This is a genomic window from Streptomyces sp. NPDC091649 (assembly GCF_044756785.1).
Classification (GTDB): domain Bacteria; phylum Actinomycetota; class Actinomycetes; order Streptomycetales; family Streptomycetaceae; genus Streptomyces.
In genome coordinates, this window is sequence record NZ_JBIVTR010000003.1 from 115050 (window position 1) to 160579 (window position 45530).

A 45530-nucleotide genomic window follows, 5' to 3' on the forward strand; every position below is an offset into this window, starting at 1 on the left:
CGCTGCCAGGTCGCCGACTGCCGGTCACGACGCCGTCTGCCGGCCGGGGGGAGCCTGCGGGCCGGGATGCCTTCTCCCGGTCAGGACGTCACCCCTCCCAGTCAGGACGCCACGTCCTCCCGGCCGAGGAAACCGGCTCTCAGACGAGGGAGCCGTACACGATGAGGTTGTCGACCGTGTGGCCCTCCGCGTCGAACTCCCCGTCACAGGTGATGAGCCGCAGCGTGCTGTCCTTGGTCGGGCCGTAGACCCTCTCGGTGGGGAACGCCTTCTTGCTGACCGCTTCCTTACCCGTCACCGTGTAACGCAGCGTCTTCCCCGCCCCGTCGCGGACCAGCACCTCGGCGCCTTCGCGGATGTCCTTGAGGTCGTGGAAGACGGCCCGGCCGAAGCGGGTGTCGTTGTGGCCGATCAGGACGGCCGGTCCCGGCGACCCGGGCACGGATCCGCCGCTGTACCAGCCCACCGTCATGCCCTTCTCCGAGGGCGGGACCTCGACCGTGCCGTCTTCGTTGAGGCCCAGCTCCATGAGGGCGCTCTTCACTCCGATCGAGGGGATGGAGACCTGGACGGGGGCCTGCCGGTCCGTCTGACCGGTCGTGGTCGGCCCGGTCGATCCCGTGACGGCCTCGCCGTGCGCCGAAGCGGACGCGGAGGGTTCGCCTGGCGGGGCGGCGGATGCGGACGCGGAAGGTTCGCCGGACGAGCATCCGGCCAGGGCGACGCTGGCCGCGACGGCGGTCAACAGGGCTGCGGTTCGCCGGAAGCGGTGGGGCGTACGGGACGGCACAGGGGACTCCGGAGTCGGTGCGGGGAACGGGCGTGGCGCCGCCCCGGTCTCGGTGCGGCGCCACGGTCAGTGATGGGGAGTGGCGCGGGTCAGCCGTTGTGGCCGGCGGCCGAGCGGCGGCGCAGCACGATGGTGCCCGCCCCCGCGAGCAGCGCGGCTCCGGCCACCGAACCGGCCAGCGGCGCGGTGCTGTTGTCGCCGCCGCCGGCGGGACGTTCACCGGCGGCGACACCACCGCGCGGGGTGACCGCCGGGGCGGCCTCCTTCGGAGCGGGGGCGGGGCCCTCGCCCGCGGCCACGCCGCCGCGCGGCGTCACCGCCGGCCGGGACGTTTCCGCCGAGGCGTCCTCGGCGGCCTTGCTCTTGGACAGGTCGGTCACGGTGGGCTCCGCCGGCTTCGGGGAGGCGTCGGCGAAGGCGGCGGTGGAGGGGATGAGCACTGCGCCGGCCGCGACTGCGGCCAGGACGGCGGCACGCACGGTGAGGCGAGGGGTGAAAGCGGTCATACGGATGGCTCCATTCCGAACTCGGCCCCGTGACGGTCCCGGATGCCGGTGCGCAGCGGGGACGGGGCATGACGCCAGGCTGGCGTGGAGATGTGAAGAAGCTGTCAGAGCGCTGTGGTCATTCCATCAGGGGCCGGGAGGCGTCGTTGCGGGCAGTCGCAGGACGAACGTCGACCCCTCGCCCTCGACGCTCGTCACGGCCACCGTGCCGCCGTGGGCCTCGACCAGCTTGCGGACGATGGCGAGGCCCAGGCCGCTGCCTCCCGTACGCCGGCTGCGGGACTTCTCGGCCCGCCAGAACCGGTCGAAGACATGGGGGAGATCCTCGGACGGGATGCCGGTCCCGGTGTCCGTCACCTCGATCAGCACCGTCCCGTCGTCGCCCTCCTCGGAGGCGTACGCGCGCAGCGTCACCCGCCCGCCCTCCGATGTGTGCCGTACGGCGTTGGACACCAGGTTGCCCACCGCCTGCCGGAGCCTCACCGGGTCCGCGTGCAGGACCGGCTCCACTGCCGGGTCCGGCCCCGCTTCCGGGTCCGCGTGCAGGACCGGGTCCGGCCCCGTTCCCGGGTCCGCGTGCGGCGCCGGGGCCGTTCCTGGGCCCGGGGCGGTGGCCGCGACGGCGAGTGTGACGCCCGCGTTCTCCGCCCGCGCCTGGTGGGCGGAGGCGACCTGGCTCAACAGCTCCCGGACCTCGACGGTCGCGGGGTGCAGTCGCAGCACCCCGGCGTCGGCCGCGGCCAGGTCCTGGAGGTCGTCGATGATGTGCTGGAGCAGCACCGCCTCCTCCAGCAACGAGGAGACGAACGCCGGGTCGGGGTGGGCGAGTCCGTCCTGGGCGGCTTCCAGCCAGCCCCGGATATTGCTCAGCGGGGTACGCAGCTCGTGGGCGACGTCGCTCACCATGGCCTTGCGCTGCTCCTCCAGCCGTGCCCGGTGCGCGGACATGTCGTTGAACGCCGCGGCCAGCCGTCCGACCTCGTCGTCCCCCGAGACGGGCACCGACTCCGGCTGCTCCCCGTCGCGCATACGCTGCGCGGCACCGGTCAGCGCGTGCAGCGGACGCACCAGCCGGGCTCCCGCGAACACCGACGCGCCCACGGTGAGGGCCAGTACGAGCGCCGCGGCCCCCGCGATCCTGGCCGTGTTCGCGGGGGAGAGGTCGAACCCGGGCAGCGTCGCGCCGCCCTCGTCGCCGATGAAGAGGAGGGCGGGGGAGGCCACGTACGAGCTGAGCTGTTCGCTGCGTGCCGCGCCCACACAGGACGCGATGGCCCGGTCGTTCTCCCCCGTGCGCTCCGGAGTGACGACGGAGGGCACGGCGCTCTCCGCGGGGGCGTCGCGGGGCTCCGGCACCGGTAGCGGCACCCGCGGCGTCAGCGGCCCGGACTCGCTCGGCCGGGGGCCGGGGGCCGGGTCGCCCCAGGACAGGTCGCTGTTCAGCCGCACCCCCTCGCGGCCCTGGCGCTCCAGACAGGCGTCGGCCAGCTCGGTGAGCGTGTCGAGCGCCTTCCGTTCCGATGGGGTGGGCGTGTCCAGGGCGGCGAGATCGCAACGGGTGCCCAGCGCACGTTCGGGGTCGTTGCCCACGACCTGCACCCGGGGCCGCCCGCTCGCGCCGACCACCACGTCCGATGCGATACCCGCCCGGTTCAGGCACTCGACCTTGGCGTCGGCGGTCCGCCGCAACGCCCGGCTGTCGGCCGCCGGCAGCCGGAACGGACCCACCGCCCGGGGGTCGATGCGGTCGGGCGCCGTGCCCTGCCCGTCGGTCCCGCGCGCCGCCAGGACGGTGTCCACGGACAACGGGTCGACCACGGCGGACGCCTGCGGAGGGAGCGCCGGGGCGTTCGCGGCGGTGGCGGAGTCGGCGAGCGGCTGCCGGCCCTGTGTGGTCAGGGCGACCCGGCGGCCCGACTCCCGGGCCAGCTCCCGCACCGTCGCACCGACCCCGTCCCAGGTCGGATGCCGGGCGGCGTAGCCCAGCAGGGTGTCGTAGATCCGGGCGTCCGCGGTGAGGTTCTGCCCCTGCTCCTGTTTGATCGCCCCCGAGGTGGTCTGCACGGCGATCCAGGCGGTGGCCGCCACCGAACAGGCGGCCACCAGCGCGGAAACGGCGAGCAGTCGTCCCAGCAGGCTCCGGCGCAGCGGCAGTCGTGCCCGGCCCGGTGTCTCCCGCCGCCCGCCGCTCCCGCCACGCGTGCCCGCCCCGCCGTCGGCGCCGCGCGCCTTAGGGCCTGCCGTCGGACTGCCGCCTGCCGGGCGCGCGACGGCGGCGGTCCGACGGCAGGCCCTAGGCACGCCGGGCGGCCTTCGCCGGGTCGGTGAGCTTGTAGCCGACGCCGAAGACGGTGAGCAGCCGCTCCGGCCGGCGCGGGGCCCGCTCGATCTTCTTGCGCAGGTTCATGACGTGCACGTCGACGGTCCGGGCGCTGATGTAGCGGTCGAACCCGTGGAGTTCTTCCAGCAGCCGCTGACGGGTGAAGACCCGGTCCGGTCCCGCGGCCAGGGCCGCCAGGATCCGGAACTCGCCCGGGGTGCACTCCACCGTCCCGCCGCCCACGGACACCTCGTGCCGCTCCGGGTCGACGACGAGGGCGCCGACGCGCAGGACGGGATCCTCGGCCGCCGGCTCCGGAGAGGGGGCGGGCCGCCGGGTCCGCCGCAACAGGGTGCGGACGCGGGCCATCAGCTCGCGCGGGCTGTAGGGCTTGGTCAGGTAGTCGTCGGCGCCGAGGTCGAGACCCAGCAGCAGATCGTCCTCGGTCGACCGGGCGGTCAGCATCAGCACCGGAAGTCCGCGGTCCTCCGCCCGCAGCACCCGCACCACGTCCAGGCCGTCGGCCCGGGGCATCATCACATCGAGGACGAGCAGGTCGGGTTCCCTGTGCCGGACGGCGTCGAGCGCGGCGAGGCCGTCGCCCACGATCCGTACGGCGTGTCCTTCCCGTTCCAGATAGCGGCGTACGAGCTCGGCCTGCTTCTCGTCGTCCTCGGCAACTATGACGTCTGCGCACACACCCTGATCGTAGGACGGCCGGACCACGGTTCGAGGCCGGGGCGCTTGTGGACCAAGGAGGCCGGGAAGAGGGTCGCCGTCCCCATCCCGGACATGGCCACGACGGGGGCACGACTTTGGCGGCACTCCGCCGCCACCAACCTTGTGATCAAAGATGGGCGAATATCATAGGAGAAAGGGCGAGGATGGAAACAGAAGGTTCTGAATTCGAGCGGAAATGAGCGTGAACGGCCCCGGTGATTCACGCAACCTCCATATAGTGGTGCCGCGTTGATCGTAGGGTCGCAACGCGCGAAGCCGCCGCCACTGGAGTCCGTACGAATGACGAACCCCTCGTCCGCCACGCCCGCGTCCACGGCCGGTGCCGACGGAGGCTGTCCGATGGGTGCCGGCACGGGTGCCGTCGCGCTCAGCGGGCCCGGCTTCCACACCGAACCGCAGGTGCTCTACCGGTCCATGCGGCGCGACCACGGGCCCGTCGTCCCGGTCGAGCTGCCCGGCGGCTTTCCCGCCTGGCTGGTCATCGGCTACCGGGAACTCCACCAGGTCACCAGCGACGGAGAGCTGTACCCCCGGGACGTCTCCCTGTGGAACCAGTGGGAGAACATCCCCGCCGACTGGCCGCTGCTGCCCATGGTGGGCACGCCCATGCCGTCCATCTACTTCACCGCCGGAGCCGAGCACCGCCGCCACGTCGACATGGTCGTGCCGGCTCTCGAAGGCGTGGACCCCTTCGAGATCCGGCAGCACTGCGAGCAGTTGGCCGACCGGCTCATCGACGCGGTGTGCAGCCGGGGAACCGCCGATCTCGTCGCCGAGTTCGCCGAGCCGCTGCCCGTCCTCGTGCTCGCCCGGCTCGTCGGCTTCCCCGACGACGAGGGCGCCGACATCGCGCAGGTGCTCAAGGACCTCGCCGACGGCGGGCCCGGGGCCCAGAAGGCGCACCTGCGCTTCGGCGAGCACATGCACCGTCTCGTCGCGGCCAAGCGGGCACGGCCCGGGGACGACGTGACCTCGCGGATGCTCGCCCACCCCGAACCGTTCACGGACGAGGAGTACGCGCTCGACCTGATGGCCATCACGGCCGCGGGGCATCTGACCACCGCCGACTGGATCGGCAACTCCACCCGGCTGATGCTCACCGAGGACCAGTTCGCCGACGCCCTGTCCGGCGGCCGGCACAGTGTCGCCGAGGCCATGAACGAGGTGCTCTGGGAGGACGGCCCCACCCAGATCCTGGCCGGCCGCTGGGCCGCGCGCGACGCCCGGCTCGGCGGCCGGAACATCGCCCGCGGCGACATGCTGCTCCTCGGCCTGGGCGCGGCCAACGCCGACCCGCACATCCGGCAGCAGGTCACCGCATCCGCCGTCCGCTCCGGGCAGGGTGGCAACAGCGCTCATCTCGCTTTCAGCCACGGCGAGTACCGCTGTCCCTTCCCCGCCCAGGAGATCGCCGAGATCATCGCCCGTACCGGTATCGAGGTGCTGCTGGACCGGCTGCCCGACCTCGAACTGGCCGTCCCCGCGAGCGAACTGGTCCGCCGGCCGTCCGCGTTCCTGCGCGGGATGACCGCACTGCCCGTCCGCTTCACTCCCGTACGCACGACAGGAGACGCGTTGTGAACTGCCCGCACGCTGCCGCCACGCAGGCCGACGGGGAAGCCGGGACCGTCGTCATCGACCCCCTGGTCCAGGACCTCGACGGCGAGACCGCACGCCTGCGCGACGCCGGGGTCCTCGCCCGGATCGACCTGCTCGGCGTTCCGGCCCGGACGGTCACCCGGCATGCCGAGGCGCGTCAACTCCTGGTCGACCCGCGGCTGGTGAAGGACATCAACGCCTGGGACCTCTGGCAGAGCGGCGCGGTGACCCACGCCTGGCCGTTGATCGGCATGATCGACGCCGGGCGCTCCATGTTCACCGTCGACGGGGCCGAACACCGGCGGCTGCGCACCAAGACCGCGCAGGCGCTCACGCCCCGCCGCCTGGAGGCGATCCGCCCGGAGATCGAGAAGTTCACCGACGAGCTGCTGGACGCCCTGGAAGCCGCACGGGACGAGGACGGGGTCGTCGACCTCAAGGCGGTGTTCGCCCAGCCGCTGCCGATGCGGGTCGTCGGCATGCTCATGGGTGTGGACGAGTCCCAGCACGCCATGCTGACGAGGCAGTACAAGGCGTTCTTCTCCATGCTCACCCCGCAGGACGAACGCCTCGCGCTCCTTGAAGAGTTGGACGTCTTCTACACCGGCCTCGTGCGGGAGAAGACCGCGCGGCCCACGGACGACCTCACCAGTGCGCTGATTTTGGCCGAGGAGGGCGGCGAGCCGCTCACCGAGGAAGAGGTGGTGGGCAACCTGAAGGCCATGGTCGCCGCCGGGCACGAGACCACCATCGGGCTCGTCCTCAACGCCGTGCGCGCCCTGCTCTCCCACCCCGGCCAACTGCGCAAGGTCCTCGCCGGGGAGGCCGGCTGGGACGCGGTGATCGAGGAGACGCTGCGCTGGGACACCCCCACCACCCATCTGCTGATGCGCTTCGCAACCGAGGACGTAGCCGTCGGCGACGACGTGATCCGCAAGGGCGAGGGGGTCGTCGTCTCCTACCGGGCCATCGGCCGCGACATCGAGCAACACGGCCCGGACGCCGACGCGTTCGACATCACCCGTCCCACGCGCAACCGCCACATGACCTTCGGCCACGGCCCGCACATCTGCCCCGGCGCGGCCCTGTCGCGCGTCGAGGCCGGCATCGCGCTGCCCGCGCTGTTCGGCCGCTTCCCCGGCATCCGCCTCGCCGTCCCGGACGAGGAGATCACCAAGCTTCCGGTGATGACGCAGAACGACATGGCCGCCTTCCCCGTCCTCCTGGACTGACCCGGGGCCCGCCCGTTCCGGCGCCCCGTGCTCCGCCGGCCGCGGAGCGCGGCCACCGGCAGGACGTCCTGGGCGCTCTTGACACTCGTCCGGAGGCGGCACCTGCGCGGAGGTCGCATCTGCGCAGAAGTCGAACCTGCCCGGAGGTAGAACCTGCCCGGAGACCGCGCTCGTCCGGAGGTCGCGCCTGCCCGGATGTCGCGGTGTCCGGAGGCCGCGCCCGCCCTGGCGGGCCGCGCCGACGTCCGGACGAGCGCGGGGCGAGGCGGGTGCGGCGCGGAGCGCGTACGGGCGGGGCCGGCCCGCCGCGCGGGGAGGCCCGCGCCTGCCGGTGGGCTCGCTGTCGGCGCACACCGCGCTCCCCCCGGCCACCGGGCTGCTCCCGTCCCGTCCGGAGCGGTTCGCCGCCGGTGTGCGGTCGAGGGGCAGGGGCCGGAAGTCCGGGAGCCGGCCGCTCACCTGCCGGCGTGGGCGCGGCCACCGGTCCGGCCGGCCCCGCACGGAACGCCGAAAGGGCACCCGCGGGGCCCGCCGCGCGTGAGGCGCATCACTCTGAGTGAAATTCTCGGCATACATTCCGCCGGACCGGGGAGGGGTCCAGGCTGCTGGTGCGCCGTACCCCGGTCCACCGCGCACCACGCCCCCACCGAACCGGAGGGGCATTTCAGGCACGGAAGGCGAAAATCGACATGTCGGCGCTCAGTACCATCCACATCGACGGCACCTGGCGGGCCGCCGCATCCGGCGCGACGCGCGAGGTCATCGACCCCGCCGACGCCACGGTCCTGGCCGTCGTCGCGGAGGGCGGGGCCGAGGACGCCGATGCGGCGATCGCGGCGGCGCGGCGCGCCTTCGACGACGGCCCCTGGCCGCACAAGCCCGTCGCCGAGCGGGCCGGGCTGCTGCGCCGGGTCGCCGAACTGCTCCAGCGGGACCGCGAGGAGATCGCGATCACCGAGAGCCGCGACACCGGCAAGACCCTCGAAGAGGGTCGGGTCGACGTGGACGACGTCACGAACGCCTTCCGCTACTTCGCCGACCTCGTGATGAACGAGAGCGGCGGCCGTGTCGTCGACGCGGGCGACCCCGAAGTGCACAGCATCGTCGTCCACGAGCCCGTCGGCGTCTGCGCCCTGATCGCCCCGTGGAACTACCCCCTCCTCCAGGCCAGCTGGAAGATCGCCCCGGCCCTCGCCGCGGGCAACACCTTCGTGCTCAAGCCCAGCGAGGTCACCCCGCTCTCCACCGTCCACCTCATCCGGCTGCTCGCCGAGGCCGGCCTGCCCGACGGGGCGGCCAACCTCGTCACCGGCGCGGGCGACCCGGTGGGCGCCCGGCTCTCCGAGCACCCCGACGTCGACCTGGTCTCCTTCACCGGCGGCCTCGCCAGCGGTACGAAGGTGGCCCAGGCCGCCGCGCCGACCGTGAAGAAGGTCGCCCTGGAGCTCGGCGGCAAGAACCCCAACGTGGTCTTCGCCGACGCCTGCGCCACCGAGGAGGGCTTCGACACCGCCGTCGACCAGGCCCTGAACGCCGCCTTCTTCCACAGCGGCCAGGTCTGCTCCGCCGGGGCCCGTCTGATCATCCAGGACACGATCAGCGAGCGGTTCGTCACCGAGCTGGCCCGCCGCGCCGACGCCATCCGCCTCGGCCGGGGCACCCTCGACGGCGTCGAGTGCGGTCCCCTCGTCTCCGCCCAGCAGCTCGCCAAGGTCGAGGCGTACGTCGCCTCCGCCCGCGAGGAGGGCGCGATCGTCCGGGCCGGCGGCGAACGCCCCGAGCCCAGCGACGTACGGCCCGAAGGCGGCTACTTCTACCGGCCGACCGTCCTCGACGGCTGCCACCGCGAGATGCGGGTCGTCCGCGAGGAGACCTTCGGCCCGATCCTCACCGTCGAGACCTTCCGCACCGAGGAAGAGGCCGTCACGCTGGCCAACGACACCGACTACGGCCTCGCCGGCGCCGTCTGGACGACCGACGCGGGCAGGGCCCGCCGGGTCGCCGGACGCCTGCGCCACGGCACCGTCTGGATCAACGACTACCACCCCTACCTCCCGCAGGCCGAGTGGGGCGGCTTCGGGAAGTCCGGTACGGGACGCGAACTCGGGCCGGCGGGGCTCGCCGAGTACCGCGAGTCCAAGCACATCTACCAGAACCTCAACCCGCGCCCGCAGCGCTGGTTCGCCGGCTGACGCCTGCGGGGACCGGGCGCGCTCCCGCCGCCCGGTCCCGACCGGCTGTTCGCAGCACCACGTACACGCACGAACCTTGCAGAAGGAGCAGTGACCGATGCCTTCCACCCCCCGCAGCACAGCAGTTCCCGACAGCCCGGTGGCCGACTACGTGATCGTCGGCGGCGGCACCGCCGGCTCGGTCATCGCCTCCCGGCTCACCGAGGACCCGGACGTCACCGTCACGGTCATCGAGGGCGGCCCCACCGACATCGACCGCGACGACGTGCTGACCCTGCGCCGCTGGCTCGGCCTCCTCGGCGGCGACCTCGACTACGACTACCCCACCACCGAGCAGCCGCGCGGCAACTCCCACATCCGGCACAGCCGTGCCCGGGTCCTCGGGGGCTGCTCCTCGCACAACACCCTCATCAGTTTCAAGCCGCTGCCCGGCGACTGGGACGAGTGGGCCGAGGCGGGCGCCGAGGGCTGGGACGCGGCCACGATGGACCCGTACTTCGCCAAGCTGCGCAACAACATCGTCCCGGTCGACGAGAAGGACCGCAACGCCATCGCCCGCGACTTCGTCGACGCCGCCCAGGCGGCGGCCGGAGTCCCGCGCGTGGACAGCTTCAACAGCAAGCCGTTCCACGAGGGCGCCGGGTTCTTCGACCTCGCCTACCACCCCGAGAACAACAAGCGCTCCTCCGCCTCGGTGGCCTACCTCCACCCGCACATCGAGGCCGGCGACCGGCCCAACCTGCGGATCATGCTGGAGACGTGGGCGTACCGCCTGGAGTTCGACGGCAACCGCGCCACCGGCGTACACGTGCGGACGAAGGACGGCGAGGAGATCCTGCTGCGCGCCGCCCGCGAGGTCATCGTCTGCGCGGGCGCGGTGGACACGCCCCGGCTGCTGATGCACTCCGGAATCGGTCCGCGCGAGGACCTGGCCGCGCTGGGCATCGACGTACGCCACGACCTTCCGGGCGTCGGCGAGAACCTGCTCGACCACCCCGAGTCCGTCATCGTCTGGGAGACCGACGGGCCCATCCCGGAGAACTCCGCGATGGACTCCGACGCGGGACTCTTCGTCCGCCGCGACCCTGAATCCCGGGGCCCGGACCTGATGTTCCACTTCTACCAGATCCCGTTCACCGACAACCCCGAGCGCCTCGGCTACGAGAGGCCCGAGCACGGCGTGTCGATGACCCCGAACATCCCCAAGCCGCGCAGCCGGGGCCGCCTCTACCTCACGAGCGCCGACCCCGAGGTCAAGCCGGCCCTGGACTTCCGCTACTTCACCGACGAGGACGACCACGACGGCCGCACCCTGGTCGACGGCATCAAGCTCGCCCGTGAGATCGCGCGCACCGAACCGCTCGCCCACTGGCTCAAGCGCGAGGTCTGCCCCGGGCCGGAGGTCACCTCCGACGAGGAGATCAGCGAGTACGCCCGCAAGGTCGCCCACACCGTCTACCACCCGGCCGGCACCTGCCGGATGGGCGCGGCCGACGACCACGAGGCCGTCGTGGACCCGCAGTTGCGCATCCGCGGCCTGGAGGGCATCCGGATCGCCGACGCGTCCGTCTTCCCGACCATGCCCGCCGTCAACCCGATGATCGGCGTCCTCATGGTCGGCGAGAAGTGCGCCGAACTCCTCGCGGGCCGGGCGCAGAACACCGCGCCGGGCACCAGCACCAGCACCAGCACCGGAGGCGATGTCCGATGACCGGAACCAGGACCCTCAAGACCACCGGCCCCGCCGAGAACGCCCAGCCCGCCGGGGACACGGAAGCCGCCGAGAACCCCGTGTTCTCCGTGCGCAACCTGTGGAAGGTCTTCGGCCCCAAGGCCGACCGGATCCCCGGCAGCGAGCACGCCCAGCTCCCGCCCGCCGAACTGCGCGAGGCCACCGGCTGCACCGCCGCCGTCCGCGACGTCTCCTTCGACGTCCGCAAGGGCGAGGTGTTCGTCGTCATGGGCCTGTCGGGCTCCGGCAAGTCGACCCTCGTACGCTGTCTCACCCGGCTGATCGAACCCACCAGCGGCACCCTCGCCATCGACGGCGAGGACGTTCTGGCGATGGACCGCTCCCGGCTGCGCGAACTGCGCCGCCACCGTGCCGCGATGGTGTTCCAGCACTTCGGACTGCTGCCGCACCGCACGGTGTTGGACAACGTCGCCTACGGCCTGGAGATCCAGGGCCTGAGCAAGGCCGAACGCCGGGCGAAGGCCGCCGGGCTGGTGGAGAAGGTCGGTCTCGCCGGACTGGAGGACCGCCGTCCCTCCCAGCTCTCCGGCGGCCAGCAGCAGCGCGTCGGCCTCGCCCGCGCGCTCGCCGTCGACCCCTCCGTCCTCCTCTTCGACGAGCCCTTCAGCGCACTGGACCCGCTGATCCGCCGCGAGATGCAGGACGAAGTGGTCCGGCTGCACCGCGAGGAGGGCCGCACCATGGTCTTCATCACCCATGACCTCAGCGAGGCACTGCGCCTGGGCACCCGGATCGCGCTGATGCGCGACGGCGGGATCGTCCAGCTGGGCACCCCCGAGGAGATCGTGGGCTCGCCCGCCGACGACTACGTCGCCGAGTTCGTCCGCGACGTACCGCGCGAGCAGGTCCTCACCGTGGCCACCGCCATGCGTCCCGCGCTCGCGGGGGAGAGCGAGCGCGGCCCGGCCGTGCGCCCCGACGCCACCGTGTACGAGGCCATCGAAGCGGTCTCCCGCTCCGGCAATCCCGCAGCCCGCGTGATGGACGGCGGCCGGCTCGTCGGTGTCGTCGACCACGCGTGCCTGCTCGACGTCGTCGCCGGAACGACCGGCTTCGACGGCGCCACCGCGCCGACGGCCGGCGCCCCCGACGCCCCGGACGGCCCCCGCGAGGTGACCGCCTGATGGCCACCGCACAGGCCACGTCGGCCCGCCCCGGGCAAGCGGAAGCCCGCCGGGGACCGCTGGCCGCCCTCCGCGACCGCCCGGCCGCGGCCAGGCTCCTGCTGCTCGCGCTCGTCGCCGTCGTCGTCGTCCCCGTCGTGCACGGCCGCTGGGGCGGGGGGATCTGGCCGGACGCGCTGACCGCCGATCTCACCGCGCCGCTCGGCGACGTGACGGACTGGATCGTCTCCAACCGCGACAGCCACCCGCTGTTCCTCTACTTCTTCGGCCACATCAGCAACGCGGTCGTGCTCTCCGTGCGCGCTGTCTACCTGGTCCTCCTGGCCCTCGGCTGGGCCGGCGTCACCGTGTTCGCCGCCGTTGTCGCCTGGCGCGTCGCGGGCCTGCGGCTCGCCCTCACGGCCGCCGTGTCGTTCCTGGTCTGCGGCCTGCTCGGCATGTGGGTGCCGACCATGCAGACACTCGCGCTGATGGTCGTCGCGGTCCTCGCCTCCGTCGTGCTGGGGCTGCTCCTCGGCCTGGCCGCCGGGCTGTCGGACCGCACGTTCCGCATCCTGCGCCCGGTGCTCGACACCATGCAGGTGCTGCCCGCCTTCGCCTATCTGCTCCCCGTGGTCCTCGTGTTCGGCATCGGCGTCCCCGGAGCGGTCCTGGCCACTGTCGTCTACGCGGCTCCGCCGATGGCCCGCCTCACGGCGCTCGGCCTGCGCGGCGCGGACGGCGGCGTCATGGAGGCCGTGACCTCGCTCGGCGCGACCGGACGGCAGCGGCTGCTGAGCGCCCGCCTTCCGCTGGCCCGCAAGGAACTGCTCCTCGGCCTGAACCAGACCATCATGATGGCGCTGTCGATGGCCGTCATCGCGTCCGTGATCGGCGCGGGCGGCCTCGGCGACCGGGTCTACCAGGCGCTGTCCTCCGTGGACGTCGGCGCGGCGCTCGCCGCGGGCATCCCGATCGTGCTGCTGGCCGTCGTGCTGGACCGGACGACGGAGGCCGCCGGCCGCCGCATCGGCGCCGAGCCCAACGGGCCCGCCGTCCTGCGCGGCCTGCGCGGCTGGTCCCTGGCCGCCGCGCTCACCGCGGTCGTCGCCGTCGTCGGACGGCTCACCGACGGCCGCGTGTGGCCCGAGGACGTCACCGTGGCGATCGCCGGACCGGTGAACACCGCCAAGGACTGGATGGTCGACCACCTCTACACCGGCGTGCCCGTCGTCGGCGGCACCGCCGACCTCGCGGCCCACTTCACCAGCGGCATCCTCAACCCGCTGCGGAGCGGGCTCACCACGCTGCCCTGGTGGGCGGTGCTGCTGATCGTCGCCGCCCTCGCCCTGGCCATCGGCACCTGGCGCACCGCGACCACCGCGGTGCTCGCCATGGCCGCCATCGGCGTCCTCGGGGTGTGGAAGCCCTCGATGGACACCCTGAGCCAGGTGCTCGCCGCCGTCGCCGTCACCCTGGTCCTCGGCTTCGGCATCGCCATCGGGGCCGCGCGCAGCGAGCGCCTGGAACGCCTCCTGCGCCCGGTCCTGGACGTCTTCCAGACCATGCCCCAGTTCGTCTACCTGATCCCGGTCGTCGCCCTCTTCGGCGTCGGCCGCGCACCCGCCGCCGCCGCCGCGGTCGTCTACGCCCTGCCCGCCGTCGTCCGCATCACCACCCAGGGACTGCGGGGCGTCGACCCGGCCGCCATGGAGTGCGCCCGCTCGCTCGGCGCGACCCCGGGCCAGCAACTGCGCCAGGTCCAGATCCCGCTGGCCAGGCCCTCCCTGCTGCTCGCCGTCAACCAGGCAGTGGTCCTGGTCCTGGCGGTCGTCATCATCGGCGGCCTCGTCGGATCGGGCGCGCTCGGCTACGAGGTGGTCCTCGGCCTCGCCCAGGGCGACCTGGCCACCGGCCTCGTCGCCGGAGCGGCGATCGTCTGCCTGGGCCTGATGCTCGACCGGGTCACCCAGCCCACCACCCGCCGCCAGCGACAGGAGAGCTGAGATGAACCGCTCCCGTACCCGCCTGCTCGTGGCGCTCGCCTCGGCCGGGGCCCTGCTCGCCACGGCCGGCTGCGGCGCCGCCGACATGACCAAGCAGGCATCGCCCTTCGCGGCCCCCGCCGGGGTCAAGACGGTCACGCTCTCCGTCCAGTCCTGGGTCGGCGCCCAGGCGAACGTCGCCGTGGCGGAGCAGCTCCTCAAGGAGAAGCTCGGCTACCGCGTCGACCTGGTCCAGACCGACGAGGTCCCCGCCTGGGACGCCCTCAGCCAGGGCCGGGTCGACGCGATCCTGGAGGACTGGGGCCACCCGGACCAGGAAGCGCTGTACGTCGACGAGAAGAAGACCATCGTCAACGGCGGGGACCTCGGAGTCACCGGCCACATCGGCTGGTACGTGCCGAAGTACTGGGCGGACGAGCACCCCGACGTCACCGACTGGAAGAACCTCGACAAGTACGCCGACGAGCTGCGGACCGCCGAGAGCGGCGGCAAGGGCCAGCTGCTGGACGGTTCGCCGTCCTATGTCACCAACGACGTGGCCCTGGTGAAGAACCTGGACCTGGACTACAAGGTGGTGTTCGCCGGTTCCGAGGCGGCCCAGATCACCCAGATCCAGCAGTTCGCCAAGGAGAAGAAGCCCTTCCTCAGCTACTGGTACCAGCCGCAGTGGCTGTTCAACGAGGTGCCGATGGTCGAGGTGAAGCTCCCCGAGTACACGGACGCGTGCGCGGCCAAGGACCCGGCGGACATCGACTGCGCGTACCCGACGACCCCGCTGCAGAAGTTCCTCAACGCCGACTTCGCCGAGCGGGGCGGCGAGGCCGCCGCGTTCCTGAAGAAGTTCCACTGGTCCGAGACGGATCAGAACGAGGTCTCCAGGATGATCGCCTCGGAGAAGCTGACGCCGCAGGAGGCGGCGGAGCGCTGGATCGAGCGCAACCCGGACGTCTGGGAGAAGTGGCTTCCGAAGGACTGAGGTTCCGGGTCCCGGGCACATGCCCGGGGCCCGGCAGGGCGGGGCCGGACCCCGTCAGCCCCTCCTGCGGGACAGCCCGTGAGCAAGCGGGTCGAGCGGAGCGGCCCCGTGCCCGCCGCCGGACCGGGGCACCACGACGATCTGGTGCTCGTCCTCGTACACGACCCTGCCGGGGTCCGCGGAATCCAGCCGCTCGCACGGCACCCCGTGCGCTGCCAGCAGCGCGAGATAGCCCGGGATCCGGTCGAGCAGATGGGTCGCCGTCCCCTTGAACCAGGCCACCGCGCCCGGGTTCGCCCCGGGGTCGTACACCGCGGGGTCGATCCGCGAGGGGTCGGCGTAGGCCGCGTCGTACAGTCGTTCGCCGCCCGCCAGAAGCGGCGCTGCTCCTCGGTGAGGCGGCCCTCCCGGGCCAGGCCGTTGGCCAGCGCGAAGATCCCGGGGAAGTGGCCCCGGGGGCTCCGCTCGGTGCTCTGGAACCGTACGTACGTCATCGTTCCGCTCATTCCGTTCCCCTCCGCCACGGCCGGTGGAACGGCTCAGGGTAGGGGAGCGCGCCGCCGCGCCGGACCGAACGGCACGGAGGTCTGCGACCGGGGCCCCGGCCCCGAGGAGCCGGCCCTCGTCGGGGACCTTCGGGGCCGGCGGTTCGGGGCCGGGGACTGCCCGTACGCCCGGATCGAGGGCCCGTCAGATGCCCTGCGGTACTCCGGCCGGACGGCCCCGGCCGCGCGTCAGCGTGTACCCGAACACGGCGGCCAGCGCGGCGAGCACGCCGCCGCCCACGGTCCACAGCCAGCGGTCGGTCCACCAGCCCGACGCCCAGCCGTCCTCCGGCTCACCGGCGGACGGCGCACGCGGCGCGGCCGAAGGGCCCGCGTCGCCCGCCGGGGTGACCGAGACGCCCGGCACGAGCGGCTCGGAGAGCGCGCCGTCCACGGCGTGGGCTCCGCCCTGCTCCTTCATCGTCGTCTTCACCTCGACGCCGACCGGCAGCCCGAGGGCGGCGGCGGGCAGGTCCACCACCGTGAGACGGATGTAGTAACTGCCGGGCAGCGGGTCGTTCGCCCACGGCTCGGACCAGGCGCGCACGGTCCGCAGTACGCAGGACAGCTCGACGGTGGCCGCGTCGGCCGCCGCCTTCCTGGTCTGGTGCCCGTACATGCATGCCTGGCGGCGGCGCAGCCCGTCGTACACGTCGATCTGCCAGGTGGACGCGGAGCGCCCGGCGGCGCTCTCCGGCAGCTTCACCGTCGCCTCGACGGTGGGCCGCTGGCCGGCGTCGGCCGGGAACACCCAGTACAGGTAGTCGCCCGCCGACGCCTGGGCGGTGCCGGTCTGCCCCTGCTGGAGCGCGGTCGCCGTACGGAAGGCGGTGCCGGCCTCGGTGGGCCCCGCGTCCCCGGAGCCGTCGTCGGAGGGGCCGGCGCTCGCCGACGGGCTGTCGGCCAGGGCCGGGCCCGCCGTAGTGAGCAGGGTCAGTCCGGCGAGCAGCGCTCCGGTGAGCGCGCGTCGCACGCCGTGGGTGCGGCGAGGGGTCGTGTGCATCAGTTGGTCCTCCATACGGCGACGCGCCAGCGCGAGATCCAGCCGGCCAGCAGGCCCGCGACCAGTCCGGTCAGGACGAGCACGCCGAGCAGCCACCAGCCGCGGCCGAGCCCGAAGGCCGCCACGTCGGAGGCGTTGTCCGGTCCGTCCACCAGGTCCACGGTCAGTTCGACCGGCAGACCGGGGGACTTCTTCACCGAAGAGGGCGCGGAGAAGGAGTGGGCGAGCTGGAGGCAGACGGTCTCGGCGGCGGGCTTGCCGTCGCCGTCGTCACCGTCCTCCGCCTCTGGTTTCGGATAGCGCAGCCCGGACGAGATCACGTCCGTGCGGCCGGTGCCGGCCTCGGAGCCGCGGACGATCTCACGTCCGTGCACGGTCACCGCGCGCAGCAGCACCCCGTAGTCGTCGTCCACGGCGCGGTCGGCCGCCACGCTCGCGGAGGCGCGCAGCTCCTGACCGGGCAGCACGTCGACGCGGTACCAGCGGTGTTCGCCGATCTTCTCGCGGTCCGTGTAGAGGCCCGGCTCCAGCTTGGGCGCCGCGGAACAGCTCCCGGCCCCCTCGGTCGCCACCGGAGTGACGACGGGCTCGGCGGCCCGGTCCACCAACTGCTTGACGCGTCCGGACAGTTCGTCCTTGTGCTGGACGGCGGTGTAGGTGCCGCCGGTGGCCTCCGCGATGCAGGTCAGCTGCTGGCGGATCTTGGCGTTGGGCACCAGGCCCAGGGTGTCCACGACCAGGTGGGTGCCGCGCGCGGCTATCTCCCGTGCCACCTCGCACGGGTCGAGCGGCCCGCAGGTGTCCTCGCCGTCCGTGATGAGCACGATCCGCCGCGAACCGTCGCCGCCCTCCAGGTCGTCGGCCGCGCCGAGCAGGGCCGGGCCGATCGGGGTGAAGCCGGTCGGGGCGAGGGTGGCGACCGCGGTCTTCGCCTCGGTGCGGTCCAGCGGGCCGACCGGGTAGAGCTGTCGGGTGTCCTTGCAGCCGGTCTTTCGGTCGTCGCCCGCGTAGTCCGCGCCGAGCGTCCGGATGCCGAGGTGCACCTGTTCGGGCACCGCGTCCAGGACGTCGTTGAACGCCTGCTTGGCGGCGGCCATCCGGGACTGGCCGTCGATGTCACGGGTCCGCATCGAGCCGCTGACGTCGAGCACCAGCTCGACCTTGGGGGAGGGGGCGGCGGGGGCTTCGTCGGCGGCGGCGGGGATCGCGGTGCCGAGCCCGGCGGCCAGGGTGGCGAGCGCGATGCCCACCCCGGTCGTCAGCCGTTTTCTAGTGATCATCGCCGGATCTTATGGAAAATCAGTTCGTATTCCCAACCGGGCCACTTGGGCTCCGGCTTCGCCGCCCGGCGCGGGCCAAGCGAACGTGCCGGCGTGGTCGTCCCGTACGGCCGGTGCTTCCTCGAACGCGTCGCGACGAGCCTTCTGGGGCGGACGGGGACCGGCACGGTGCCGTCCGGTACGGCAACGGCTGTGCCGGCCGCCTCGCGGAGTGGGCGGCGGTCCGACGGCGCTGCGCCCAGCACCACGACTGCCGGCGCGAGGAGGCCGAGCGGACGCGTGCGGCCGCCGCGGGCACCGCCCGCCGGGTGGCATCGGAGCCCGGTGGGGCTCAGCCGCCGAGCACTCGCCGGTTGGCCCCGGGCCGGCCGATGAAGGACGGTGGCGACCCGGCGTCCGGACCGTCAGCCGCGTCCTGCCCGGCCGCATCGGAGCCCGGCTCAGCCGCCGAGCAGGGGCCCCGAGGCGCGGTCCAGGACCGTCGCGATCCGCTGCCAGGTCTCCACATCCCGTTCCACCGGCGGCAGCTGACGGTCCGCCCCGGGCGTCTGCCAGCCCGTGGCCAGCGCCACCGGGTCACCGCCGCCCGCCGCCGAGGCGGCCAGCGCGGCCGCCCCGAGCGCGACCAGTTCCCCGTTGCCGGGGATGACGAGCGGGCGGCCGGAGAGCCGGCGCACCGTCTGGACCCACATCCGCCCCTGCGCCCCGCCGCCGACCAGGCGCAGCGGGCGGGCGGCGACCTCCGGAGCGTCGGGATCGAGACCGCAGGCCGCCAGCAGACCGTCCAGGGCCCGCAGTACGGTGACGGCCGCGCCCTCGTAGGCGGCGCCGAGCAGTCGCTGCCGGGTCGTGTCGTGCCGCAGTCCGGTCAGCAGCCCGGAGGCGGTCGGCAGATCGGGCGTCCGTTCGCCGTCGAGGTAGGGCAGCAGGACGGCCTCCCCGCCGGGCGCCGCGTCCTCGCGGTCGAGTCCCAGCAGGGCGGCGACCTTGTCCACGGCGAGCGTGCAGTTGAGGGTGCAGGCCAGCGGGAGGTACGTGCCGTCGGCGGCGGCGAACCCGTTCAGCGCGGTGCCGGCGGGCCGGGTGCGGGAGGCGGCGAACACCGTGCCGGAGGTGCCGAGGCTGAGGACGGGGTGGTCCAGCAGCCCTTCGCCGCCCAGCCCGAGGCCCACCGCGGCGCTCATGTTGTCGCCGGTGCCGGCCGCCACGGCGATGCCCGCGGGCAGCCCGAGGGCGCGCGCCGCCGACGCGGTGAGCGAGCCGATCCGGGCCGCCCCGGTGGGCGCGACCTCCGGGAGCAGGGCCGGGTCGAGGCCGAGGAGGTCCAGCAGGACGGGGTCGTAGGCGCCGGTGGCGGTGGAGTACCACCCGCTGCCCGACGCGTCGCCGGGGTCGGTGGCGGCGACGCCCGCGAGGCGCTCGGTCAGGAAGTCGTGGGGGAGCCGGACGGCCGCCGCGCCGGCCGCGCTCGCGGGGTCGTTCTCGCGCAGCCACTGCCACTTGGAGGCGGTGATCGAGGCGACCGGCACGGAGCCGGTGCGCTCGGTCCAGGCGCCCGGCCCGCCGAGCGCGTCGGTGAGGGCGGCGGCCTGCGGCGCGGAGCGGGTGTCGTTCCACAGCAGCGCGGGGCGCAGCGGCCGGCCCTTTCCGTCCAGCACGACGAGACCGTGCTGCTGCCCGGCGACCGCGATGCCGGTGACCGCGTGGGCCGGCAGGCCGGACGCCTTCAGTCCGGCGGCCACCGCATCGCACAGGGCCCGCCACCAGACCTCCGGGTCGCTCTCACGCGCCCCCGCCTCGCCGGTGACCACGTGCGGGGCGCGCCCCACGGAGAGCTGTTCGCCGGTCACGGCGTCGATGAAGGCGGCCTTGGTGGACTGCGTCGAGCTGTCCACGCCGATGACGACGGCGGGTGACGGCATGGTGGCCTCTTTCGCGCTGGGTGCTGATCATTCGGCTGCGGCACGAACAAATTACGGGATGCGTGGTCCGGCGCACAACGGGATGTGCGGCCCTCCGCCCGACGGCCGGTGCGGCCCTTCGGGGGACGAGGGGGTTCCCTGGCGGGGTGTGGTGTGATTGATTAGTCATGTCACTGAACAAATAGGGGTGCCGGGCTGGCCGCCGGGCAGCCCCGACGGCAGGCGAAGGCGGTCGGACCATGACGGAACGCTTCACCCCCACCCCCGAGGACAAGTTCAGTTTCGGTCTGTGGACCGTGGGCTGGCAGGGCCGGGACCCCTTCGGCGATGCCACCCGCGCGGCCATCGACCCGGTCGAGTCGGTGCGGCGGCTCGCGGAGCTGGGCGCCTGGGGCGTGACCTTCCACGACGACGACCTGATCCCCTTCGGGGCGCCGGAGGCGGAGCGCGAGAGGATCGTCAAGCGCTTCCGGCAGGCGGTCGACAGCAGCGGGCTCGTCGTGCCCATGGTCACGACGAACCTCTTCACCCATCCCGTCTTCAAGGACGGCGGATTCACCGCCAACGACCGCGGGGTGCGTCGCTACGCGCTGCGCAAGACCCTGCGCAACATCGACCTCGCCGTCGAGCTGGGTGCGACGACCTTCGTGGCGTGGGGCGGCCGCGAGGGCGCCGAATCCGGCGGGGCGAAGGACGTCCGCCTCGCCCTCCACCGGATGAAGGAGGCGTTCGACCTGCTGGGCGAATACGTCACCGAGCAGGGCTACGACCTCCGCTTCGCCATCGAGCCCAAGCCGAACGAGCCGCGCGGCGACATCCTGCTGCCCACCATCGGCCACGCCCTGGCCTTCATCGAGCGCCTGGAGCGCCCCGAGCTGGTCGGCGTCAACCCGGAGACCGGGCACGAGCAGATGGCCGGGCTCAACTTCCCGCACGGCATCGCCCAGGCCATGTGGGCGGACAAGCTCTTCCACATCGACCTCAACGGCCAGTCCGGCATCAAGTACGACCAGGACCTGCGCTTCGGCGCGGGCGACCTGCGTCAGGCGTTCTGGCTCGTCGACCTGCTGGAGAGCGGCTACGAAGGCCCCCGCCACTTCGACTTCAAGCCCCCGCGCACCGAGGACTACGACGGTGTCTGGGCCTCGGCCGCGGGCTGTATGCGCAACTACCTCATCCTCAAGGAGCGGGCGGCCGCCTTCCGCGCCGACCCCGAGGTGCGGGCGGCCCTGCGCGCGTCCCGTCTGGACGACCTGGCGCGGCCCACCGCCGGCGACGGACTGGCCGGCCTCCTCGCCGACCGCGGCGCGTACGAGGACTTCGACGTGGACACCGCGGCGGAACGCGGCATGGCCTTCGAGGCACTGGACCAGCTGGCCATGGACCACCTGCTCGCGGTGCGCTGACCACTCCGGGTGGACCGGGGCCGCCCGGGCCCCGGTTCACCCGCCGGACGGCTCCGCGTACGCCGCGGGGTCCTCCAACACGTCCTGCACCACGAGCGCCGCCGCGCCCCGCGCCGCGTCGCCCGCCACCGAGGAAGCCCGGAGCCGGCCGCCGTCCGGGGACCAGAGCCCCGACACCACGCGGCCGGTCAGCTCCGCGTCCGCGGGCGGCGCCAGCCACGGCATCAGGCCCCGGAAGATCCCGCCGAGCACCACCGCGTCCGGGTCGATCAGATTCACCGCGCCCGACAGCACCCGGCCCAGCATCCGGCCCGCCTCGCGGATCGCGGCGACGGCACGCGGGTCACCGGCCGCCGCGCGCCGCTCCAGCTCCAGCACCCCCGACGCGCCGCCGCGGCCCTCGATCCCGGCGGCCCGCAACAGCGCCGTCTGCCCGGCGTACTGCTCCAGACACCCCCGCGACCCGCACCGGCACTCCGGCCCCGCCGGGTCCACCACCACGTGACCGATCTCCCCGGCGAAGCCGTGCGCACCGCGCAGCAGTTCGCCGTTCAGGACGAGCGCGCCGCCCACCCCGATCTCTCCGGTCAGATAGAGGAAGCTGCGGACGTCCCCCAGACCGCCGAACCACAGTTCGGCCAGGGCCGCGAGGTTGGCCTCGTTCTCCGAGGCGACCGGCAGCACCGGGCGGCCGGGGCGCGACGCGGCGAGGGCGCCGGCGAAAAGCTCCTGCGCGGGGACCTCGTTCCAGCCGAGGTTGGGGGCCTGGCGCACCGATCCGCCGGAGACGAGACCCGGCAGCGCCAGCGCCGCCCCCACCGGACGCAGCTCCTGCTCGTACGCCGATTCCAGGGTCCGCGCGGCGATCCGGGCCGCCCGCTCCAGGGCCTCCTCGGCGGGCGCGCCCCGGTTGTCGAGGTGTTCGGTCTGCCGGACCCGGCCGGTGCCCGCCAGGTCCACCACGCACACCGAGACGTAGTCGATGTTGATGTCGACGCCGAGCCCGGCGGGACCGGTGCGGGCCACCTTGAGCGCGGTGCCCGGGCGGCCCGCCTGGCCGCTGAACGTCTTGCCCGACTCGGTGAGGAACCCGCTCTCCATCAGCTGCTCGACGAGCGAGGACACCGCCGCCCGGGTCAGCCCGACCCGGGCGGCCACTCCGGCCCGGGTCGCCTCGCCGCGTTCGCCCTCGTCCCGCACGGCGCGCAGCACCAGGCTCAGGTTGTGCCGTCGCACGGTGTCCTTGTCGGCCTTGGGCCCCAGCGGAGTGAGGATGCTCTTCATATCGTCGCCGAGCCTATGCGATGGGAGGTTCCGGGCGGGGGGAGCGGGGAAGGGCGTTACCGCCGAGGGGGAGGCGCCCCGGCAGCGGCGGGCCGGCAGCGGAGGCGGGGCGGCCCCGGCCGTGCGGCCGGTACCGCCCCGCCTCCGCGGACCGCGTTCAGGGCTTGGCGCCCCGGTCCGCCAGCATGTCCGCCATCAGGCCCATCTCCGACTTCTGGCCGCGGACCATGCCCGCCGCCAGATTCCGGATGGCGTCGTTCTCCGCCGCACCGGCGGCGGCCTGTGCCATGTCCGCGCCCGCGCGGTGGTGCACGGTCATCAGCCGCAGGAACAGCACCTCGGCCTTCTCGCCCTTCGCGGCCGTGAGCGCCGCCAGTTCCGCGTCGGTGGCCATGCCCGGCATCAGCGAACCGTCGTCGGTCGGTGCGAGGGTGTGCCCCATCCATTCCATCGGCGGCTTGGCGGAGCTCTTGGGCAGCCCCCACATCTCCAGCCAGCCCAGCATCATGCCGCGCTGGTTGGCCTGGGTGTTGATGATGTCGTACGCGAGACGCCGCACGTCCTCGTCGTCGGTGCGGTCCCGCACGATGAACGACATCTCGACCGCCTGCTGGTGGTGGATCGCCATGTCCCGCGCGAAACCCGCGTCCACGGAACCCTCCGCCGGAGCGGAGAGCGCCGCCGAGGACGCCCCGGGCGGAGAGGCCGAGGAGGGGCGTACGACCATCAGCGCCACCAGCCCCAGGGCCAACAGGAGCACGGAGGCTCCCGCGAGGACCATCCGGCGGGTGGAGCGGGACGGTGCCAGGGCGGTCACTTGTCCAGCCCGCCGGTGCAGGCGGCCCCCGGCTCGGGGGTCTGCGGGCCCTGCACGTACTTGGTGAAGAACTGCGCGACGCGGTCGTCCGTCGCGCTCTCGACCGTGACCTGCTTGCCCCACGCACTGAGCATCAGCGGGTCCTTCTGGTCCTTGACCGGGCTCATCAGGGAGTACGGAGTCGACTTGACCTTCTTGGCGAGCGCCTCGACGTCGGCGTCCGACGCCTTGTCGTTGTACGTGACCCAGACCGCGCCGTGCTCCAGCGAGTGCACGGCGTTCTCCTTCGGTATCTCGTCGGTGTAGACGTCCGCGTTGCAGTTCATCCAGACCTGGTTGTGGTCACCGCCGACGGGCGGGTTCATCGGGTAGTCGACCTTGGTCGCCACGTGCTCCTGCGTGAGCTTGTCCCAGCTGCGCTCTCCGGTGACCGGCGAGGTCTTGGCCTGCTCCTCCTTCTTGTCCTTCTCGTTCGCCTGCGACATCAGGTAGCCGCCTCCGGCGACCAGGGCGGCGACCACGGCCACCGACGCGCCGATGGTGAGGATGCGGCCCCGGCGCTCGCGGGCGCGCTCCTTGCGGCGTGCCTCTTCGAGCTTGGCGCGACGCGCGGAGGCCGGGTTGTTCTGGTTCTTGGCGGAAGCCATGGGAAGTCCTCGTCGTTCAACCGGTGCATACGGGGTCGATGCACGGAGGGGGAAGGGATGCGGGGGCATACGAAAAACCGCTCCCGGTGAACCGGCGCAAGGGCGCGGCGGGAGAGCGGACCCCGCCTCTAGATCCGTTGGACCTGGAGGCGTAGCTGATCGACGGAACGCACACCGTCGTGCGCGGGACCCCGGATGGCCGCCGCGCCGGTGAGCGGGGCGGCGGGCGCGAAGGCCACGGGGGAGGGAACGGCCACGGGGGCGGACGACGCCGGAAGGACGACGGCCGCCGTGTGCGTCGAGCCGCCGTGGCACGACGTCCCGAGTCCGCGGTCGGCGGGCGCCGCCATGGTGACCGGCTCGACGGCCGCGTCGGGCGTCGGGGAGAAGGCCCGGACGGCGGTCGCGCCGTCCGGGCCCGCCGCGACCGGCGCGGCGGCGGACGAGGCGGTGACCGAACAGCAGAAGAGCATGGCCAGCAGGAAGAACACCCAGCCCAGGGTGAGGGGCGTGCGGGAGCGGCACCGCTGCCGGTCGGTCCGCGTGCTCACCCTGGTCATCGCCCGCCATCGTAATGGGTGTATGAAGATTCAAAGAATATGGGTCGCGCTGTCCGCGGGATAGTGTGCCCGAGTGACCACGCAATCGAACATAGCCGCGGGCTGGTTTCCTGATCCCCACGGTGCACCCCGACTGCTGCGCTACTGGGACGGGGCGCGGTGGACCGAGCACACGCACCCGGCCGAGGGGCGGCAGGACCCCGCAGCCGTCCCCGCCCAGCAGGCTCCGGGCGCCGCCGCCCCCGCCGGGCAGGCCGCGTCCGCCGGTTCGCTCTTCGACCAGCCGGTCCTGGTGGTGAACCAGAAGGCCAAGCTGATCGAGGTCACGAACGAGTACCGGGTGTTCGATCAGCACGGCGCGACCGTCGGCTCGGTCGCCCAGGTCGGCCAGAGCGCGCTGCGCAAGGTGCTCCGGTTCGTTTCCAGCGTCGACCAGTACCTGACGCACCGCCTGGAGATCCGCGACGCCGACGGCCGGCCGCAGCTGCTGCTGACCCGGCCCGCGAAGTTCATCAAGTCCCGCGTCATCGTCCAGCGGCCCGACGGGCAGCCCGTCGGCGAGATCGTCCAGCAGAACGCCATCGGCAAGATCAACTTCGCGATGACGGCCGGCGGTGTGCAGGTCGGCGCGATCAGGGCGGAGAACTGGCGCGCCTGGAACTTCGCCATCGTCGACCACGAAGGCACCGAGATCGCGCGGATCACGAAGACCTGGGAAGGTCTGGCGAAGACGATGTTCACGACGGCGGACAACTACGTGCTCCAGATCCACCGGCGCCTGCCCGAGCCGCTGCTCAGCCTGGTCGTCGCCACGGCCCTGACGGTGGACACCGCGCTCAAGCAGGACGCCCGGGGTCTCGGCTGACCGGCCGCCCCGCCGACCCCTCGGGACGCCGCCGCCCGGAACGGGGCGGCGGCGTCCTGCTCTGTTCGGACCGGGGCGGCGCGGGGCGGTGTGCCGGGGCCGCGTGGACAGAAGTGTTTTACTGGTGTAACACCTGTTAGTTTATATGGGTGAGTGATACATCCATACGACCTCGGCGGCCCCCCGTCCGAGGTCTCCCGCCGGCCCCCGCCCTCCGGCTCTCCCGGCCCTCGGACATCTGGTTCAAGCCCGCCCTCAGCGTGGTCGCCGCCTCCGCCGTGCCCCATCTGACGCTCCTGGCCATCGGCCGGCTCGACCTCGTGATCTACACCATGGCCGGCGCGCTCTGCGCGCTCTACGGCCATGGCCTCCCCTACGCCCGGCGGGCCCGGGCCGTCGCGGGTGTGGTGCTCGGCATGACGGCCTCCCTCGCCGTCTCCCTCGTCACCGCGTCGCTCACCGGATCGACCGCCGTGCTCATCGCGGTCGGGGCGCTGCTCGCCGCCGTCAGTAAGGCGCTGTGCGACGCCACCCGGATCGGGCCGCCCGGCCATGTGATCTTCACCTTCGTCAGCTCGGCCGCCCTCTTCGCCCCGCAGCGGCCGGAGCAGATCCCCGGGCACCTCGCCCTGACCCTCGGCGCGGGCGCGTTCGCCTGGCTGGTCGCCGTCGCGCCCGCCCTGGTCCGCAGGGAGGGCCCCGAACGCCGGGCCGTCGCCCGCGCCCTGGACGCCGCGGCCGGGTGCGCCGCCGACCCGGGTCCCCGTACCCGCAACGCGGCGGCCGCCGCCGTGCACGCCGCCTGGCAGTGCCTGCTCGCCTCCGGCCGCCCCACGCCCGCACGCCGGTCGCTGGAACGCCTGGTGGTGCACGCCGAAGCGGCCTTCGCGGCCCCCGGCCCCGCGGGCGGAGCGGCGGAACCGGACCGGCTGCGCGCCTGGGCCGCCCTGACCCGGGCGCGGGGGCCCGTGCCCGCGCCGCCGGCGGCCCCGGGCACCGCCGACGAGCTGTACGGGATCGACGCCGAACGCGCCGCCCTGCGGGCCCCCGAAGGCCGCCGCGCGGCCCGCCGTGCCCTGCTCCGCGGCCTCGGCCCCGGATCGCCGCTGCTGCCCGTCGCCGCCCGCGCCCTCGCGGGCTGCGCGCTCGCCGGATACCTCTGCGCCGCACTCGGCGTCGGCCGCCCCTACTGGGCGATCGTCACCGCCGCCTCCCTCTGCCAGGCCAACATCACCCTCTCCTGGAACCGGGCCCTCCAGCGCACCCTCGGCAACCTCCTGGGCGTACTCGTCTTCGCCGCCGTCCTGCCGGTGTCCCGCATCAGCCCGCTCGCCCTCGTCTGCTGCTGCCTCTTCTTCAGCTTCGCCGCCGAGGCCCTCATCACCCGCAACTACTGGCTCGGCTCCGTCGCGGTGACCCCGATGGCCCTGCTGGTCCTGGAGTTGGGGGGCGCCCACCCGGCCGGCGAGCTGATCGGCGACCGGGTCCTGGACACCCTCCTCGGCGCGGCCGCCGGCTTCCTGGCCGCCACGCTCGTCACCAACCGGCGGGCGGCGGGGCGGGTCGAGCGGGCGCTCGACGCCACCCACCGGGCCCGCGCCGACGCCGAGCGGGCCGGCGCCGACCCCCGGACCGCGCCGGCCGAACGGGACCGGGCGCGCCGGACGCTCACCGCGAGCCTCGTCGAACTGCGCGAGGCCGGCGACACCGCCGCGGGCGAATGGTGGCAGCGCGCCCTCCCCGAGCAGCGCCTTCTCGCGGCCGAGCGGGCCGGACACCGTACGCTCGCCGCGACAGCACAACGGCGGGGGCCGGCGGCCCCCGCCCCTTCGAACGGAGCGGAGTGACCGACGACATCGTTGCCTCGGTGGTCCGGCAGTGGCAGGCCGTCAACCCTGAGCTCGACACCGGACCGATGGAGATCATCGGCCGGATCAACCGCTGCGCCGCCCTGCTCCAGCAGGCGGAGGACGCCCCGCTGCGCTCCGCCGGGCTGACCCGCGCCGAATTCGACCTCCTCGGCGCCGTACGCCGGACGGACCGGGAACTCACCCCCGGCGAGCTGGCCCGTGAGACCTTCTCCTCCGGAGCCGCCGTCACCAAGCGGCTGCGCGCCCTCCAGGACCGCGCCCTGGTCGACCGCCGGGGCGACGACCGCGACCGGAGGGTCGCCCACGTCCGGCTCACCGACGAGGGCAGGGCCCTGGTCGACCGGCTGCTGCCCGAGCAGCTCGCCTACGAACGCGCCGTGCTCGCCGGTCTCGACGCCGACGGCCGCGATGAACTCGGCTCCAGACTGAGCGAGTTGCTCGTACAGCTGGAGGGGCGGCTCGGCGGGGCCCGCCGCTGACCCGGCACCCCGCTCAGCCCGGGTGCGCGCCGACCGGCGGCGCGGCCGACTCCCCGAGCAGAGCCGCCCGCCGGGCATTCGCGGCGTCGTCGGCCCGGTCCGCCGGGGCGACGGCCACCAGGGCGAGCCGGTCGCGCCAACTGGACCCGCCCAGGAAGACGGCGACCGCGTTCATGCCGGGGACCGACTCGCCCCGGCTGACGGCGTGCCCCCTCCGCCGGATCAGCGCCAGCTCGCTCAGCAGGGCCGTACGCGAGGTGAGCGTCCGCGGCGTCAGCGGCTCCAGCTCCTCCGCCGGATACAGCGCGCACAGCTGGTCGGCCGTCATCCGGGACAGCAGCGGCTTGCCGCCCGCCTCCGCGTGGGCCGGCCCCGTCCGTCCCGGCTGAGGGCCACCCGCACCGGGTGGGCCGACTCGCGGCCGTCGGTGACGATGACCTGATCGCCGATGAGCGCGACGCAGCTCACCGTTTCGCCGGTCCGCGCGACGGCGTCGTCCAGCACCGGACCCAGCCGGTCGCGGGCCGCCCGGCCGACCCCCGCGGGTCGCCCCAGTCGCACCAGCTCAGGGCCGGCCGCGTAGCCCCGCCCCGACGTGTCGCGGATGGCGAACCCCCGGCCCTCCAGGGTGCTCAGCACCCGGTGCGCGGTGGACCGCCCGACGTCGAGCCGCTCGGCGGCCTCGCTGACGGTGAGCGTGTCATGGGCGAGGAAGAGCCGCAGCGCCCGGAGCCCGGTGTCCAGCGATGCGATCGTGTAGCCGTCGGCCGCCGTCATGCCCATGTTCCCGTCCGCTCCTTCTCGTCACCGTCGGTATGCCGCCCAGCGACATGATTCCCGGCCCGGCGCCCTCGTGCGGGGCGGTCGGAGCGTACGCGGCGGAGGGCGTCCGCATACCCGTCAGCGCGGCGACTTTTCGCGCCACCCGCCCGGCGATCAGGAATCTGCACCTTTCGATCCGGTTCGAGCACCTGTACCTCTGTCCTGTTCTGCGGGACGAACGGGAGGACCGATGGGTCGAGTTGTCCCTTAATGAGTCTTTGAGTGCTGAGATTTGTACCGACTTGCGGTACAGCAGGCTCTCGGGAGGGTCGATTTCCGGCCTCTGTCACTCCCCGTGCAGGATCGGAAGCGCTGAGTGCGAAACCTGGTGAGTGTATTCCTCTCGGCGGGCTCGCGCAGGGGGTTGGGTGAATATGCCCAAGCACTGTTCTGATCTGGCTAAGCTCACGCGCAGTGAAGTCGAGTTGAGATGAATCGAGCATTTGTTCCTGAGTCTCCGCTCACGTGCGCATACATCCCGGAATCAACCGCCAGAGGGTTTTAGATGGTCCGTGTTGAATCACCGCCGACCGACAGAGAAGTTCCCGTCGTCCGCGTCGTCCTGCTGCCCGTGGCCCTGCTCCTCGGCGCCACCGCCGCCGGGTCGGCGCTGGTCGTACCGGCCGCGCGGATACCAGTCGCCGTGTGCGGCGCGATCGCCACGCTCGTGGTCGCCGTACTCACCGTGGCGCTGCACCGCCGCCGACGCGCCATGCGCGTCCAGCGCGCCGAGTACGAACAGCGCATCGCCTACCTGGAACACCGCATCCTCTCGCACGACGCCGAGACGGTACGGCTCACCAAGGAGGTCATGCCCGCCGCCATCCGGCGGCTGCGCGTGGGCAATTCGCCCGAAGAGGTGATGCGCGACATCGTCGACGCGGACGCGGCCAACCGCCATCTGCCCAAGGCGCTGCGCGAGCAGATCTACCAGGTCCTCGAAGTCATCGACAACGAGGAGGCGCGGCGTGACTCGGCCCAGCGTGCCTTCGTCAGCGTCGCCCGCCGCGTCCAGGCGATCGTGCACCGCCAGGCCAGTGAACTGCGGGAGATGGAGAACCACTACGGGCGCAACCCCGAGGTCTTCGACGACCTGCTGCGCATCGACCACGGCACCGCGCTGATCGGCCGGCTCGCCGACTCCATCGCCGTGCTCGGCGGCGCCCGGCCCAGCCGCCAGTGGCCCAAGCCCGTACCGCTGTTCAGCGTGCTGCGCGGCGCCATGTCCCGCATCCTGGAGTACCAGCGCGTCGATCTGCACTCGATCGCCAAGGTGGCCATCGTCGGCACCTCGGTCGAACCGCTCATCCACGCCTGCGCCGAACTCCTCGACAACGCGACCCGCTACTCGCCGCCCCAGACCCGGGTGCACGTCACCGCGGTCGAGGTGCAGACCGGCATCGCCATCGAGATCGAGGACGGCGGCGTCAGCCTCAGCGAGGAGGCCCGCGCCCGCGCCGAGAACATGCTCGCCCAGGCCCAGGCCGGCATCAACATGAACGACCTCGGGGAGTCGCCGCGCCTCGGCATGGCCGTCGTCGGCCGGCTCTCCCGGATGTACCAGCTCCAGGTGTCGCTGCGTCAGTCGGCGTACGGCGGCGTCCGCGCCGTCCTCATCGTGCCGCGCGACATGATCACCACCGGGCCCGCCCCGGGCATCGCCCACGGCATCGGCGCCACCTCGCGGCCCACCAGTTCCCTGGACATGTCGCAGCTCCAGCACGTGGTGCCGCCCCCCGGCAAGCGCAAGCCCAAGCCCGCCGCCACCGGCCCCGTGCCGTCCATGGCCGCACCGGTCTCCACCGGAGCCCCCGCGGCCACGTCGCACCAGGCCCCTGCGACGGCGCCCATGGAGGACGACCTTCCCGTGGTCACCGAGTGGACCGAGAACGGGCTGCCGCAGCGCCGCAGCCGGGGCCGCGCCCCGCTCGGCTCGCACAACCTGCCGCAGCAGCCCCCGCCGACCACAGCCCCCGCCGACGGGTTCGCGCCCGGGCGGGGCGAGGACGGAGACGGCAGCGGCGGGGAGAAGCCCCCCGGGCTGTGGCTGGAGGCGTTCACCCAGGCCGTCAACGGCGTACCGCAGGAAAGAAAGCACGGCGAAGACTCCGATGACGCGTGGGACAAGGGAGACCTGAAGTGATCCAGCAGCGGGGAAACATGGACTGGATGCTCAAGGAACTGGCCGACGACGTACCGAGCGTCCACCAGATCGTGGTGCTCTCCTCGGACGGCCTGCGCATCGCGATGCACGGCGGCGACCCCGACGTCGCCGACCGGCTCGCGGCCGCCTGCGCCGGACTCCAGAGCCTGGCCGCCGCGGTGGCCACCGAGATTCCGTACAGCGACGGCCTCATGAAGCTCGTGGTCATCGAGGTGACGGGCGGGTTCTTCTACCTGATGGCCGCCGGGACCGGCGCCTACCTCGCCGTCCTGGCCGGCGAGACCGTCGACGCCGGGCTCGTCGGAGCCCGGATGCGGGACATGGTCGTGCGGATCGGAGCCCACCTGACCAGCCCGCCCCGCCACGGCGGGCAGTCCGGATGAGTGTTCCTCGACGAGAGCGCCGCGAGGCCGATCCGGATCTCCACGATCCGGAACGGCTGTACGTGATCACCGGTGATCTCGACGACAGCGAACGGGCCGCGCTCGACCTGGTCACGATGGTCGTCGCGCAGGCGGAGCCCTCGCCGACGTCCCAGCCCGAGCAGGCCGCCATCCTGCGGCTCTGCCAGGCGCCGTTGTCCGTCGCCGAGATCTCGGCCTACCTCGGCCTGCCGTTCAGCGTGGTCACCTCGCTCCTGAGCGATCTCCTCGCGGCCGAACTCATCGAGTCGCGCGCGCCGATCGTTCGCGCCACTCTCCCCGACAGGTCCCTCCTCGAAGCGGTGATGCATGGACTTCAGAAGCTCTGACACGATCACCGGACCCCGCAGCGAGGACGTCCTCCCCACCACGGCCACCGCCGCGGTGAAGGTCGTGATCGTCGGTGGGTTCGGCGTCGGCAAGACCACGATGGTCGGCTCGGTGAGCGAGATCCGGCCACTGACGACCGAAGAGACCATGACCCAGGCCGGCGTCGGGGTGGACGACAACGCCGGGGTGGAGACGAAGACCGCCACCACGGTCGCCATGGACTTCGGGCGGATCAGCCTCAGCGAGGAACTGATCCTCTATCTGTTCGGCACCCCCGGCCAGGAACGCTTCTGGTTCCTGTGGAACGGCCTCTTCGAAGGAGCCCTCGGCGCGGTCGTCCTCATCGACACCAGACGCCTCGAAGTCAGCTTCGACGTCATCGGCCGGCTGGAGGAGCGCGGAGTGCCGTTCGTGGTGGCCGTCAACACCTTCCCCGACGCTCCCCACCACCCGGTCGAGGCCCTGCGCAGAGCCCTCGACCTGCCGGACGAGGTCCCGATGATCGACTGCGACGCGCGGCTGCGAACCTCCAGCCGCGATGTGCTGATGACCCTGATGCGCTATCTGCACAGCCTGTCCGTCCCCCTCACCTGACGCCGTACGCCCTCGGGGTCCCCGGCGACCGGACCTTAGCCGGGGGGCGTACGCCGTCCCCGGCGTACCCTCCCGGCCGGCCCGCACCCGAACGTCCCGCCCCGCTCGCGCACCAGCCCCGGAATCCTGATCCCTGGAGACCCTGTGACAACCCCCTTCCACCACGAACCCGGCACTGTGCCGCCGCCCCAGTGCCCGGCCCACAACCTCGGCATCGGCCCCGGCGGCCTGCGCCGGCTCTACGGCCCCGAGGCGGAGAACGACCCGGCGGGCCTCTACGACAAGCTCCGCGCCGAACACGGCACGGTCGCCCCGGTCCTGCTCCACGGCGACGTGCCCGCCTGGCTCGTCCTCGGCCACAGCGAGAACCTCCACCTCACCCGTACGCCGTCCCAGTTCTCCCGCGACTCGCGGCGCTGGCGGGCCCTCCAGGACGGCAGCGTCGCCCCGGACCACCCGCTCGCCCCGATCTTCACCTGGCAGCCCATCTGCGCCTTCGCCGACGGGGCCACGCACGAGCGGCAGCGCGGCGCGGTCACCGACAGCATGGACCGCATCGACACCCGCGGTGTCCGCCGCCACATCAACCGCTTCAGCAACCGTCTCGTCAACGACTTCTGCGAGAAGGGCACCGCCGACCTGGTGAGCCAGTTCGCGGAGCACCTGCCGATGATGGTGGTGTGCGCGATCTTCGGCATGCCGGAGGAGTACGACGAGCGCCTCGTCCAGGCGGCCCGGGACATGATCCGCGGCACCGAGACCGCGGTGGCCAGCAACGCCCACATCGTGTCCGTGCTGACGCGCCTGGTCGAGCGGCGCCGGACCGACCCCGCGCCGGACCTGGCCACCTGGCTCGCCGAGCACCCCGCGAAGATGACCGACATCGAGGTCGTCGAACATCTGCGCCTCATCCTCATCGCCGCCTACGAGTCCACCGCCAACCTCATCGCCAACGTGCTGCGCATGGTCCTCATCGACCCGCGCTTCCGCGCCCGGCTCAGCGGCGGGCACATGACCGTCCCCGAGGCGGTGGAGCAGACCCTCTGGGACGAGCCGCCCTTCACCGCCGTCTTCGGCCGGTGGGCGGTCGGCGACACCGAGCTGGGCGGCCAGCAGATCAAGGCGGGCGACGCCCTGCTCGTCGGAATCGCCCCCGCCAACACCGACCCCACCGTCCGCCCGGACCTGAACGCCGACATGGGCGGCAACCGCGCCCACCTGGCCTTCAGCGGCGGCCCCCACGAATGCCCCGGCCAGGACATCGGCCGTGCCATCGCCGACGTCGGGGTCGACGCCCTTCTGATGCGCCTCCCTGACCTGGAGCTCGGCGTCGGGGAGAGCGAGCTGCGCTGGGTCGGCAACATCATGTCCCGCCACCTGGTCGAACTGCCGGTGAAGTTCGCCCCCAGCCCCCGGCAGAAGCTGGACGCCGATCCGCTCTCGGTGATGGCCCGCACCGCCCGCCCGGCCGACGCCTGGGAGATTTCCTCCCCGGCGAGGACCGTCCCCGAACCCCGGCACGAGGCGGCGGGCATGCAGCCCGCCCACGCCCCGGGCGCCGCCCCCCGGCCCGAACCGGCAACACCCTCCGCGCCCCGACCGGCCCCCACCGAACCCGATCCGGTGGCCGCGATCCCGCAGCAGCGACGCCCGGCCGCCCCGGCCCGGCTCTGGCAGGCGGTAACCCGCTGGTGGAGCGGCCACTGACCCTCCGCCGACCGCTCGGCCGCGGCGGCCCCGGATCACGCCCACGGGCCCGGGGCCGCCGCGTCGCGCCCGGAGGCGGGCGCGGGCAGCACCGGTGAGCCCGCCCCTGCCCGTACCATCGAGCAGCGTGAAGCTGACAATTCTTGGCGGTGGCGGATTCCGGGTGCCCCTCGTGTACGGGGCCCTCCTGGGCGATCACGCCGAGGGCCGCGTCTCCCGGGTCACCCTGTACGACACCGACGCCGACCGGCTCACCGCCGTGGCCCGCGTCCTGGAGGAACAGGGGCGGGGCATCGCGGACGCCCCCGCCGTCGTCGCCACCACGGAGCTCGACGAGGCGCTGCGCGGCGCCGACTTCGTCTTCTCCGCCATCCGGGTCGGCGGGCTGGCCGGACGCGCCGCGGACGAACGGGTGGCCCTCGACGAGGGCGTGCTCGGCCAGGAGACCGTCGGCGCCGGAGGCATCGCGTACGGGCTGCGGACCGTCCCCGTCGCACTCGACCTCGCCCGACGCATCGCCCGGCTCGCCCCGCACGCCTGGGTCATCAACTTCACCAACCCGGCGGGCCTCGTCACCGAGGCCATGTCCCGGCACCTGGGCGACCGGGTCATCGGGATCTGCGACTCGCCGGTCGGGCTGGGGCGGCGCATCGCCCGCGCCCTGGGCGCCGACCCGGACCGGGCCTGGATCGACTACGCCGGGCTCAACCACCTCGGGTGGGTGCGGGGGCTGTACGTGGACGGGCGCGACGAGCTGCCCCGGCTGCTCGCCGACCCCGGGCTCCTCGAATCCTTCGAGGAGGGCCGCCTCTTCGGCGCGGAACTGCTCCGGTCGCTGGACGCCGTTCCCAACGAATACCTGCACTACTACTACTTCAACCGGGAGGCCGTACGCGCCTACCAGGAGGCCGAACAGACCCGGGGCGCCTTCCTCCAGGACCAGCAGGAGGGCTTCTACGCCCGCGTGCGCCGGCCCGGGATCCCGGCCCTGGCCACCTGGGACCGCACCCGCGCCGAACGCGAGGCGACGTACATGGCGGAGAACCGAGAGGTAGCCGGTGCGGGGGAGCGCGCGGAGAGCGACCTGGAGTCCGGCGGCTACGAACAGGTCGCCCTCGCCCTGATGCGGGCCGTCGCCCGCAACGAACGCACCTCACTGATCCTCAACGTCCGCAACCGCACCGTGCTGTCGGTTCTGGACGCGGACGCGGTCGTCGAGGTGCCCTGCCTGGTCGATGCCAACGGGGCCCACCCGGTGGCCGTCTCGCCCCTCCCGCACCACACGGTCGGCCTCGTCACCGCGGTGAAGGCCGTGGAACGGGCGGTGCTGGAGGCGGCGGAGAGCGGGTCCCGCGCGGCTGCCGTCCGGGCTTTCGCGCTGCATCCGCTGGTCGACTCCGTGGCGGTGGCCCGACGGCTGCTCGACCGCTACATCGAGGCCCACCCGCAACTCGCGTACCTCGACCGCCCCTGACCCGGCCGCGCGGCGGCCGCATCCGCCGCGGTCAGGGAATCCGAGAGGGCCGCCGGGCCGACTTCCCGATGCCCCTCGCACGCCCCATCCCTCCGCTCCGCCGCCGGCCCGGCGAGGGGAGCGTCCGCGTCGAGACTTTCTCCGGGCGCGGACGGCGCGGACGGGGCAGCCCTCAGGGCGCGGACACGATGCTCGGAGCACCGGTGGCGGCCCAGCTCGGCGCCACCCCGGTCACCTGGCAGACCATCAGGAACAACGGAATGGGCGGGGTGTACGGGGTGAGCCCGTCCGGCGAGTGGATCAGCCGGGGCCGCCCTCCCGGCACGTCCGCGTCCCGCGCGTACGTCACCTGCTCGGGCCAGTCGAGATCCAGGTCGGAGCCGGCCGGAACGATCCACCACCAGCGGTCCGCGTCGGCGAAGACGCATCCGGTGCGCGGCAGGTGGGACATGAGACGGAAGCCGTGCCGGGCGGGCACTCCCACCGCGTCGCAGCCCAGGCTGGCCGACATCGAGGCCGGCAGGACCAGCCGCACCCGTCCTCCGCGGTCCTGCTCCGGCGTCCGGGCGCGGTGCGCGGTGCGCAGCCGGGACAGCGCGTTCTTCAGCACGGCCGCTCCGTGCCGGGCGGTTGTTCGGTCTCGTGCGGCAACTCCGCCCAGACGATGCGCCCGGACGCGTCCCCGGCGTCGTGCGATCCCCAGGCGCTGCTCATCGCGTCGACGAGGAGCAGACCACGGCCGTGCTCGTCGTCGGAGGAGCGGCGCAGCCGCGGGCCGCCGGGCTGGTGCCCCTGGTCCTGCACGGATATCCGCAGGTGTCTGCCGAGGCGGCTCAGCTCGCACACCACACGGGTGCTCGCGGTGTGCACGACCGCGTTGGTCACCAGCTCGGAGACGATGAGGACGGCCGCGTCACAGGCGTCGCGGCCCAGCATCCAGGCGTCCAGCCGGACTCGTGTCAGCTCGCGGGCTCCGGCCACCGACTCGGGGTGCGCCGGCAGTGCGAAGCAGTAACGGAGCGCCTCCGTCCCGGGGCTGAGGTCCATGAGCCGGGGGATGAGCGCACTGCCAGGTGCCACGACCGATTCCTCACAGTGGGGGCTGCGTCACGCTTCGTTCTCCGGGTGTCCGGGGGCGGGGCATGACTGAGCGAACTGGTTCGAGAGCCAACTCTCCCCCTGACGATGACACTTGGCAAGGGGCACTCTGAAATTTTCAGAGTGACTGTGTCGTTGGGGGCGCACGCATGGCACACTGCTCGCAAAACAGCGCATGGGGAGGTCTGAAGTGAGCGAACCGCGGTCCGCCCCGACCGTGGGCCAGGTCGTTCTCGGCAAGCGCCTGCAGGATCTGCGCGAGCGTGTCGGCCTGACCCGTGACCAGGCGGCGAAGGTGCTCAGGGTCGCCCCAGCGACGATACGCAGAATGGAGACGGCCGAGGTCGGGCTGAAAATCCCGTATGTCCAGCTGCTGCTGAAGGCGTACGGCGTCGCCGATCAGGAGGCGGACGCCTTCGTCGACCTGGCGGAGGAGGCGAACAAGCCGGGCTGGTGGCAGCGCTTCCACGACGTCCTGCCGGACTGGTTCAGCATGTACGTCAGCCTGGAGGGCGCCGCGAGCCTGCTGCGCATGTACGAGCCGCACTTCGTGCCCGGACTGCTCCAGACCGAGGAGTACGCGCGCTCCGTGATGCGGACCGGTGCGCTCGGCCAGACCCGGCCCGAGGACATCGAACGCCACGTCGCGCTGCGGATGGAGCGGCAGTCCCTGCTGGCCAAGGACGACGCGCCGCGACTGTGGGTGATCATGGACGAGACCGTCCTGCGGCGGCCCGTCGGCGGCGCGGAGGTGATGCGCGGACAGATCGACAGGCTGCTCGAAGCCACGGAGCTGCCCCGTGTCACCGTGCAGATCGCGGAGTTCGCCACCGGCCACCATCCGGGAACCTACGGGCCGTTCGTCCTCTTCCGGTTCGCCGTACCCGAACTCCCCGACATGGTCTACAGCGAGTACCTGACCGGAGCCGTCTACTTCGACGCCCGCCCCGAGGTGGCCTCCTATCTCGAAGTCATGGACCGCATGGCGGCGCAGGCCGCGACTGCACAACGCACGAAGGAAATCCTCCGGGACTTCCGCAAGGAGCTGCGATGAACCACATATACAACGGCATGCCGGCCGGTGACCTCGGCTCCGAAGGCTGGTACAAGCCGTGGAGCGGCGGGAACGGCGGCAACTGCATCGAGGCGATGAAGCTCTCCGACGGGCGGATCGCCGTACGCCAGTCCGCCGACCCGGACGGCCCGGCTCTCATCTACTCCAACGGCGAGATCGCCGCGTTCATCCAGGGCGCCAAGGCCGGGCAGGCCGACTTCCTCCTCACCTGAGACCCGCACGCCCCCGGGGCGGCGCTCGGCGGAATCGGCCCGGTCACGGACGGCGCCGGGCTCCCGTCTCCCACGGGCCCCGGTCCGGGCCCCCGCCCGTGCACCGGTCCCGCCATCTCGCGTCACAATGGACGCATGTCACGACGCACCTCCCGCCCGCGGGGGCCCGGGGCCCCGCGGATCACCGCCGGCTCCCCGTGCCCCTGCGGCCTGCCCGCCGTCTACGGCGCGTGCTGCGGCCGCTTCCATTCCGGCGCCGCCGCCCCGACCTGCGAGGCCCTGATGCGCTCCCGGTACGCGGCCTTCGTCGTCCAGGACGCGGCGTACCTGCTGCGCACCTGGCACCCCGAGACCCGGCCGCCCGGCGTCGACTTCGACCCGTCGATGCGCTGGGTGCGTCTGGAGATCCTGGACACCACCGAGGGCAGCGCCTTCCACTCCACCGGAACGGTCACCTTCCGCGCCCACTACACCGATGACGGACGTCCCGACTCCCTCCACGAGAAGAGCCGCTTCGCCCGGTACGAGGGCGCCTGGGTCTACACGACGGCGGTCTTCGTCGACTGACCGGCGTCGCCTCAGACCGGGGCCCCCACCCGTGCCGAGCCGCCGGGACCGGCCGTGGGGGACAGCTCCTGGGCCAGATCCTCCGCGAGCAGTCGCTTGGCGATCACGTCCACGGTCGCTTGGAGCCGGCGGTCGTCGGGGCGCGCGCCGTCCTCGGCCAGGCGCTCGTTGAGCCAGCGGCCCCAGGCGTCGGAGATCACCGCCGCCTCGCGCCGGCCCGCCGACGTGTGCGAGAAGATCCGGCCGTCGCCCGTCAGATAGCCCTCCTCGATCATCCGGTCGAAGACGGGCACCAGGACCTCCGGCGGGATGCGGTGCCGGGCCGCGATCAGTCGGAGGCCCGCGTGACCGACCATCCTGGTGAAGAGGTCCACCTGCATCACCGCCCAGGCCCCCGCCATGTCGAGCCGGGTGTCCGAGTCGGTGATGATCCGCCGGGCGGTGTCCGGCCCCGCATCCCGCAGGATCGTGGCCACCGACGACTCCAGGAGCTTCGCGGAGTCCCCGGTGCCCGGCTGGGCGAAGCCCTCGCCCATGTCCGTCGACCCGAGGCGTGCGGAGTCCCGCAGTTTCACCTCCTTCAGGAACAGGGCGACGACGAAGCCGATCAGCGCGATGGGCACCGTCCACAGGAACACGGTGTGCAGCGTGTCCGCATACGCCAGCGCCAGCGGTTCCGACTGGGCGGCCGGCAGTGCGTGCAGCGCCTGCGGGCTCTGCGAGGCGCCGGCCAGGACGGCCGGATCGCCGCCGGCGGCGACCGCCCGCGCGACGCCGTCGGTGAGGTTCGGTTCGAGCGCGTTGGCGTAGATGGTGCCGAACACCGCCGTGCCGAAGGCGCTGCCCAGCGTGCGGAAGAACGTCACCCCGGAGGTGGCCGTGCCCAGGTCCTCGTAGTCGACGGTGTTCTGCACGGCGATCGTCAGCACCTGCATGGCCAGACCGATGCCGAGCCCCAGCACCACCATGTAGAGGGACTCCAGCCAGACGCCGGTCCCCGGCCCCATCCGGGACAGGAGGAACAGCCCGGCCGCCATGACCAGCGTCCCGACGATGGGGAACACCCGGTAGCGGCCCGTCCTGCTCACCACGGTGCCGCTGAAGATCGACGCGGCCAGCAGACCGACGACGAGCGGTAGCGTCCGCACCCCCGAGAGGGTCGCCGAGTCCCCGTCCACGTACTGGAGGTAGGTCGGCAGGAAGATCATCGAACCGAGCATCGCGAAACCCACGATGAAGCTGAGGATCGAGCAGACGGTGAACACCGGGTTCCGGAACAGCCGCATCGGCAGCATCGGTTCCTTCGCCCGTGTCTCCACCAGACAGAACAGCGCCAGGGCGATCAGCCCCGCGACGAACAGCCCGAGGATCACGGGCGAGCCCCAGGCGTACTCGTTGCCGCCCCAGCTCGTCGCCAGGATCAGCGCGCTCGCCCCGACGGCGACCAGCGCGATTCCGGCGTAGTCGATGACCGGCCGGCCCGCGGCCTTCACCGACGGGATGTTCCGGGCGGCGGCGATGACCACCACGATGGCGATCGGCACATTGACGTAGAACGCCCAGCGCCACGTCAGATGGTCGGTGAACAGTCCGCCGAGCAGCGGCCCGATCACGGTGGAGATGCCGAAGACGGCCCCGATCGCGCCCTGGTACTTGCCCCGTTCGCGCAGCGGGATCACATCCGCGATCAGCGCCATCGAGGTGACCATGAGGCCGCCCGCGCCGATGCCCTGCATCCCTCGCCAGATGATCAGCAGCAGCATGTCCGACGCGAGGCCGCACAGGAACGATCCCGTGATGAAGATGACCGCCGACACCTGGAAGACCAGCTTCCGCCCGAACAGGTCGCCGAACTTGCCGACCAGGACGGTGGCCACCGTCTCGGCCAGCAGATAGGCGGTGACCACCCACGACATGTGCGCGGCACCGCCCAGATCCGACACGATCGTCGGCAGGGCCGTGCCCACGATCGTCTGGTCCAGTGCCGCCAGCAGCATGCCGAGGACGATCGTCGCGAAGATGATGTTCCGCCGCCGCCGGTCGAGGACGGGTGGCGGCGCGGAGGCACTCTGCGCGGCGGGGGCTTGCTCGCTGGCAGTGGTCACCCCTGCACCCTCACACCGGCCTCCCGCCCCCGCATCCGGGTGCGGGCCGGACGGGGGTCAGCGGCTCGGAGGGGGGCGCCCCGGCCGCCGCTCCGGTTCGGTCTCCGCAGCCGTCACGCCCCGCGGCCCGACGTCAGGGAAGCGCTCGACGGTCCGCCCCGCACGGCCGCCACCCACTCGACGAGCAGCCGCTCGTACTCCCGTCGGCCCTCCGGGGACACCACACCGCCGCCGGAGACCAGAGCGCGGATCTCCGCGTTCAGCACAACCATCGGGCGGACAGGGGTCGGCTCGGTCGAAGTGGAGGTCATGTGAAGAGGCTAGTGGCAGCGGCACGGGGGAGGCGCCCGCGGAACGTGTGGAACCCGCCACCCGGACGCGTCGCCCTCGGTGCGCGTCGGCGCCGACGCGCTGTGCCGGCCTGCCGAGGACCTGTCCACACCGTCACCACGGTGCGCCGCGACCCGTGCGGCCCGCACCTGTTGCCGCACGTCGGCGGCGTGTGGCGGGGCGCCGGCGCCGGGGCGGGCGCCCCGGTGTGCTCGGCGCGGACCCCGGGGCACCCCGTCGACGGGGCGGCTGCGACGCCTCCGGTCCGGCGTCGCCGTACGCGCCGGGGCGACGAGGATCACACGGTCCGGCCGCGTCGGTCAGAAGGGCGAGCCGGGCAGCACGGCGAGGCCGGGGTGGTGCGCGGCGAGCACCTTGTTGGCGCGGGCCAGGTCGGACAGGGCCTGTTCGCGGTCGGCCTGGTCCTCGACGCCGAGCAGGGGGCCGCGGAACCTTCGGACCTCGCGGGCCGCGCAGTCCGCGACGAACTCCGCCCGGAGGATGTGCGGCGGCGTGCACGAACCGATCAGCGCGGCGACCCGGTCCGGGATCGGCACGGGAACGAGGAGGTGCGAGGCGGTCATGGGGGTTCCCTCTCGGATGGTTGGCCAGGAGGCGGTGCGCGGGCCCCGTCGCCTGGTGAGCGGCGGGTTCCCTCCTGTGTACGGGACGCGGTTCCGGGTTTCTCGCCGGATACGTCTCCGTGTCGCAACCGTTTGGGACTGACCGTCTATTTCGCCTTACGCGCCGGTAAGTTGACCCGCCGGGCCGAACGTGATCCGGATCAGGGGGGTGTGCCGGTGGAACGGGAGCGCAGCCGCAGCGCGCGCAGGACCGCCTCGGTGGCGAAACGGCTCTCGGGATCGACGAGCTGGTCACCGAAGATGGTCTCCAGGCTTCGCATGCGGTAACGCACCGTCTGGGGGTGGACGTCGAGCAGCGCGCCCATCTGCGCGGCGGTGCCCCGGGTGTCGAGCCAGATCCGCAGCGTCTCGACCAGCCGGTCCCGCCGGGCGGCGCTGATCCCGGCGACGGCGGCCAGTTCCCGCTGCGCGAGCTGGTCCAGCAGGGCGGGGTCGGACAACAGCCACAGGGTGGTGAGGTGGTCCTCGCAGCGGATCAGCGGAGCGTCGTCGATGACTCCGGAGTCGACGAGTTCCAGGACCCGGCGGGCCCAGCGGATCGACTCGCAGGCCAGCGCCGTCGGGACGGTCAGTCCGATCGCGGCGCGGCCCGCCGGCAGGGCCTGTTCGAGCATGGACCGCCGTGCCTCGTCCAGTGGCCCCGGAATGAGCAGGTGCGGTTGCGGGGCGCTGAGGTCGACGAGAAGGTCACGGTCCGCGCTGAGCCGGTCCAGCTCCGCCGGCGCGCGGACGGCGATCAGCGTGACCTCCTTCGGCAGCGCCCAGCCGACCTGCTCGCACAGGTCGGCGATGGCGCTGCCGGGGGCCGGGCGTCCGGCGAGGACGAGGTGGAGCAGGCGGCGGCGCAGCGCCTCGCTGTGCTCGCCCGACTGGGACCGCACTTCCAGGAAGCCTTCCCGGGAAAGCGATTCCAGTTCGTCGATGTACGCGAAGAGCGCGTCGGCGAAGCTCAGCATCAGGGTGGGGGACAGGTGGTAGCTCTGCCCGACCTTCTTCGCCCGCCGCAGGGCCACCCGTGCGCCCAGCCGGTAGGCCCCCTGGAGGGTGTCCATGCTCCGGCCCTCGTACGCCTCGAACCGTCCGAAGCGCCGGCACATGTCGTCCCGGAGTGTGGTGGGGGAGGAGGGCTCGGCCACCAGGTCGACGAAGGAGGCGAGGCTCTGCTCCACGCCCACCCGGATGGCCTGCCCGTTCGGGCCGTCGAGCAGCCGGGCGTATTCCGGATAGGCCCGGGTGACCTCGACGCCGATTTCCTTGATGAGGCTGGGCAGTTCGGGCCGCATGATCGCCGCGAATTCCTGGGGCAGCGGACCCAGCGGGTCTTCGGTATCCAACGGCTGTATGAGATGTGGCATGACAGGTCCCCTTGCTCTCGGCGCCCGGTGGTGGGGTGAGGCGGTGGGGGGAAAGCGCTCCCACGAACCGACAGGTGCGTACCAAGTTCGCGACGAAGATAGACCAAGGAACAGGCACTGCACACCACTTGGACAAGATCGAAGTGCAGGGGGCACACATCCCGGCCGCACTGTGCGACTTCCGTGCAGGTCGGGCGGTACTGCGCGCTTTCGGACAATGAATTTCGGCCGCGTGCTCGGGCGATGACAACAAAGCCGTTCCGGCGCCTTCGAGTCCATCCCTGGGTGGTGCGCGCCGCCGTCGCCGCTCCGGCGGTGTCCGGGCGTACAGGCGGCTCACCATGGCGAACGCGGGCGAACGGCTCCTTGTAGGCGGCCGTTTCCAGCCGCATGGCTGATTTGCGCGCCATCGATGAGTGAACGGAGTCGGGTCCTCCGCGAGTCGCCGCACTGTTCGCGCCGCCTGCGCACGCCCTGCGCGGATCCGGCCGCCGGGGCGTAATTCCACGCCGTCGGGTGCGCATTCCTTGACAAGCGGACGAGGCTCCGATGCTCATTTCCCGATCAAAAAGAGCGCTGTGCAAAGAATCTTAGACGGACCGATTGTGTCGCCCGGTTTCCCGCGAGTAACATCACGCCTCGGTCAATTCGGTCACGAAATCTGCCCGAAATTTGATGCTCCGATCCTCCGCCGCCCGGGCCCACCCGAGGCTTCCTCACCGTCGACAGTCGTCGCGGTGCGGGCATGCGTTGCAGAACCGGTCAACTTCGTGCACGAGGCCGCGCCACAGCGGCCGACAGAGGGGACGACATGAGATCCGTTTCCAATCGAACCCGCGTAGGACTGCTCGCGGCATTCACGGCATTCAGTGCCCTGCTCTCCACCGGATCGGCCACCGCCGCCGCGCAGCTCAACGGCGACTGGGCGCCCTTCGACCGCTGCCCGGTCGACGCGCCGGCCATGCTGGCCGCGGACGGCGTCAACACCATCGCCACCTGCATAGCGTCGACCTCGGCCACCGGAACCATCACACTGGGCAAGACCGAGGTCACCACCGGCCGAACCGATCTGCAGCTCGGCGTCATCCAGCGCGCCGACGGCGGAGCCGCGCTGGTGGCCCCGCCCGAGGGCGCGCTGACCGCCGACCCGGCCCAGATCCCGGGCGGACTGATCGGGCTGATGTGCCCCAGCGGAATTCCGCTCGTCTCAGGAATCTGCCGGCAGCTGACGGACAACAGCCTCAACCGTGTGACGGCCACGATCGAACCGGCCGGGGCGCCAAGGGACTTCAATATGAGCGCGGCGTTCTCCACCGGTGAGCCCATTCTCACCATCCCGGTCCGCATCCACCTCAAGAATCCGTTCCTGGGTGACAAGTGCTACATCGGAACCACCGCCAACCCGGTGCTCCTGAAGCCGCAGAACGTGACCGCGCCGAGCCTCTCGCTCCAGCGGTTCGCGGCCGACGGGACACCGAACGACGACGAGGGCGAGATGGGCCGCTACACCTTCGACGGCGCCGACCAGGGTGACGCGTCCTTCGCCGTTCCCGGGGCCAGTGGCTGCGGCGCCGGGCTCCTGGACTGGGCGGTGAACCTCAAGACCGGTCTCCCGTCCGCCGCGGGCAAGAACAGCGTGACGCTGGACGCCACCACGACGTACTTCGGCAGCCCCTACGACCCGGCCGGCCTCGCGCCGAACGAGGGCAGGAAGCTGTCTGAATTCTGGCACTCCGCGAAGCGGTAGGCCATCCCCCCGGTACGAGGAGGTGATGCGCGAACCACCGTCGAGTCCCGGTCCACGCACCGAGAAAACAGGTCGTGGACCCCGCCGAGTGCCGCACCGTCCGGCACGGCGAACGACCGAACAAGCGCCTCTCCAGTCACGTTCAGTCATCCCCAACGGAACGAGAAAAGGGAGTACCCCCATGATCAAGCGAACCGGTGTCCTGACCGCGATCGGTGCCGCAGCGGCATCCGTCGTCCTCGCCGCCCCGTCGGCCGTCGCCGCGCCGACGAGCTGGACGATCAGCCCGACCGGCGCCTTCAACGGCAGCGCCGGAGTGACCGTCCTGACCGACAACAACGGCAACAAGATCCAGTGCGCGACCTCCGCCGCCTCGGGCTCCGCGCCGACCTCCCCGGTCTCCGGGAGCCCGGCCAAGCTCGCGTCCATCTCGGCGATCTCGTTCAACTCGCCGTGCACCGGGCCGTTCAGCTCCACGTGGACGGTGACCACCACGCCGCCGTGGGAGATCTGGGGCCTGGACTACGCGGCGGGCGCCGGCACCAACTCCACGGGCCAGACGACCGGTGAGATCAGAACGATCAAGGCGAAGGTGTCCGGGAACAGCATCCTCGGTCCCTGCACCTTCAACGTCACCGGCAAGGTCGCGGCCAAGTACAACAACCCGAGCGCGGGTGGCAGCAACGGCACGCTGAACACCGCGGGCGGCGGGCTCACGCTGTCCATCGCCAATAAGGTCGGCGGCGGCTGCGGCATCGTCGGCACCAGCGCCAGCTTCCAGGGCCTGTACACCATCGTGAACCAGGCGACGGGCAAGTCCCCCGTCATCAGCGGGTGACCAGCCGCCGATGACATCCCGCACCTGAGCGTCGGGGGGGGGGGCGGGGGGGCCCCCCCCCCCCGCCCCCCCCCCCCCCCCCCCCCCGCCCGCCCCCCCCCCCCCCCCCCGGCGCCCCCCCCCCCCCCCACCCCCCCCCCCCCCCCCCG

41 protein-coding genes and 1 pseudogene are annotated in these 45530 nt (G+C 72.7%); 22 read left to right on the top strand and 20 right to left on the bottom strand.

Annotation, left to right across the window (positions count from 1 at the left end; all coding sequences use genetic code 11):
• Window positions 1-139 precede the first annotated feature (139 nt).
• From ACIQMU_RS07985 to ACIQMU_RS08000, 4 genes are all read right to left on the bottom strand, one after another.
• Window positions 140-790 carry a class F sortase gene (locus ACIQMU_RS07985; protein WP_402688462.1) on the bottom strand — a complete coding sequence of 217 codons (651 nt, stop codon included), beginning with the start codon at window positions 788-790 and terminating at the stop codon, window positions 140-142.
• An 89-nt stretch (window positions 791-879) separates the two neighbouring features.
• The gene (locus ACIQMU_RS07990) at window positions 880-1296 is read right to left on the bottom strand and encodes a hypothetical protein (RefSeq protein ID WP_402688463.1); all 417 of its coding nucleotides are present in this window, start codon (window positions 1294-1296) and stop codon (window positions 880-882) included.
• Window positions 1297-1422: 126 nt separating this feature from the next.
• Window positions 1423-3450, bottom strand: a complete 2028-nt coding sequence (locus ACIQMU_RS07995; protein WP_402688581.1) for an ATP-binding protein — start codon at window positions 3448-3450, stop codon at window positions 1423-1425.
• A 139-nt stretch (window positions 3451-3589) separates the two neighbouring features.
• Window positions 3590-4315 (bottom strand): response regulator transcription factor, encoded by a 726-nt coding sequence (locus ACIQMU_RS08000; RefSeq protein WP_352238903.1) that lies wholly within the window; start codon window positions 4313-4315, stop codon window positions 3590-3592.
• A 321-nt stretch (window positions 4316-4636) separates the two neighbouring features.
• On the opposite strand from ACIQMU_RS08000, the gene ACIQMU_RS08005 reads away from it, so the two are divergent.
• The 7 genes from ACIQMU_RS08005 to ACIQMU_RS08035 all read left to right on the top strand — a co-directional run bounded on the left by ACIQMU_RS08005 (window position 4637) and on the right by ACIQMU_RS08035 (window position 15218).
• Complete coding sequence (locus tag ACIQMU_RS08005) at window positions 4637-5938, top strand: cytochrome P450 (RefSeq protein ID WP_352238902.1); 1302 nt, start codon at window positions 4637-4639, stop codon at window positions 5936-5938.
• Window positions 5935-7188 (top strand): cytochrome P450, encoded by a 1254-nt coding sequence (locus ACIQMU_RS08010; RefSeq protein WP_402688464.1) that lies wholly within the window; start codon window positions 5935-5937, stop codon window positions 7186-7188. The genes ACIQMU_RS08005 and ACIQMU_RS08010 overlap by 4 nt, the downstream gene beginning before the upstream one ends.
• Before the next feature lie 689 nt (window positions 7189-7877).
• Entirely contained in the window at window positions 7878-9380 is a 1503-nt protein-coding gene (locus ACIQMU_RS08015; protein WP_352238900.1) for an aldehyde dehydrogenase family protein, read from the top strand.
• Window positions 9381-9477: 97 nt separating this feature from the next.
• Entirely contained in the window at window positions 9478-11091 is a 1614-nt protein-coding gene (locus ACIQMU_RS08020) for a GMC family oxidoreductase (protein WP_402688465.1), read from the top strand.
• The gene (locus ACIQMU_RS08025; RefSeq protein ID WP_402688466.1) at window positions 11088-12257 is read left to right on the top strand and encodes a glycine betaine/L-proline ABC transporter ATP-binding protein; all 1170 of its coding nucleotides are present in this window, start codon (window positions 11088-11090) and stop codon (window positions 12255-12257) included. Before ACIQMU_RS08020 ends, ACIQMU_RS08025 begins: the two co-directional genes overlap by 4 nt.
• Window positions 12257-14242, top strand: a complete 1986-nt coding sequence (locus tag ACIQMU_RS08030) for an ABC transporter permease subunit (protein WP_352238897.1) — start codon at window positions 12257-12259, stop codon at window positions 14240-14242. The genes ACIQMU_RS08025 and ACIQMU_RS08030 overlap by 1 nt, the downstream gene beginning before the upstream one ends.
• Before the next feature lies 1 nt (window position 14243).
• The gene (locus tag ACIQMU_RS08035; RefSeq protein WP_352238896.1) at window positions 14244-15218 is read left to right on the top strand and encodes an ABC transporter substrate-binding protein; all 975 of its coding nucleotides are present in this window, start codon (window positions 14244-14246) and stop codon (window positions 15216-15218) included.
• Between the two features lie 54 nt (window positions 15219-15272).
• Here the strand turns inward: ACIQMU_RS08035 and ACIQMU_RS08040 are convergent.
• From ACIQMU_RS08040 to xylB, 4 genes and pseudogenes are all read right to left on the bottom strand, one after another.
• Window positions 15273-15724, bottom strand: a pseudogene (locus ACIQMU_RS08040) (hypothetical protein).
• Window positions 15725-15908: 184 nt separating this feature from the next.
• On the bottom strand, window positions 15909-16766 hold the full coding sequence (locus tag ACIQMU_RS08045; protein ID WP_352238894.1) for a hypothetical protein: 858 nt from the start codon (window positions 16764-16766) through the stop codon (window positions 15909-15911).
• Window positions 16766-18046, bottom strand: a complete 1281-nt coding sequence (locus ACIQMU_RS08050) for a VWA domain-containing protein (protein ID WP_402688467.1) — start codon at window positions 18044-18046, stop codon at window positions 16766-16768. The genes ACIQMU_RS08045 and ACIQMU_RS08050 overlap by 1 nt, the downstream gene beginning before the upstream one ends.
• A 440-nt stretch (window positions 18047-18486) precedes the next feature.
• Complete coding sequence (xylB, locus tag ACIQMU_RS08055; protein WP_402688468.1) at window positions 18487-19968, bottom strand: xylulokinase; 1482 nt, start codon at window positions 19966-19968, stop codon at window positions 18487-18489.
• Window positions 19969-20207: 239 nt separating this feature from the next.
• Between xylB and xylA the strand changes: the two genes are divergently transcribed.
• Entirely contained in the window at window positions 20208-21374 is a 1167-nt protein-coding gene (xylA, locus tag ACIQMU_RS08060) for a xylose isomerase (RefSeq protein ID WP_352238891.1), read from the top strand.
• Window positions 21375-21410: 36 nt separating this feature from the next.
• Here the strand turns inward: xylA and ACIQMU_RS08065 are convergent, their stop codons facing one another.
• The 4 genes from ACIQMU_RS08065 to ACIQMU_RS08080 form a co-directional block, all read right to left on the bottom strand.
• Complete coding sequence (locus ACIQMU_RS08065) at window positions 21411-22658, bottom strand: ROK family protein (RefSeq protein ID WP_352238890.1); 1248 nt, start codon at window positions 22656-22658, stop codon at window positions 21411-21413.
• A 157-nt stretch (window positions 22659-22815) separates the two neighbouring features.
• A complete protein-coding gene (locus tag ACIQMU_RS08070; protein WP_352238889.1) occupies window positions 22816-23475 on the bottom strand; it encodes a DUF305 domain-containing protein in 660 nt (219 codons plus the stop codon).
• The gene (locus ACIQMU_RS08075; RefSeq protein WP_352238888.1) at window positions 23472-24122 is read right to left on the bottom strand and encodes a DUF3105 domain-containing protein; all 651 of its coding nucleotides are present in this window, start codon (window positions 24120-24122) and stop codon (window positions 23472-23474) included. Before ACIQMU_RS08075 ends, ACIQMU_RS08070 begins: the two co-directional genes overlap by 4 nt.
• Window positions 24123-24250: 128 nt before the next feature.
• Complete coding sequence (locus ACIQMU_RS08080; RefSeq protein WP_352238887.1) at window positions 24251-24682, bottom strand: hypothetical protein; 432 nt, start codon at window positions 24680-24682, stop codon at window positions 24251-24253.
• A 73-nt stretch (window positions 24683-24755) separates the two neighbouring features.
• Between ACIQMU_RS08080 and ACIQMU_RS08085 the strand changes: the two genes are divergently transcribed.
• The 3 genes from ACIQMU_RS08085 to ACIQMU_RS08095 all read left to right on the top strand — a co-directional run bounded on the left by ACIQMU_RS08085 (window position 24756) and on the right by ACIQMU_RS08095 (window position 27897).
• Window positions 24756-25547 (top strand): phospholipid scramblase-related protein, encoded by a 792-nt coding sequence (locus tag ACIQMU_RS08085; RefSeq protein ID WP_352238886.1) that lies wholly within the window; start codon window positions 24756-24758, stop codon window positions 25545-25547.
• 149 nt (window positions 25548-25696) lie between these two features.
• Window positions 25697-27394 carry an FUSC family protein gene (locus ACIQMU_RS08090; protein WP_402688469.1) on the top strand — a complete coding sequence of 566 codons (1698 nt, stop codon included), beginning with the start codon at window positions 25697-25699 and terminating at the stop codon, window positions 27392-27394.
• The gene (locus ACIQMU_RS08095; RefSeq protein WP_030591842.1) at window positions 27391-27897 is read left to right on the top strand and encodes a MarR family winged helix-turn-helix transcriptional regulator; all 507 of its coding nucleotides are present in this window, start codon (window positions 27391-27393) and stop codon (window positions 27895-27897) included. Before ACIQMU_RS08090 ends, ACIQMU_RS08095 begins: the two co-directional genes overlap by 4 nt.
• A 13-nt stretch (window positions 27898-27910) precedes the next feature.
• On the opposite strand, the gene ACIQMU_RS08100 is transcribed toward ACIQMU_RS08095, so the two are convergent.
• Together ACIQMU_RS08100 and ACIQMU_RS08105 are read right to left on the bottom strand one after the other, a co-directional pair.
• Window positions 27911-28225 (bottom strand): IclR family transcriptional regulator C-terminal domain-containing protein, encoded by a 315-nt coding sequence (locus ACIQMU_RS08100; RefSeq protein WP_402688470.1) that lies wholly within the window; start codon window positions 28223-28225, stop codon window positions 27911-27913.
• Window positions 28222-28680 carry a helix-turn-helix domain-containing protein gene (locus tag ACIQMU_RS08105; protein WP_402688471.1) on the bottom strand — a complete coding sequence of 153 codons (459 nt, stop codon included), beginning with the start codon at window positions 28678-28680 and terminating at the stop codon, window positions 28222-28224. Before ACIQMU_RS08105 ends, ACIQMU_RS08100 begins: the two co-directional genes overlap by 4 nt.
• A 544-nt stretch (window positions 28681-29224) precedes the next feature.
• Between ACIQMU_RS08105 and ACIQMU_RS08110 the strand changes: the two genes are divergently transcribed.
• The 6 genes from ACIQMU_RS08110 (at window position 29225) to ACIQMU_RS08135 (ending at window position 35410) form a co-directional block, all read left to right on the top strand.
• Window positions 29225-30862 (top strand): ATP-binding protein, encoded by a 1638-nt coding sequence (locus ACIQMU_RS08110; RefSeq protein ID WP_352238882.1) that lies wholly within the window; start codon window positions 29225-29227, stop codon window positions 30860-30862.
• Window positions 30859-31266: a roadblock/LC7 domain-containing protein gene (locus ACIQMU_RS08115; RefSeq protein ID WP_352238881.1), complete on the top strand. Its 408-nt coding sequence runs from the start codon at window positions 30859-30861 to the stop codon at window positions 31264-31266. The genes ACIQMU_RS08110 and ACIQMU_RS08115 overlap by 4 nt, the downstream gene beginning before the upstream one ends.
• The gene (locus ACIQMU_RS08120) at window positions 31263-31634 is read left to right on the top strand and encodes a DUF742 domain-containing protein (RefSeq protein ID WP_352238880.1); all 372 of its coding nucleotides are present in this window, start codon (window positions 31263-31265) and stop codon (window positions 31632-31634) included. Before ACIQMU_RS08115 ends, ACIQMU_RS08120 begins: the two co-directional genes overlap by 4 nt.
• Window positions 31615-32229, top strand: coding sequence for an ATP/GTP-binding protein (locus ACIQMU_RS08125; RefSeq protein WP_352238879.1), 615 nt, complete (start codon window positions 31615-31617; stop codon window positions 32227-32229). The genes ACIQMU_RS08120 and ACIQMU_RS08125 overlap by 20 nt, the downstream gene beginning before the upstream one ends.
• Window positions 32230-32373: 144 nt before the next feature.
• Window positions 32374-33936, top strand: coding sequence for a cytochrome P450 (locus ACIQMU_RS08130; RefSeq protein ID WP_402688472.1), 1563 nt, complete (start codon window positions 32374-32376; stop codon window positions 33934-33936).
• A 127-nt stretch (window positions 33937-34063) separates the two neighbouring features.
• Window positions 34064-35410 (top strand): 6-phospho-beta-glucosidase, encoded by a 1347-nt coding sequence (locus tag ACIQMU_RS08135; RefSeq protein ID WP_402688473.1) that lies wholly within the window; start codon window positions 34064-34066, stop codon window positions 35408-35410.
• Between the two features lie 172 nt (window positions 35411-35582).
• Here the strand turns inward: ACIQMU_RS08135 and ACIQMU_RS08140 are convergent, their stop codons facing one another.
• Window positions 35583-36020, bottom strand: a complete 438-nt coding sequence (locus ACIQMU_RS08140; protein WP_352238876.1) for a hypothetical protein — start codon at window positions 36018-36020, stop codon at window positions 35583-35585.
• Window positions 36014-36490 (bottom strand): ATP-binding protein, encoded by a 477-nt coding sequence (locus ACIQMU_RS08145; protein WP_352238875.1) that lies wholly within the window; start codon window positions 36488-36490, stop codon window positions 36014-36016. The genes ACIQMU_RS08140 and ACIQMU_RS08145 overlap by 7 nt, the downstream gene beginning before the upstream one ends.
• A gap of 208 nt (window positions 36491-36698) precedes the next feature.
• Between ACIQMU_RS08145 and ACIQMU_RS08150 the strand changes: the two genes are divergently transcribed.
• From ACIQMU_RS08150 to ACIQMU_RS08160, 3 genes are all read left to right on the top strand, one after another.
• Entirely contained in the window at window positions 36699-37562 is an 864-nt protein-coding gene (locus tag ACIQMU_RS08150) for a helix-turn-helix transcriptional regulator (RefSeq protein ID WP_352238874.1), read from the top strand.
• Window positions 37559-37795: a DUF397 domain-containing protein gene (locus ACIQMU_RS08155; RefSeq protein WP_352238873.1), complete on the top strand. Its 237-nt coding sequence runs from the start codon at window positions 37559-37561 to the stop codon at window positions 37793-37795. Before ACIQMU_RS08150 ends, ACIQMU_RS08155 begins: the two co-directional genes overlap by 4 nt.
• Before the next feature lie 135 nt (window positions 37796-37930).
• The gene (locus ACIQMU_RS08160) at window positions 37931-38362 is read left to right on the top strand and encodes a YchJ family protein (RefSeq protein ID WP_402688474.1); all 432 of its coding nucleotides are present in this window, start codon (window positions 37931-37933) and stop codon (window positions 38360-38362) included.
• Between the two features lie 11 nt (window positions 38363-38373).
• On the opposite strand, the gene ACIQMU_RS08165 is transcribed toward ACIQMU_RS08160, so the two are convergent.
• The 4 genes from ACIQMU_RS08165 to ACIQMU_RS08180 all read right to left on the bottom strand — a co-directional run bounded on the left by ACIQMU_RS08165 (window position 38374) and on the right by ACIQMU_RS08180 (window position 42796).
• Window positions 38374-40467 carry an MDR family MFS transporter gene (locus ACIQMU_RS08165; RefSeq protein WP_402688475.1) on the bottom strand — a complete coding sequence of 698 codons (2094 nt, stop codon included), beginning with the start codon at window positions 40465-40467 and terminating at the stop codon, window positions 38374-38376.
• A gap of 113 nt (window positions 40468-40580) precedes the next feature.
• Window positions 40581-40778, bottom strand: a complete 198-nt coding sequence (locus ACIQMU_RS08170) for a hypothetical protein (RefSeq protein ID WP_352238870.1) — start codon at window positions 40776-40778, stop codon at window positions 40581-40583.
• Window positions 40779-41117: 339 nt separating this feature from the next.
• The gene (locus tag ACIQMU_RS08175; RefSeq protein WP_352238869.1) at window positions 41118-41381 is read right to left on the bottom strand and encodes a hypothetical protein; all 264 of its coding nucleotides are present in this window, start codon (window positions 41379-41381) and stop codon (window positions 41118-41120) included.
• A gap of 200 nt (window positions 41382-41581) precedes the next feature.
• A complete protein-coding gene (locus ACIQMU_RS08180) occupies window positions 41582-42796 on the bottom strand; it encodes a helix-turn-helix domain-containing protein (protein WP_352238868.1) in 1215 nt (404 codons plus the stop codon).
• A gap of 811 nt (window positions 42797-43607) precedes the next feature.
• Here ACIQMU_RS08180 and ACIQMU_RS08185 point away from each other — a divergent pair.
• Both ACIQMU_RS08185 and ACIQMU_RS08190 read left to right on the top strand, forming a co-directional pair.
• Window positions 43608-44543, top strand: a complete 936-nt coding sequence (locus ACIQMU_RS08185; protein ID WP_352238867.1) for a hypothetical protein — start codon at window positions 43608-43610, stop codon at window positions 44541-44543.
• Window positions 44544-44724: 181 nt separating this feature from the next.
• Window positions 44725-45381 (top strand): hypothetical protein, encoded by a 657-nt coding sequence (locus ACIQMU_RS08190; protein WP_352238866.1) that lies wholly within the window; start codon window positions 44725-44727, stop codon window positions 45379-45381.
• The last annotated feature ends 149 nt before the right edge of the window (window positions 45382-45530 follow it).

Bases quoted from the DNA above. Each gene is read 5' to 3' on its own strand.
- ACIQMU_RS08035 (WP_352238896.1), top strand. From the start codon at position 14,244: ATGAACCGCTCCCGTACCCGCCTGCTCGTGGCGCTCGCCTCGGCCGGG.
- ACIQMU_RS08075 (WP_352238888.1), bottom strand. From the start codon at position 24,122: ATGGCTTCCGCCAAGAACCAGAACAACCCGGCCTCCGCGCGTCGCGCC.
- ACIQMU_RS08170 (WP_352238870.1), bottom strand. From the start codon at position 40,778: ATGACCTCCACTTCGACCGAGCCGACCCCTGTCCGCCCGATGGTTGTG.
- ACIQMU_RS08020 (WP_402688465.1), top strand. From the start codon at position 9,478: ATGCCTTCCACCCCCCGCAGCACAGCAGTTCCCGACAGCCCGGTGGCC.
- ACIQMU_RS08120 (WP_352238880.1), top strand. From the start codon at position 31,263: ATGAGTGTTCCTCGACGAGAGCGCCGCGAGGCCGATCCGGATCTCCAC.
- ACIQMU_RS08045 (WP_352238894.1), bottom strand. From the start codon at position 16,766: ATGCACACGACCCCTCGCCGCACCCACGGCGTGCGACGCGCGCTCACC.
- ACIQMU_RS08030 (WP_352238897.1), top strand. From the start codon at position 12,257: ATGGCCACCGCACAGGCCACGTCGGCCCGCCCCGGGCAAGCGGAAGCC.
- ACIQMU_RS08005 (WP_352238902.1), top strand. From the start codon at position 4,637: ATGACGAACCCCTCGTCCGCCACGCCCGCGTCCACGGCCGGTGCCGAC.
- ACIQMU_RS08050 (WP_402688467.1), bottom strand. From the start codon at position 18,046: ATGATCACTAGAAAACGGCTGACGACCGGGGTGGGCATCGCGCTCGCC.
- ACIQMU_RS08155 (WP_352238873.1), top strand. From the start codon at position 37,559: ATGAACCACATATACAACGGCATGCCGGCCGGTGACCTCGGCTCCGAA.
- ACIQMU_RS08110 (WP_352238882.1), top strand. From the start codon at position 29,225: ATGGTCCGTGTTGAATCACCGCCGACCGACAGAGAAGTTCCCGTCGTC.
- ACIQMU_RS08080 (WP_352238887.1), bottom strand. From the start codon at position 24,682: ATGACCAGGGTGAGCACGCGGACCGACCGGCAGCGGTGCCGCTCCCGC.
- ACIQMU_RS08190 (WP_352238866.1), top strand. From the start codon at position 44,725: ATGATCAAGCGAACCGGTGTCCTGACCGCGATCGGTGCCGCAGCGGCA.
- ACIQMU_RS08065 (WP_352238890.1), bottom strand. From the start codon at position 22,658: ATGAAGAGCATCCTCACTCCGCTGGGGCCCAAGGCCGACAAGGACACC.
- ACIQMU_RS08025 (WP_402688466.1), top strand. From the start codon at position 11,088: ATGACCGGAACCAGGACCCTCAAGACCACCGGCCCCGCCGAGAACGCC.
- ACIQMU_RS08100 (WP_402688470.1), bottom strand. From the start codon at position 28,225: ATGACGGCCGACCAGCTGTGCGCGCTGTATCCGGCGGAGGAGCTGGAG.
- ACIQMU_RS08160 (WP_402688474.1), top strand. From the start codon at position 37,931: ATGTCACGACGCACCTCCCGCCCGCGGGGGCCCGGGGCCCCGCGGATC.
- ACIQMU_RS08105 (WP_402688471.1), bottom strand. From the start codon at position 28,680: ATGGGCATGACGGCGGCCGACGGCTACACGATCGCATCGCTGGACACC.
- ACIQMU_RS08125 (WP_352238879.1), top strand. From the start codon at position 31,615: ATGGACTTCAGAAGCTCTGACACGATCACCGGACCCCGCAGCGAGGAC.
- ACIQMU_RS08015 (WP_352238900.1), top strand. From the start codon at position 7,878: ATGTCGGCGCTCAGTACCATCCACATCGACGGCACCTGGCGGGCCGCC.
- ACIQMU_RS08185 (WP_352238867.1), top strand. From the start codon at position 43,608: ATGAGATCCGTTTCCAATCGAACCCGCGTAGGACTGCTCGCGGCATTC.
- ACIQMU_RS07990 (WP_402688463.1), bottom strand. From the start codon at position 1,296: ATGACCGCTTTCACCCCTCGCCTCACCGTGCGTGCCGCCGTCCTGGCC.
- xylB (WP_402688468.1), bottom strand. From the start codon at position 19,968: ATGCCGTCACCCGCCGTCGTCATCGGCGTGGACAGCTCGACGCAGTCC.
- ACIQMU_RS08180 (WP_352238868.1), bottom strand. From the start codon at position 42,796: ATGCCACATCTCATACAGCCGTTGGATACCGAAGACCCGCTGGGTCCG.
- ACIQMU_RS08175 (WP_352238869.1), bottom strand. From the start codon at position 41,381: ATGACCGCCTCGCACCTCCTCGTTCCCGTGCCGATCCCGGACCGGGTC.
- xylA (WP_352238891.1), top strand. From the start codon at position 20,208: ATGACGGAACGCTTCACCCCCACCCCCGAGGACAAGTTCAGTTTCGGT.